Raw genomic sequence first — 54971 nt, 5'->3', positions numbered from 1 at the left:
CGACCGTCTGCGCGCGCGAGGGCGTGCCGACGAGCCGGCGGTCCCGGACGCGTGCGAGCAGCCCGCCGCCCGCCGTCGGCTCGCCGCCCGACGGCGCCGGGTGCGGGGCGCTCACCGCTCGCCCCGCTGCACCGCGCGCAGGTCCCGCCAGCCGACGCGGACGATCCCCTCCTCGGCGATGACGGCCGCCACGGCCGGATCGGCGAGCAGGCGGCGCTCGAAGCCGCGCTTCGCGACGCCGTAGTCGGCGACGTCGCCGAGCTCGTCGTCGTCGAGCATGGGGTGGAGGAAGATCTCCGTCACGCCGGACGGGACGCGGCGCAGCAGCGCGAGGAAGTCGGCCCGGACGTCCTCGTAGTCCTCCTCCTCGACCGTCCCGGCGCCGTCGAGCTCGAACGGGTGGGTCCACAGCCGGTCGACCAGCACGACGCCGAGCGCGTCCGCCGCGGCCGTCGCCTCGTCGAGCAGGGGCTGGAAGTCGCCCGGGGGCAGCACCATCCCCTCGGTCGTGCGGGGCAGGCGGAACGGCAGGCGGTGCCGGGCGGCGAGCTCGAAGACCTGCGGGAGGAACGAGCGCCCCGTCTCGAGCCCGTAGACGGAGCCCATGTGGTTGTCGAGGTGCGAGACGTCGACCCCGGCCGCGAGCGCCGTGTCGAGCTGGGCCGCGAGCTCCGCGACGACGTCCTCGACGCGCGCCTGCCGCTCGACGGTGAGGACGTCGCGCGGGAAGTACCCCGCGTCGTCGACCAGGGAGGTGCCCGTGCCGGTGAGCGGGCGCCACCGGTACCGCGTCCACTCGCTGGTCAGCACGAGGTGCACGCCCACGTCGACGGGGTGCGCGGCCGCGAAGGCGAGCGCGTCCGGCGCCCACCCGCACGGGACCATGACCGTCGCGGAGTCGACGTGCCCCGCGAGGAGGAGCTCGGAGACCGCGCGGTTGGCGGCGCGGCACATGCCGTAGTCGTCGGCGTTGAGGATGATCGCGCGCGCGTCGGCGGGGAGGCCCAGCCGGGAGACCAGGTCCGACGGCGGCGCCCCGCCGCCCGGCGCTGCCGCGGTCACGACGCCGCCTCCTCGCGCTCGTCGGCGGGGTCGTCCTCGCCCGGCGCGGGGTGGGCGGCGGCGGAGCGGAACACCTCGTCGCGCAGCGCGTCGCTGGCCGAGCGCGCGGCGCCCACCACGACGGCGTCGCACGTGAGGTCCGACGAGACGACCCGGATGGGGAGCACGGCGATCTTCTCCGCCAGGAAGCGCTTCACCCGGTCCGCGATCGGCGCGCGCGCCGCCTGGTTCGTGAGGACGAACAGCTCCGGCTCGACGACGAGCGCGACCGACGCCGCGACGACCCCGATGCGCTCGGCGACCTCGTCGAGCGCATCGTTCGAGGCGCCGTCGCCGTGCTCGGCGCGGTCCACGAGCTGCTTGACCGTCACGTCGTCGGGCAGGCCGTGCTCCTTCGCGAGCACGGCGAGCGACGACGCCCCCAGCGCCTCGGAACCCAGCGCCCGGGCGGGGTGCGGCAGGAACGAGACCTCGCCGGCGCCGCCGGCGACCCCGCGGTGCAGGCGGCCGTCGAGCACGAGCCCGGCACCGAAGCCGTCGCCGAGGCCCAGCACGACGAACGAGCGCGCCCCGGCCGCGGCGCCGTCGCGCTGCTCGGCGAGGGCCGCGAGGTTGAGGTCGTTCTCGAGCGTCACCGGGCACCCGAGGGCGTCCTCGAGCGCGTCGACGAGCTCGGTCCCGCCCTTCTCGTAGCCGGGGACACGCCGGATCGTCCGCAGGTCCGACCCGACGATGAGCGGGACGGCCGCGACCGCGCGCGTCACCTCGATCGTCGTCCCCTCCGCGAGCCGCGCCTGGGCGTCGCTCACGCACGCGCGGGCGAGCTCCGCGGCCGCCCGTGCGCGCGCCGTCGTCGTCGGCTTGACGTCCCGGCGCTCCGCGCGGGCCCGGATCACGCCCGTGACGTCGACGAGCGCGACCCGCACCCGGTCGCGTGCGACGTCGATGCCCAGCCCGAACGCGTAGTCCGGGTCGACGCGGTACAGCGTCGCGGCGGGCCCCCGCCGGTCCCGGTCGAGCCCGGCCTCCGTGACGACGCCCGTCGCCTCGAGCGCCCGGAGGGTCTGCGCCACGGTCGTCTTGGACAGCCCGGTCGCCGAGACGACGTCGGGCCGCGCGACCCGCGCGCCCGTGCCGAGCACGTCGAGCACGGCGCGCGCGTTGAGGGTGCGCAGGAGGGCGGGTGTACCGGCGGGAGTGGTGTCCATCTGGTCTCCGTCGAGCAGTGGGTGGGTCGATCAGACATGTCCGGGCCGTGCGGGTAGAGCGGGAAGTTCCCTACCCGCCCGGAGACTAACCAAGGTCCCGGAGGTTGTCGACGGCAACCGGTCCCCCTGTGGACGGCCTGTACCGTGGCGTGGTGATCCGCCGAGCCCTCGCCCGCGCCTACTGGGCGACCAGCCGGTGGTCGCTGCGCTCCGAGCCGTACGACACCCGCCGCCCGACGCTCCTCGTCGGCGCCCCGCACACGTCGAACTGGGACTTCGTCCTCATGCTCGCCATCGCCTGGAGCACGGGCATCCACGTGCGCTGGCTCGGCAAGCACACGCTGTTCGCCGGCCCGGCGGGCCCGCTCATGCGCGCGCTCGGCGGCATCCCCGTCGACCGGCGCGACCCGAGCCGGGTCGTGGTCGACGTCGTCGCGCGCCTCCGGGCCGGCGAGGTGTTCTCGCTCGTCGTGACGCCCGAGGGCACGCGCGGGGCGGGGTCGTACTGGAAGTCGGGCTTCTACCGGATCGCACGCGAGGCGCACCTGCCGGTGACCCTCGGGTACGTCGACCGCACCACCATGACGACCGGCCTCGGCCCGACCATCGAGCTCACGGGCGACGTGCGCGCCGACATGGACGTCGTGCGCGCCTTCTACGCCGACAAGTCCGGCCTCCGCCCGGCGCTGCGCACCGAGCCGCGCCTGCGCGAGGAGGACGTGGCCGCCTGAGGCCGAGCGCTCGCCGGAAGCTTCCTGAGCTCTTCCCGGTGACCCCGGACCGGGCCGGTCCCGGTACGGGGTCCCCGCACACCTCGGCCCCCGCCGCCCCTCTCCCGCGTGCTCTCCTCGACCCACCAGGCGCGTCCTGACCTGCGCCATCGCGGAACCCGGCGGTGTGCTGACGGGCGAACCCCTACCCCCGTAATCCTCCGCGGAACCGTTGCCCGGGGAAGCGGGCGTGCCTAGCGTCCGTCGGGTCAAGGCCGACGAACCGGGCTTCGCGCCGTCGTCGGCATCCCGACCAAGGAAGCGAGACCCTCAGGAGACGACTCCGCGCGACCCTCGTCGCCGCCGTCGTGGGCGCGGCCGCGATCGTCGCGCCGATCGTGGTCGCCCCGAGCGCCTCGGCGCACGGGACCGGCGAGTGCACCGCACCGGCGTGGGCGGCCGGGTCGGTGTACCTCGGTGGCGCGAACGTCTCGCACGAGGGCCGCACCTACCAGGCCAAGTGGTGGACGACGGGCGAGAACCCCGCCCAGAGCGGCCAGTAGGGCGTCTGGAAGGACCTCGGCGCCTGCTGACCTGACACCCCTCACCGAGCGCTGCATCCGCGGCCGGGAGACGCACCTCCGCGTGCCTCTCCCGGCCGCACGTGCGTCTCCGAGCGGAGGACGCACCAACTCCCACGACCTGGGACGCGCGGACCGACCCTCGTCGAGACGGCCGGGCTACGTGGTCCCCACATGTTTTTCACCCGCGGAGGGGCCCGGCACGGGCTCGACGGCCGCGCGCGCACGGCCGCGCAGGCGCACGATCCCGGCGAACCGGACCGCCTGGTAAGGGACTTCCCGTACCCGCCGCCGGCCGTGCGTAGTCGTTTGAGCGGACGCCTCCGGGCTGCCTACGGTCCACCCCGTCACGGCCGACGGTGCGGGCTCCGCACGGTGTCGGCCCTCCCCGACACAGGAAGCGAGTCCCCCATGAAGCGACTTCGCGCGGCGCTCCTCGCCGCCGTCGTGGGCGCGACCGCGATCATCGCCCCGATCGCGATCGCCCCCAGCGCCTCGGCGCACGGCTGGATCACGTCCCCCCCGAGCCGGCAGGACCAGTGCGCCACCGGCGCCACGTCCTTCGACTGCGGCGGGCTCAAGTACGAGCCGCAGTCCGTCGAGGCCGTCAAGGGCTCGATGAAGTGCTCCGGCGGCAGCGGCTACACGATCCTCGACGACGAGTCGAAGCCCTGGCCCCGCACGACCACCGGCTCCGACGTGACCTTCCAGTGGAAGCTCACCGCGAACCACGCCACGAGCGTGTGGGAGTACTTCGTCGACGGCCAGCTCTTCGCGTCGTTCGACGGCGGCGGCGTGCAGCCCCCCAAGGACATCTCGCACACCCTGAAGGGTCTGCCCCTGGGCAACCACACGATCCTCGCGCGCTGGAGCGTCGCCGACACGGTGAACGCGTTCTACAACTGCGTCGACCTCACGGTCACGGCGGACGGCACCAACCCCGGTGGCGAGAACCCGGGCGGCGAGAACCCCGGCGGCGGCGAGGGTGAGAACCCGGGCGGCGGCGAGCCGGGCACCTGCACCGACGCCGCGTGGTCCTCGACCGCGACCTACGTCGGCGGGGCGAAGGTCTCGCACAACGGCAACATCTTCGAGGCGAAGTGGTGGACGCAGAACAACGTCCCGGGCGCCGAGCAGTGGGGCCCGTGGAAGCTGATCGGCGCCTGCTGACCCGCTGAACCCCGCGACGGCGGGTGTCCTCGTCCCTGCGGGCGAGGGCACCCGCCGTCGTGCGTGCCCGGCATGGACGACGCCCCGGGTACGCGGAAGCACGTACGAGCTTTGCCCAATTGTCCGCACTCCGCACATTTCGTAGCGTCGAGAGTGCCCGATCCGAGAGCGGCCCGCGACGAAGCGCGCCGCAGGACCCATGCACCACCGGATGGAGAGCGAGACAACTCATGCGAAGACTGAGAGCGGTACTCCTGGCAGCCGTCGTCGGCGCGGTCGCGATCATCGCCCCCGTGGCCGTCGCACCCAGCGCGAGCGCGCACGGCTGGATCACGTCCCCGCCGAGCCGGCAGGACCACTGCGCGACGGGCACGACGTCCTTCGACTGCGGCGGCATCAAGTACGAGCCGCAGTCCGTCGAGGCGCCCAAGGGCTCGATGCAGTGTTCCGGCGGCAGCGGGTTCAGCATCCTCGACGACGCGAGCAAGCCGTGGCCGCGCACGCAGACCGGCACGTCGGTGACGTTCCAGTGGAAGCTCACCGCGGCGCACAACACGAGCACGTGGGAGTACTTCGTCGACGGCGTGCTCTTCAAGACGTTCAACCAGGGCGGCGCACAGCCCCCGAGCAACATCTCCCACACGCTGACCGGCCTGCCCGAGGGCAACCACACGATCCTCGCGCGCTGGAACGTGTCGAACACGGTGAACGCGTTCTACAACTGCGTCGACCTCAAGATCGGCGCCGGCGGCACGGACCCGGGCGACCCGGACCCCGAGCCCACGGACCCCGAGCCCGGCGAGTGCACCGCACCGGCGTGGGCCGCCGGGTCGGTCTACGTCGGCGGTGCGAACGTCTCGCACGAGGGCCGCAACTACCAGGCGAAGTGGTGGACGACGGGCGAGAACCCCGCCCAGAGCGGCCAGTGGGGCGTCTGGAAGGACCTCGGCGCCTGCTGACCTGACACCCCTCACCGAGCGCTGCACCCGCGGCCGGGAGACGCACCTCCGCGTGCATCTCCCGGCCGCTCGTGCGTCAGTCGCCTCGATCCTGGCCGACACGGGCTAGCAGCCGAACGCTGCACGTCCACGCGAGCGATGCACCCGGGAGTGCCTCGCTCGCGCTCTGGTGCAGCGCTCGGTGCGCCTGCGTCAGCCCCGCCCGCGGAGGCGGTCGAGGTCGCGGCGCTCGCGCTTCGTGGGGCGGCCGGCGCCGCGCTCGCGGACGGCGACGCGGACGGTGAGCTCCTTGGGCGGCGGGGGCGGGCTCTGGTCGATCACGGCCTGTGCGGCCAGGGGCGCGGAGACGCGCTTGACCAGCACCTTCTCCACGACGAGGATCCGCTCGGCCGGGCCGCCGCGGACGACGACCCGGTCGCCGACCTTGACGCTCGTCGCCGGCTTCGCGCGCTCGCCGTTGACCCGCACGTGGCCGGCCTTGACCGCCGCGGTCGCCTGCGAGCGGCTCTTGAACACCCGCACGGCCCAGAGCCAGCTGTCGACGCGCGCGCTCGTCGCCTCGGTCGTCGCCATCCCCCGAGCCTAACGACCGCGCCGACGGCGCCCGGCGTGCGAACCGCCTCACACCGTGCCACCGTGAAGTCAGGCATACGGGGCAGTTACGCCGTATGGCTGTTTCGTCCCCCAGAGAACGGAGACAGGGATGAGCTTCATCGGGTGGATCCTCATCGGCCTCATCATGGGCGCGATCGCACGTGCCGTCCTGCCGGGCAAGGCAGCAGGGGGCTGGATCGTCACGCTGATCGTCGGGGTGCTGGGAGCCCTCCTCGGCGGGTGGATCGGCGGCGCGCTGTTCGGCGCGGACGCGAACGACGAGTTCTTCTCGCTCACCACGTGGTTCTGGGCCTTCGTCGGGTCGCTGCTCGTGCTGCTCATCTGGGGCGCGATCGCGGGCCGCTCGGCGCGCAAGTAGACCGCGCGACGACGTCCGACGACCGCCGCGAGCGGCGGCGCACCCGGCCCGGGCTCCTGCGGGAGCCCGGGCCGTCGTCGTGCCGGCCGTCGTCACCCGAGACACCTCTCGACCCGCCGCCCGGGACGGCCGCTGCGGGACACGCCGCGCCCGGGTGCCGCCAAAAGGCGTGGACACCGTCCGTCGGCGCGGGACACGCTGGACGGCATGAGCAGCGCCGCCCGCACCGCCCTCACGGTGCCCCTCCCGCCGGGGTACGCGCTCGTCGAGGCCCCGCACCCCGCCTCGCTCGACGACGCCGACGCGTGGGCCTACCACGCCGTGGCGGACATCGGGCGCGAGCTCGAGCTGGAGGTCCACGGCTACGACGACCTCGCGCTGCGGCCGCGCGACGTGCTCTCCGGGATGGACCACCAGGAGTACGCGGCCAAGCGCCGCGTCGTGGTGGTGCGCTCCGCGGCCGCGAGCGCCCTGATCGCCGACGGCGTCCCGCCCGCGGTGCCCGACGTCGTGGCGTACCTGTTCGTCCTTCGTCCCACCACGAGCAACGAGCACCTGAGCGAGGCCTTCGTCGCCGTCCGTCCGGCCGAGCGGGGGCGCGGCATCGGGACGGCGCTGCTCGCGCTCGCCGAGCGCCTCGGCGCGGACGCCGGGCGCACCGTGCTCCTCTCGAACACCTCGCACGGCGAGGAGCCGCCGCCCGGCCCGGGCGCGCTGGCCGCCACCACCGGCGCCGGCCGCGTCCCCGCCGACGCTCCCGGTCCGCGCTTCCTGCGCGCCCACGGGTACGTCCTGGAGCAGGTCGAACGCCACTCGGTGCTCGACCTCCCGGTGCCCTCGGCGGACCTCGACGCGCACCGCGCCGCCGCACGGGAGCACGCCGGTCCGGACTACCGGGTGCACACCTGGACGGACGCGGTCCCCGACGCGTGGCTCGACCAGGTGGCCGTGCTGTTCACGCGCATGAGCACCGACCCACCGACGGGCGGCGTCGAGTACGGCGAGGACCCGTGGGACGCGCGGCGCGTGCGCACGTGGGTCGGCGAGCAGGCCGAGAAGCGGAACGGCTTCCTCGTGAGCGCCGCGGAGCACGTCCCGACCGGCACGCTCGCCGCGTTCACCGTCTTCCTCTACCCGCACGACCGGGACGACTTCGCATTCCAGGAGGACACCCTCGTGCTCCGGGAGCACCGCGGGCGCCGGCTCGGGATGCTCGTCAAGGTGGCCAACCTCGACGCGCTCGCGCGCGAGCGCCCCGCGACCCGACGCGTCCACACGTGGAACGCGCAGGAGAACGACCACATGCTCGCGATCAACGTCGCCCTCGGGTTCCGACCGGCGGGGGTGTGGGCCGCGTGGCAGCGCAGGACGACGTCGGAGGACGGCAACTGATCGTGCCCCGGGAAGGACGGGTGCGCCCCCCTGACCCCGGAGGCTGCCGCGCCGTCGGCCGGTCAGCGGATGCCGTCGAGGAAGCGGATCATCCGCTCGGTGACGAGCGCGGCGGCCTCCGGCTCGTACGAGGGCAGGCTCGGGTCGGTGAACAGGTGCCGGTCGCCGGGATAGACGAACAGCTCGGCGTCGGGCGTGGAGCCCACGAGCTCGCGCGCGGCGTCGATGTCGCCCTCGCCCGCGAACGACGGGTCGCCGTCCATGCCGTGCACCTGCACGGGCACGGCGTCGGGCCACGCCTCGCCGAACTCCGACACCGGTACGCACGCCTCCAGCAGCAGCGCGCCCTTCGCGCCCGCGCGCGTCTGCGCGAGCATCTGCGCGGGCAGCACGCCGAGCGAGATCCCGGCGTACACGACCGCGGGGTCGTACCCGTCCGCCACCGCCCGCCCGCGCTCCAGGACCGTGCCGAACCCGAGCTCCTGCACGTGCGCCATGCCCTCGTCGAGGGTCGCGTACGTGCGCCCCTCGAACAGGTCGGGCGTGTGCACGACGTTCCCCGCCCCGCGCAGCGTCTCGGCGATCGTCCGTACGCCCTCGGTCAGCCCCTGCACGTGGTGGAACAGCACGACCTCGGCCATGGTCCCCTCCTCCGGTCGTCGTCGTTGCCCGGCGGCGTCGTCGCCGTCCGGTGCGCACCGCGGCGCACGCACCCATCGTGGCGCCCGCCACCCACGCTCGCCGCGCGCGACGGAAAAGTGCTGGTCAGGACCGGGGCGCGCCGAGAGACTCCCCCCGTGAACACCGAGAGCTGGCGCGTCGTCCGCGCCCCCGGGCCGCCCGCCGACCTCGACAGCCCCGACGCATGGGCGCTGCACGCCTTCAGCGACGTCGAGCGCGAGCGCGAGGCCGCCGTGTGGGGCTGGACCGACCAGTGGGCGCCGCCGTGGGTCTGGCACGGCGTCGTGCGACACCAGGAGTACGACCGCAAGCAGATGCTCCTCGTGGTCCCCGCCTCGCACCCCGAGGACGTCGCGCCGGAGCCCGCGGACGTCGTCGGGGTCGCGCTCGTCGTCGTCGGCCGCGAGGCCAACACGCACCTGCTGTGGGCCGGGCCGCTGGCGGTACGCCCCGCGCACGCGCACGACGGCGTCCACGACGTGCTGCTCACGGCGGTCGAGGAGGAGGCTGCGGCGCTCGGGTGCACGACCGTCGTCTACACGGCGCCGCACGCCCCGGAGCCGCCCGCGGGGCCTGCGGCGCTCGAGCCCCGCACCGGCGAGGGCCGCGTGCCCGTCGACTCGCCCGAGGCGGTCGTCTCGCGCGAGCGCGGCTACGCGCTCGAGCAGGTCTCGCGCCACTCCACGCTGCACCTGCCGGTCCCGTCGGCGGTGCTCGACCGGCTCGGCGACGACGCCACCGCCGTGGCCGGCGACGCCTACCGGACCCTCACGTGGCGCGACGAGATCCCGGAGGACCGTCTCGACGACCTCGCGCGGCTGTGGACCCGGATGAGCACGGACACGCCGCTCGGCGAGCTCGACTACGACGAGGAGACGTGGGACGCCGATCGCGTGCGCAGCCACCTCGCGGACCTCGCGGGCCGACAGCAGCACGTGCTGCTCACGGTGGCCGAGCACGTCGCGTCGGGCGAGCTCGTCGCGTTCACGGTGCTCCAGGTCCCCTTCCCCGAGGTCCCGTTCGGGTTCCAGGAGGACACGCTCGTGCTGCGCGAGCACCGCGGGCACCGCCTCGGCACGCTCGTCAAGGTCGCGAACCTCCACGCGCTCGCCGCGTGGCGGCCGGGCGTGGAGCGGATCCACACGTGGAACGCGCAGGAGAACGCCCACATGCTCGCGATCAACGTCGCCCTCGGCTTCGTCGCGGACGGCGTCGCGGCGGTCTGGCAGAAGCGTCTCGCGTGAGCGTCCAGGGACCGACGGCGGCCGTTCGTGAGGCCACCGGACCATGGACCGCGGGACGGTCGGGGTGGGCGAGGGCCGACGTCGGTCAGTAGTTTGGTGGTCATGACCTCGCAGCCCGTGCCGCCGCCGATCGACCCCACCACCACGCCGTCCTGGACCGCGCTCACCGTGCACCGCGACACCGTGGAGCCGGACCTGCGCACCTGGTTCGCGGCCGACCCGGACCGCGCCCGCCGCCTCACGCACCAGGCGGCCGACCTCACGGTCGACCTGTCGAAGAACCTCGTCACCGACGAGACGCTCGAGCTGCTGGTGCGCCTCGCCGAGGAGGTCCGCCTCGACGACCGCCTCGAGGCGATGTTCACGGGCGAGCACATCAACGTCACGGAGGACCGTGCCGTGCTGCACACGGCCCTGCGCCGCCCGACCCCGCTGGGCGACGACGAGCACCTCGTGGTCGACGGGCAGGACGTCGACGCGGACGTGCACGGCGAGCTCGCCAAGGTCTACGCGTTCGCGGACAAGGTCCGCTCGGGCGAGTGGACGGGCGTCACGGGCGAGCGCGTGCGCACGGTCGTCAACATCGGCATCGGCGGCTCCGACCTCGGGCCGGTCATGGCGTACGAGGCGCTGCTGCCGTACAAGCACCAGGACATCGAGGTCCGGTTCGTCTCGAACATCGACCCGACGGACGTCGCCGAGAAGACGGCAGGTCTCGACCCGCGCACGACGCTGTTCATCGTCGCGTCCAAGACGTTCGGCACGCTCGAGACGCTGACGAACGCGCGCCTCGCGCGCGACTGGCTGTGGACGGAGCTCGCGGCGGTGGGGGCGATCGAGGACACGGACGAGTCCCGGCAGGCCGCCGTCGCGCAGCACTTCGTGGCGGTCTCGACCGCGCTCGACAAGGTCGCGGCGTTCGGCATCGACCCCGCGAACGCGTTCGGGTTCTGGGACTGGGTCGGCGGGCGCTACTCCGTGGACTCGGCGATCGGCACGTCGCTCGCGATCGCGATCGGGCCGGACCGGTTCGCCGAGCTGCTCGCGGGCTTCCACGCGATCGACGAGCACGTGCGCCGCACACCGTTCGAGCGCAACGTGCCGGTCCTCATGGGCCTGCTCAACGTCTGGTACGTGAACTTCCTCGACGCGCACACGCACGCCGTGCTCCCGTACGCGCAGTACCTGCACCGCTTCCCGGCCTACCTCCAGCAGCTCACGATGGAGTCCAACGGCAAGCGCGTGCGCTGGGACGGCTCCCCCGTGACGACGGAGACCGGCGAGATCTTCTGGGGCGAGCCCGGCACCAACGGCCAGCACGCGTTCTACCAGCTCATCCACCAGGGCACGCGCCTCATCCCGGCGGACTTCATCGCCGTCGCGAACCCGGCGCACCCGCTGACGGACGACGTCGGCGACGGCGGCGCCGTCCAGCCCGGCGCCGACGTGCACGGGCTGTTCCTCGCGAACTTCTTCGCCCAGACCAAGGCGCTCGCGTTCGGCAAGACCGCCGACGAGGTCCGTGCCGAGGGGACGGCCGAGGCGCTCGTGTCCGCGCGGACGTTCCCGGGCAACCGCCCGACGACGTCGATCCTCGCGCCCGCCCTCACGCCGTCGGTCCTCGGCCAGCTCATCGCGCTCTACGAGCACATCACGTTCGTGCAGGGCGTCGTGTGGGGCATCGACAGCTTCGACCAGTGGGGCGTCGAGCTCGGCAAGAAGCTCGCGCTCGAGATCGCGCCGGCCGTCGCGGGCGACGAGGACGCCCTCGCCGCCCAGGACCCGTCGACGGCGGCCCTCATCGACCGCTACCTCGACCTGCGCAACTGACCCACCCTTCCGCGCCGAGAACGACCTTGGTGTCGTTATCCGTCGGATAACGACACCAAGGTCGTTCTCGCGGGCGCGCAGGGTCGTTCTCGGGCGTAGGTCGCGCCCTCCACCTCATGCCCTGGTCGTGTCGCGACCTCTCGGCACCTTGCACCTCGGCCCTCGTTCTCCTTCCCCGGTGCCGGGCTGCGTGCGCACGAGCCGCACGTACACTTGCGGCGCGACAGCCGCGAGCCCGTTCGGCGTCGTTCAACCCCGGAAGGACACCGATGGCCGACGCCGCCACACCCGAGACCCTTGCCCACCTCCTGACGGAGCACGCCGACGACGTGCGCAGCGCCTGGCTCGAGGCCGCCGCGCACGAGCTGCACGGCCGCACGTCGCGCGGCGAGCTCGAGCGGGAGCAGGGCGAGATCCTCGACGCGCTCCTCGACGGGCTGCGCTCGGGCGGCTTCGGCCTGTCCGACGCCGCGTTCGACCAGCTCCGCGGCATCCTCGCCGACGTCTCCTCCGCGCGCGCCCGCCTCGGGTTCACCCCGCGCGAGACGGCGATCGGCGTGTTCGCCCTCAAGGAGGGCCTGTACCGGCTCGCCGCGGCGACGGACGCCGACACCGACGTCACCCCGCTCCTGCGCCTGGTCGACCAGCTCGGTCTCTTCACGTTCGAGACGTTCGCCGCGGCGCGCGAGGCGATCATCGCCGAGCAGGCCGAGCAGCTCCTCGAGCTCTCCACCCCTGTGGTGAAGCTCTGGGAGGGCATCGTCGCGGTGCCGCTGGTCGGCACGCTCGACTCGGCGCGCACCCAGGTCGTCATGGAGAAGCTGCTCAACACGCTCGTCGACACGGGCAGCGAGCACGCGATCATCGACATCACCGGTGTCCCCGCGGTCGACACCCAGGTCGCGCAGCACCTGCTCAAGACGGTGGTCGCGGCGCGCCTCATGGGCGCCGAGTGCACGATCAGCGGCATCCGCCCGCAGATCGCTCAGACGATCGTCGCGCTCGGCATCGAGTTCGGCGACATCCGCACGCGCGCGAGCCTCGCGGACGCGCTCGTGGACGCGCTGCGCGCGGGCCGCGACACCCGGCGGACCGGGCTCCCGGCATGACCGACGCCGTCCCCATCCTCAAGATCGGCTCCACGCTCCTCGTCTCGATCCAGGTCGATCTCCAGGACGACACCGCCCTGCGACTCCAGGAGGACCTCGCCCAGCGGATCACGGACACCGGAGCGCGGGGCGTGATCATCGACATCTCCGGGCTGGAGATCGTCGACTCCTTCATCGGGCGCATGCTCGCGTCCGTCGCGGGCATCTCCCACGTGCTCGACGCGACGACCGTCGTCGTCGGGATGCGCCCCGCCGTCGCGATCACCATGGTCGAGCTCGGGCTGTCGCTCGGCGACGTCCGCACGGCTCTCGACGTCGAGCGCGGCCTCGCGCTCCTCGCGCCCGAGGAGCGGTCCGCCGAGGACGTGCTCCTCGCCGCCGCCGAGCGCGAGGAGAGATGACGACGACGACCCCGCCGGCCGCGACGGCCGAGCGCGTGCCCGTGCGCACCGACTCCGACGTCGTCCGGGTCCGCCAGCTCGTCCGCACGCTCGCGCAGCAGGCGCGCCTGTCGCTCGTCGACCAGACCAAGCTCGTCACCGCGGCCAGCGAGCTCGCGCGCAACACGCTCGTCTACGGCGGGGGCGGCGAGGCCGAGGTCCAGCTCGTCACCGAGGGTGCGCGGACCGGCGTGCGCGCCGTCTTCTCGGACGAAGGCCCGGGCATCCCGGACCTCGACCTCGCGCTCACGGACGGCTGGACCAGCGGGAGCGGGCTCGGCCTGGGTCTGTCGGGCTCGCGCCGGCTCGTCCAGCACTTCGCGATCGACACGGCACCGGGCGCGGGCACCCGCGTCGAGATCGCCACCTGGTCCCGATGATCCCGGCCCCCGACCGTCCCGACGAGCGCCGCAGCGTCGTCGAGGACGGCACCTGGTACACCGTCGACCACCCGTCGGCGGTCGGGAGCGTGCGCCGCGGCGCGAGCACCGTGGCCCGGAGCCTCGGCCTCGACGACGACCGCGCGGCCGAGATCGGGCTCGTGGTCTCGGAGCTCGCGACCAACCAGTGCCGCCACGCCGGGTCCGGCTCGATGCTGGTCCGCGTGCGACGCACCGGCGACGACACCGCGCTCGAGGTGCTCGCGGTCGACTCCGGCCCGGGCATGCGGGACATCGGCGCCGCCATGCGCGACGGCGTCTCGAGCCGCGGCACGCTCGGCATCGGCCTGGGCACGCTGCCGCGGCTCGCGTCGTCGTGGGACGCGTGGACGTCACCGGGCCGCGGGACGGTCATCGCGGCGACGTTCGCCGCGCACGGGGCGGTGGTGGGGCTCGCCGAGCCCACGGGCGTCACGCGGCCGATGACGGGCCAGTCGGTGTGCGGGGACGCGCTCGCGGTGCGCCACGACGACGGCGTCCCCAGCCTCCTCGTCGCCGACGGCCTGGGGCACGGCCCGCTCGCCGCCGCGGCGTCGGGCGCCGCCGTGCGGGCGTTCCTCGACGCGCCGGCCGGGTCGGCCGTCGCCCTCCTCGAGCGCGTGCACGCGGCGCTCGGCGGCACGCGCGGCGCCGCCGTCGCCGTCGCCCAGGCAGCCGGGGGCGGTGTGCTGCGGTACGCGGGCCTGGGCAACATCGTCGGGGCCGTCCACGGCGACCGGGCGCGCGGGCTCGTGAGCTATCCCGGCATCGCCGGCACCCGAGGACGCCCGCTGCGCGAGACCACCTACCCGGTCGAGGCCGGGGACGTCGTCGTGCTGCACAGCGACGGGCTGACCGCCCGGTGGTCGCTCGCCGACTACCCGGGGCTCGCGACCCGCTCGCCGCTCGTCGTCGCGGGCGTCGTCCTGCGCGACCACGCGGTGCGCCGGGACGACTCGTGCGTGGCGGTGCTCCCGATCGGCCGGGAGGCGGCATGAGCACGACGCTGCTCGTCACCCAGCTCCGCTCCGACTCCGACGTCATCGCGCTGCGCCGGGCGGGTCGGGAGATCTGCCGGCAGCTCGGCCTGGACACCCAGGACCAGGTGCGCGTCGCGACCGCGCTGTCGGAGATCGGCCGGTCCGCCGTCGCCTCCGGCACCGCGGACGTGGTCGTCGGGGTCCTGCCTGGTCTTCCCCAGGCGACGCTGCGCGCCGAGATCGTGGCCGGCACGCCGTTCCTCGTCGAGGGCGACTCGAGCGACGGCGGCATCCCCGCGGCGCGCCGGCTCGTCCGTGGCCTCGAGGTCGACCCGACCGGGACGCGCGTCCTGCTCACCAAGTCGCTCCCCGCGACCGCGCGGACCGACGAGGCGACGCTCGCGGCCGTGCGGCGGTCCACCGCGGCCGCGCACGTGGCCGACGCGGTCGACGAGCTGCGTGTCCAGAATGCGGAGCTGGTCCGCACCCTCGACGAGCTCACCCGCCAGCAGGAGGAGCAGCGGCGCCTCAACGTGGAGCTGGAGGAGACGAACCGGGGCGTCCTCGCGATGTACGACCAGCTCTCCTCGGAGCTCGAGGAGACGAACACCGGCGTCGTCGCGCTCTACGCCGAGCTCGACGAGCGCGGTCGCGAGCTCGCCGCCGCGAACGAGGCGAAGACGCGCTTCCTGCGCAACGTGAGCCACGAGCTCCGCTCGCCCGTGAACTCGATCCTCGGGCTGACCTCGCTGCTCGTCGACTCCCACCTCGACGGCGAGCAGACCCAGCAGGTGGGGTTCCTCCGGGAGAGCGCCGCGACGCTCCTCACCCTCGTCGACGAGCTGCTCGACCTCGCGCGCGCCGAGGCCGGGCACGAGGACGTCGCGCCCGGGGCGGTGGACGTGGCGGAGCTGCTCGACGATCTGCGCGGGACGACCCTCCCCGTGGTGCGCCCCGGCGTCGCGCTGCGGACGGTCGTGGAACCCGGGCTCGCGCTCGTCACCGACCGCCGGCTCCTGTCCCGCGTGCTGCGCAACCTGCTCACGAACGCGGTGAAGTTCACGGACCACGGCGAGGTCGTGCTCCGTGCGGAGGCCGACGGGGAGGTCGTGCGGTTCGACGTCCACGACACCGGCCTCGGCATCCCGGCGGACCAGCTCGACGCCGTGTTCGAGGAGTTCGTCCAGGTCCCCAACCGCCTCCAGCCGACCGTGCGGGGCACGGGCCTCGGGCTGCCCTACGCGCGCCGGACCTCCGAGGCCCTCGGGGGGACGCTCGTGGCGACGTCGCGCCCCGGGGAGGGGAGCGTGTTCACGCTGCGGCTCCCGTCGCTGTCCGTCGACGAGGCGGTCGCGCCGGACCCGCGACCCGAGGCCGCCGAGGCGGACCACGACCTCGGGCACGTGCTCGTCGTCGACGACGACCGGGCCTACGCCTCGGTCGTCTCCTCGATGCTCCGCGACGACGCGGCGCGGGTCAGCGTCGCGCACGACGCGTCCCACGCTCTGGCCCTCCTGCACGACGGCGCGGCCGACGTCGCGCTCCTCGACGTGTGCCTCCCGGGGACGGACGGGGTGACACTCCGGTCGACGATCCAGAGCCTCTACCCCGCGACGGCGACGGTGCTCATGTCGAGCGCGCCCGCCCCCGCGGGGATCGGCGACGCACCGTTCCTCGCGAAGTCGGGCATCGACCGCGACCGCCTCGTCACGACCCTGCGCCGGGAGGTGAGCGCCCGATGAGCGCCGAACGCACCGTGCTCGTGGTCGACGACACGCCCGCGCACCGCTACGTCATGACGAGCTGGCTCCGCCGCGCCGGGTTCGACGTCGTCGAGGCCGGGACCGGGGGCGAGGCGCTGGCCCGGGCGTCGGCGCACGTCGACGCGGTCGTCCTCGACGTCAACCTCCCGGACATCCCGGGCCGGGAGGTGTGCAGCCGGCTCAAGGCCGACCCGGCGACGGCCCACGTGCCCGTCCTGCACGTGTCCGCGACCGACGTCGACGCCGCGGCGCGCACCGCCGGTCTCGAGGGCGGGGCGGACGCCTACCTGCCGGAGCCGCTCGACCGCGACGAGTTCCTGGCGACCATCAGCGCCCTGTGCCGGCGCGTCGACGCCCAGCGGGGCGCTGGCCGGACGGCCCGGCGGCTCGAGGCCCTCACGGACGCGCTCGTCCCGCTCCACGAGGCCCGGTCGCCGGAGGCCGTCGCCGACCACGCGGCACGCGGTGCGTGCACCGTCCTCGGCCGTGCGGTCGTCTCGATGGTCGTCGCCGAGGCCGGCGTGGTGCTGCGCTCGGTGTGCTCCGCGGAGGATGCCGCGCTCGTGCGCGGCCGCGGCCCGACGGCGGTCCTGCCGCCGACGGGCGCGACGTCCGCGGTGTTCGGCCCCGACGACGTGCCCGCGCCGTGGCGCCCGCTCCTCGCCGAGGCCGGGGTCGGCCCGTCGGCGTGGTTCACCTTCTGGCTCGTCGACGCCGCGGGCGCGCTCGTCGGCGGGCTCGGCATCGAGGTCGGCGACGAGCCTCTGTCCGACGAGGAGCGCGAGGCCGCCGGTCGCTTCGCCGAGGCGGCGACGGTCGCGCTCGCGAACCTGCGGACGTTCACCGAGGAGCACCGCATCGCCCTCGCGCTCCAGAGCGCGTTCCTGCCGGCGAGCCTCCGCGTGCGGGGCGGGGTGGAGGTGGCGGCACGGTACGAGGCGTCGGACGCGCGCCTCGACGTCGGCGGCGACTTCTACGACGCGTTCGACCTCCCGGACGGGCGCGTCACCGTCGTCATCGGCGACGTGCAGGGCCACTCCCTGCGGGCCGCGACCGTGATGGCGGAGGTGCGCATGACGCTCCGCGCGTACCTGCGCGAGGGGCACGAGGCCGCCACGGCGCTCGACCTGCTCAACGCGGCGCTGCGCGACGACCACCCCGAGTTCGCCACGGTGTGCGTGTGCGTGCTCGACCCGGCCTCCGGTGCGCTGGAGCTCACCGACGCCGGGCATCTGCCCGCGTTCTTCGTCCGGGCCGACGGCACCGTCGACCGGGCGAAGTCCGGCTCGCGGCTCCTGGGAGTGGCCAGCCCGGACGACCGCCCGGCCCACCACGACGTCCTGCGGCCGGGCGACCTCCTGGTGCTCGTGACCGACGGGCTCGTCGAGCGGCGCGGCGGGTCGCTCGTCGACGCCCTCGACCGGTTGGCGCGGGTCGCCTCCGAGAACGCGGGCGTCGGCCCCGCCGTCCTGTGCGACCGCCTCGTCGCCGCGTTCGACGACCCCGGCCGCGAGGACGACGTCGCCGTGGTGGCGGTCGCGCGTCAGGCGTCGCCGGACGGCACCTTGTCCGCGACGTCGTCGTAGGTGACCTCCGCCGGGGGCTCGGCGGGCGCGTAGACCAGGCGCACGACGCCCGTCGGGAACGTCTCGGACCGCAGGAGCGTGAGCGGGTAGTACGGCTCGCCCTCGTCGAAGAGCCGCTCGCCCGTGCGGGCCGCGACGGGATGGACGAGGAGCCGCAGCTCGTCGAGCAGACCGGCGGCAAGGAGCTGGCGCACCACCGAGATCGACCCGGCGACGAGCACCTTGCCCAGGCCCGGCTCCTCCTTGAGCGCGCGCACGGCCTCGACGAGGTCGCCGTCGAGCCGCTCGACGTGCCGCCACCCGAGGTCCTGGTCCCCGCGCGTCGCGACGACCTTGCGCATGTCGCCGAGCCGCGCCGCGAACGACGCGTCCTCGCCCCCGGCGGTCTCCCGCTCGGGCCACGCGCCCGCGAAGCTGTCGTAGGTGACCCGCCCGAGGAGCAGCGCGTCGACGTCCTGGTAGTCCTCGTCGACGGCGGCCGCCATGTTGTCGTCGAAGTACGGGAAGTGCCACGCCGGGTCGATCTCGGCGACGCCGTCGAGCGAGAGGAACAGCGTGGACACGAGCGTCGCGGTCATGGGTGGCCTTCCGGTCGAGGACGAGACGACGGGGCAGACCGGGGCACCCGCACGAACTCATCGTCCCGCCGAGCACGACCTCGCGCGCGGTCGAGCACGACGTTGCTGGCGTTATCCGGCGGATGACGACAGCAACGTCGTGCTCGGCTGATCCCGGGCGCCGGGGGCCGGGGGGTGGGGTCAGCGGCGCAGGGCCAGCGCCAGCGTCAGGCCGACCGCCAGGTGCTCGACGGCGAGGAGCGCCGTCGCATCAGGCGTCACCGCTCCGAGAGGGCCCAGGAGCGACACGAGCAGCACGACGGCGCACGTCACGAGCCAGGCGAGCTCGCCCCGGCGGGGCCGACGGGCGGACAACCTGCCGAGCAGGGCGCGCGCGCCCCACGCGGCGTACCCGACGACGAGCGCCGTGACGGCCGCCGCCACCACGCCGACGGTCTGGGTGCCCGTCGCGGTGCGCACCTCCGGGTCGACGCCGAGCGCCGTCCCGACGAGCAGCACCGCCGCGGCGACGACCGCGGCGACGAGCGGGACGGACCAGCGCGGGAGACGACGTCCGGCACCGACCCGACCGGGCACGCGCGTCCCGGCCGCGGGCAGCGGGTCGCTCGTCGGGGCGGGACCGGCGCCGCGCGTCGCCGTGGTCGCGGGGCGCGGGCCGTTCGGCGTCCTCGGCGTGCTGGTCATGACGTACCTCCTTCGTCACGTGGCGAGGTGCCACGGGCTGACGCGGCCTGGGCCGCGGCCGGCGGGATGCCGACGTCGTCCACCCTCGCGGGGGCGCGGCACCCACCGCACCGGCCGGACGGAGGCGACCGCCCCGACCCCCGACGGGTCCCGACCCTCCCGCCGGACCTCCACCCCCGACCTTGGTCGGTGGTCGCCCGCGACGCCGCCCCCTAGCGTCCGGAGCATGACCACACCGACCGACTGCCCCCCGCTCGCCCGACGCCCCGTCCTCGCGACGGCCGCCGCCCGCCGCGACGGGAACCGCCCGCTCGTCCCCTGGTGGACGTTCGCCGTCGCGTGGCTCGCCGTCGCCGCGCTCACCGTGCTCGCGACCGCCGGGATCGTCGGTCAGGACGCGCCCGGCGCGGGCACCTGGCTCGACGTCCTCGTCGCGGTACTCGCCCTCGCGGCGCTGCCGCTCCTGTGGTCGCGGGCTCCGCGCAACGCCCCCGTGCTCGGCGCCCTGATCCTCGCGTCGCTCGCCGCGTACTCGGGTGCGGCGACCCCCGCCTCGACGGTCGCGACCCTGCAGGTCGCGCGCTGGTACCCGGCGCGCACAGCGGTCCCGGTCGCCGTCGCCGGGTTCCTGGGCCACGCCGTGCAGGCGCTGTGGCGGCCGCAGGCCCTGCCGCTCGGCTGGTGGCTCCTGTGCGACCTCGCCGTGCACGCCGCCCTGCTCGGCTGGGGCATGTACTGGCAGGCGCGGGCCCAGCTCATGTGGTCGCTGCGCGACCGCGCCCGGCGCGCCGAGCGCGAGCAGGAGCGCCGCGTCGCCGAGGCCCGGGTCATGGAGCGCACGCGGATCGCCCGCGAGATGCACGACACCCTCGCCCACCGGCTCTCGCTCCTCGCCGCGACCGCGGGGGCGCTCGAGTACCGCCCCGACGCCGACCCGGCGCAGCTCGCCCGCGCCGCGGGCCTCGTCCGGGCCGGGGTGAGCTCCGCGCTCGGCGACCTGCGCGACGTCGTGCGGGTGCTGCGCGCCGACCCCGACGACGTCGACGGGGGCGCCCCCGCACCCCAGCCCACGCTCGACGACGTCGACCGCCTCGTCGCCGAGGCGCGCGAGGCGGGCGGCGACGTCACGCACGAGCGGTCGGGGTCGGCGGACGTGCCGCGGGCCGTCGAGGTCGCGGCCTACCGCGTCGCGCAGGAGGGGCTGACGAACGCCCGCCGGCACGCGCCGGGCAGCCCCGTCGCCCTGCGGGTCGCGGCCCGGGCGGGCGAGGTGCGCGTGACGGTGTCCGACGGCGGCCCGCGCCTCGTCGCGGTCGGAGGTCCCGTCGAGGGCGCCGCGGGCGGGGCCGCCGGTACGTCCGGCGACGGGACCGGCACCGGGCTCGTCGGGCTGCGCGAGCGCGTGGACCTGCTCGGCGGGACCCTCGACGCCGGGGCGCGGGACGACGGGTTCGTCCTCGACGTCCGGCTACCGTGGGACGCGTGAACGAGCAGGGTGGGCACGGGTCCGACGCCCGCGCGGGCGAGCCCCGGGGCGACGGGCCGGATCGCGGGCACGACGGCGGGAGCGGCCCGGGGGGCGCGGCACGGACCCGGCTCGTGATCGTCGACGACGACGCGCTCGTCCGTGCCGGGCTGCGTCTCATGCTCGACGGCGCGCACGGGATCGAGGTCGTCGGCGAGGCCGCGGACGGGGCTGACGTCACGGCGGTGCTCGACGCCCACCCGACCGACGTCGTGCTCATGGACCTGCGGATGCCCCGGGTCGACGGGATCGAGGCGACGCGGCGGGTGCGGGCGCGGGCGGGCGCACCCGCCGTCGTCGTGCTCACGACGTTCGACAGCGACGAGGAGGTCGTCGGGGCCCTGCACGCCGGGGCGTCGGGCTACCTGCTCAAGGACATGCCGCCCGAGCGGATCGTGGCGGCGGTCCGCGCGGCGGCCGCGGGCGAGCCGGTGCTGTCACCGGAGATCGCGCGGCGGCTCATGACGTCGGTCGCGGACGCGGGCGGCGAGCGCGACCGCGCCCGGGCGGCGCTCGACGCCCTCACCGGCCGGGAGCGGGACGTCGCCGTCGAGCTGGGCCGCGGCGCGGCGAACGCCGAGATCGCGGCGACCCTGTTCCTCAGCGTCCCGACGGTGAAGGCGCACGTGTCGAACGTGCTGCTCAAGCTCGGCCTGGAGAACCGGACGCAGGTCGCGCTCCTCGTCCACGCCGCCGACCTGACCTGACGGCAGACCTCGCCGCTCCGTGGCCGACCACGTCCTTGCCCGCCGTCGAGCACGACATGGAGGTCGTTCTGGCTCCGACAACGACCCTCATGTCGTGTTCGGCCAGAGGGGTGAGGTCAGTCGCCGGGCCACTCCCCCGTCCAGCGCTCGAACGCCCGGGCGCCGCCGCGGTCGATGAGCGCCTTCACCGCCGCGAAGATCGCGCCCTGGATCAGCGCCGCGACGAGGATCTCGCGGAGCCGGTACTCGGACTCGAGCGGCTTGGGCGCGTCGGTCCGGTGGCCCGGGGTGACGCGCTTGTAGACCTGCTTGAACACCTGCCCCGCGACGAGCCCGCCCACGATCGAGCTGGCGAGCCCCACGGGGCGGTAGAGGATCTTCGCGGCCTTGCCGCCGGTCTTCTCCGGGGGATGCGTCCCCGCCGTCACGTCGTCGCTCATGCTTCGACGCTAGGTCGGCTGCGGCTCTCTCGCCCGTCGCACGACAGCGAGCGCCGTCCGTGCGGGCGTCAGCCCGGGACGACGGCGCAGCCCGTCGGGTCGACCACGACCCGCACGTGGTCGCCCGGCCCCGGGCCCGCGTCGTCGGCCGGACCGGCCGCGAGCGCCACGAGCCGGGCCGGGGCGCCGCCGTCGGTCCCGGGCAGGTCGACGTCGACCGTGATCTCCACCGCGCCCCGCCGGAACACGCTGCCCACGACCGTCGCGACCCAGGTGCCGGGGCCTGACGTCGCCGAGCCGCCCTGGGCGTCGGACGCACCGGACGTACCGACCACGCGCAGCCCGCGCGGCCCGATCGCGAGCAGCTCGCCCGAGCCGTCGTACGCAGGGTCGTCAGCGCCTCGTCGGTCCAGGGAGCGGCCTGCTGCTGACAGCTCGGTGGGGACGAACGCCTGGTAGCCGAGGAACTCCGCGACGCGGCGCGAGGCGGGGGCGCGCCACAGGTCCTCGGGCGGCGCGACCTGGAGGAGCTTGCCGGCGTCCATGACGGCGACGCGGTCGGCGACGGTGAACGCCTCGTCGTGGTCGTGGGTGACGAAGACCGCGGTCGTGCCGGTGGCGCGCAGCGCCTCGCGCAGGTCGAGCGCGAGGCGCTCGCGCAGCCCCCGGTCGAGCGCGGACAGCGGCTCGTCGAGCAGGAGCAGTCGTGGTCGCGGCGCGAGCGACCGCGCGAGCGCGACGCGCTGGCGCTCTCCCCCGCTGAGGGTCGCGACCGCGCGCCGCCCGTACCCGGCCAGCCCGACGACGTCGAGCAGGTCGGTCACGCGCGCGTCGCGCGCGGCGCGGGGCAGCCCCGCGATCCCGTAGGCGACGTTGCCCGCGACGTCGCGGTGCGGGAAGAGCTGGCCCTCCTGGAACATGAGCCCGAACCCGCGCCGGTGCACGGGGACGCCCGTGAGGTCGCGGCCGTCCCACGCCACGGACCCCGACGCGACCGGCTCGAGCCCCGCGACCGCGCGCAGCAGGCTCGACTTGCCGCACCCGCTCGGCCCGAGCAGGGCGAGCACCTCGCCGGGCGCGACGTCGAGCGTGACGCCTGCGACCGCCGTCGTGCCGGGGTCCGTGCGCGCTCCCCCGGTGCCGCGCGCGCCGTAGCGCACGACGACGTCGCGCACCGCGAGCCCGGCGCCCTCCCCGGGCGCGGGATCGGGCACGGCGTCGGGGCGCGACGGCTCCGGCGTGCCCGCGCGCGCGGGGGCGGGGTCGGTCTGCACCATCAGAACTCTCCTCCGGGTCGGTCGCCGCGCAACCGCTCGGCGAGCAGCATCACGGTCGCGGTGAGCAGCGCGAGCACGACGCTCGCCGCGAGCGCCATGCCGTAGTTCTCGGCGCCCGGACGCCCGATGAGCCGGAAGATCACGACCGGCAGGGTGGCGCTGTCGGGGCGGGCGAGGAACGACGTCGCGCCGAACTCCCCGAGCGAGACCGCGAACGCGAACCCGACGGCGAGGCCGAGCGAGCGGGCGGCGATCGGCCCGTCGACCGTGCGGAACACGCGCCCGGGGGCGGCGCCGAGCGTCGCGGCGGCCTCGCGCAGGCGCGGGTCGATCGCGCGCAGCGTCGGCAGGACCGTGCGCACGACGAGCGGGATCGCGACGACCGCCTGCGCGATCGGCACGAGGAGTCCCGACGTGCGCAGGTCGACGTCGAGGCCGAGCGGCCGGTCGAGCGTGAGGAGGAAGCCGAAGCCGACGGTCACCGCGGAGACCCCGAGCGGGAGCATGAACACCGAGTCGAGCACCGAGATCGCGCGCCGACCGCCGCGCGAGCGCGGGCGCCGGGACACGACGAGCGCCACGAGGCCGCCGATCACGACGGCGAGCAGGGTCGCGAGCGCGGCGGTGCGCAGCGAGTTCCCGGCCGCCTCCCACACGGTGACGGACAGCGCGTTGCGCCCGCCCGTCGTGCCGAGGTTCGCGTAGTTGTCGAGGCCCCAGCCGCCGCCCGGGACGCGGAACGAGCGCACGACGAGCGTGCCGAGCGGCAGGCCGACGAGCACGACGACCACGGCCGCCGTGAGCGCCGCCGGGGCGAGGTCGCCCGTCGGGCGGCCGTCGCGCCACAGCCGCAGCGGGTGCGCGGACGACGTGGAGGACGAGAGGTTCAGGGCTCGCTCGCGCCGCGCCCGCGTGCGGTTCGCGACGGTGAGCGCCGCCGCGACGACGACGAGCTGCACGACGGACAGCACCGCCGCGGTGCGCAGGTCGAGGAACTGGGTGGTCTGGATCCAGATCTCCGTCTCGATGGTCCCGTAGCGGATGCCGCCGAGCACGAGCACGACGCCGAACGCCGTCGCGCAGAAGAGGAACACGATCGACGCGGCGCTCGCGATCGCGGGAGTCAACGCCGGGAGGGTCACGGTGCGGAACGCGCGCCACGGCGTCGCGCCGAGCGCCCGGGCGGCCTGCTCGGCGCGCGGGTCGAGGTGCTCCCACAGCCCGCCGACCGTGCGCACGACGACCGAGTAGTTGAAGAACACGAGCGCGACGACGATCGCCGCGAACGTCTCGTCGAGCCGCAGGAACCCGAGCGGGCCGCCCTGCACGAGCAGCGACCGGAACGCGACGCCCACGACGACGGTCGGCAGCACGAACGGCACCGTGACGAGCGCGCGCACGACCCGTCGCCCGGGGAACCGGCACCGGTACAGCACGTACGCCCCGGGCACGCCGAGCAGCACGGAGAACGCCGTGCCGAGCACGGCCTGCCACAGCGTCAGCCCGAGGATCCGCCACGTCCGCGGCTGGGAGAAGACCTCCGCGAACCCCGACAGGTCGAGCCCGCCGTCGTCCCCGACGAACCCGCGCGCCACGAGCGTGACGACCGGCCACGCGAAGAACACCCCGAGGAACAGCAGCGGCACCGCCGCCGCGATCCCCCACAGCACCCCGCGCCCGACGCTGCCCCGCCGGACCGCGCGGCCCCTCACCACGGCTCTACCTCGGCGGACCAGGGCTCTACCTCGCGAGGTAAAGCCCTGGTCATGCCCGCCGGCGGACCGGAGACGCGGGTCAGTCGACGACCGTGGCCGTCCATGCCTTGATCCACTCGTCACGGTGCGCCGAGATGTCGGCGGGCGCGACCTCGAAGGGCTCGTCGGCGAGCGGGGCGAACTCGGCCCAGCCGTCGGGGAGCGCGACGGAGTCGTCGGCGGGGTACATGTACATCTGGCCGGGCACGTCGGCCTGGAACGCCTCGCTCACGAGGAAGTCCACGAGCTGCTGCGCGCCCTCGGGGTTCTTCGCGTTCGCGAGCACGCCCGCGTACTCGACCTGGCGGAAGCACGTGTCGAGCAGCGCACCCGTGGTCGACTCGGAGCCGTCCTCGGTGAGCGTGAACGCGGGCGACGTCGAGTACGACAGCACGAGCGGGCGCGGCCCGGCGCCCTCGGAGCCGGAGAAGTCGACGTAGTACGCGTCGGACCAGCCGTCGACGACCTTCACGCCGTTGGCGCGCAGGTCGGCCCAGTAGTCCTCCCAGCCGTCCTCGCCGAACGCGCCGACGGTCGCGAGGAGGAACGCGAGGCCGGGCGACGACGTCGCCGGGTTGGTCACGACGAGGAGGTCCTCGTACTCCGGCTTCGCGAGGTCCTCGAGCGACACCGGCTCGGGGATGCCCGCGTCGGCGAACCAGGTGTGGTCGACGTTGACGCAGACGTCGCCGAGGTCGACGGGCGTCAGCTCTCCCCCGTCCCCCACCGCGTACTGCGCCGCGGAGTCGGACAGTCCGTCCGGCGTGTAGGGCGCGAGCACGCCCTCGTCGATCGCGCGCGAGGCGAACGTGTTGTCGATCCCGAACACGACGTCGCCCAGCGGCGAGTCCTTGGTGAGGATCAGCTGGTTGACGAGCGCGCCGCCGTCGCCCGGCGCGACCTGCTCCACGGTGAGCCCGCTCTCCTCCTCGAACGCGGCGAGCACCTCGTCGCTCACGGCGAAGGAGTCGTGGGTGACCAGGGTGACCGTGCCCCCGGCGCCCGACGACGCGTCGTCGCCTCCCGAGCCTGACGTCGCGTCGTCGCCGCTGCCGCACGCGGCGAGCGCGAGGAGGGCGAGGGTCGTGCCCGCGCCCGTGACGAGGGTGCTCCGGCGGGTGCGGGCGGTCGTGCGCTGCATGTGTCCTCCCAGGACGTTCAGGAGGGGTCCACCGACCCGTGCGACCCGTGCTCCGGCGAGCGCGGGAGACCGCACGAGCAGGTGATCGAGATTCCCGACTTCCTCCACCGGTGCTAACCGGATCAGGTTCGAGGGTCTGCGGTGGTCCGCACTCTCAGCTCCTCCAGGAGCTCCCCTGTCGTTCACGTCGAGCCTACACCGGGCCGCCCCTGGGGAATCCCCCTGAGAGAACCCTGAGAGCGGCGCCGCACCGACCAGGGAGGGGTCCGGGCCGGTCCCCGATGCCCGGGGGCGCACCCCCGCGGGAGGGTCGAGACGACCGGACCGGGGCCCCCGGCCGACGACGCAGGAGGGGAAGGACCGATGAGCAGCAGACCTGGGATGACGGGTGCGACGACGACCGTCGCGACGTCCACCGAGAACGCCGAGAACGCCGAGAACGCCGCGGGAGCCGCCGGGACCACGCCGGAGCGGCCCGTGATCGCCACCGCACGGGGGCTCGTGAAGACCTACGGGCGCGGCGAGGCCGCGGTCCGCGCCCTGGACGGCGTCGACGTCGACCTCGAACGCGGACGCCTCACGGCGATCATGGGCCCGTCCGGGTCGGGCAAGTCGACCCTCATGCACTGCCTCGCCGGGCTGGACTCCCCCACGGCGGGGACCGTCGTCGTGGACGGCGAGACGGTCTCGGCGATGAGCGAGCGACGGCTGACGCGGCTGCGACGCACGCGCATCGGGTTCGTCTTCCAGTCGTTCAACCTCGTGCCGACGCTCACGGCGGAGGAGAACATCGTGCTCCCGCTCGCCGTCGCGCGCCGGCCCGTGGACCGGGCGTGGTTCGACCGCGTCGTCGACGCCGTCGGCCTGCGCCCGCGGCTCGGGCACCGCCCGGCGGAGCTCTCGGGCGGGCAGCAGCAGCGCGTCGCGTGCGCGCGGGCGCTCGTGTCCCGGCCGGCGGTCGTGTTCGCGGACGAGCCGACCGGCAACCTCGACTCGCGCGCCGCCGCGGAGGTGCTCGGCTTCCTGCGCGCCTCGGTGGACGACCTCGGCCAGTCCGTCGCCATGGTCACGCACGACCCGACGGCGGCGTCGTACGCGCACCGCGTGCTGTTCCTCGCGGACGGGCGCCTCGTGACCGAGCTGCGCGACCCGACGCCGCAGGCCGTCCTCGACACGCTCGGCGCCCTCACGCCGGCGGCGTCGGCGGGCGCGCACGCCGCACCGGTCACCCACGAACCGGCGGCCGTCCGATGATGGGCCGGATCGCGCTGCGCGGCGTGCGCGCGCACGGCGCACAGCTCGTGCTGTCCGTGCTCGCGGTGACGATCGGCGTCGCGTTCGTCACCGGCACGTTCGCGCTCCGTGCGATGCTCGCCTCGACGTTCGACGGCATCGTCGCGTCGTCGATCCAGGCGGACGCGTACGTGCGCGGCGCCACCACCGCCGGGTCCGCGCTCGAGTCGTCGTCCGCGCAGCTCGGCGGCGCACGGAGCCTCGTCCCGGCGGACCTGGCCGGCACGCTCGACGCGCGGGACGACGTCGACCTCGCGCTCGCGGAGGTGAGCGGCCCCGCCGTCCTGGTGGGCGCCGACGGCACCGCGGTGCTGAGCACCCAGGCGCCGAGCATGGCGATCGGGTACGACCCGCGCGACCCCGGGCCGCGCGTGGTCGACGGCCGCGCGCCGGAGGACGGCGCCGAGGTCGCGCTCGAGTCCGCGACGCTCGAGGCGTCGGGGCTCGCCGTGGGCGACACGACCGACGTCGTGCTCGGCGACGCGGTGCGGCCCGTGCGCGTGGTCGGCGAGCTCTCGCTGTCCGCGCCCATGGCGGGTGCGACGATCGTCCTGCTCGACACGACGACCGCCGCGATGACGTACGCGCCGGACGGCATGGTGCCGTCGATCGCCCTGTACGCCGCCGACGGCGTCTCGCCCGAGACGCTGCGCGACGCCGTCGCGGCGGCGCTCCCCGGCGACGCCGAGGCCGTGACGGGCGCGGAGCTGCGCGACGAGACGAGCAGCGCCATCGCCGACCAGCTCGGCTTCGTCTCGACGTTCCTGCTCGTGTTCGCCGGGCTCGCGCTGTTCGTCGGTACGTTCATCATCACCAACACGTTCGCGATGCACGTGCGCCGCCGCACGCGGGAGCTCGCGCTCCTGCGCGCCGTCGGGGTGTCGCCCGCGCAGGTGTTCGCCTCGGTGCTGGGACAGGCCGCCGTCGTCGGGGTCGTCGGCGCGGTGCTGGGCGTCGCGGCCGGGTTCGGGCTCGCCGAGCTCGCGCGGAGCGGGCTCGGCGCGGTGGGCATGGAGCTGGCCGGGTCGCTGCCCGTGACGACCGCCGGGATCGTGGTCCCGCTCGTCGTCGGGGTCGTGGTGTCCGTCGTCGCAGCGGCCCTGCCCGCGCGGCACGCGGCGCTCGTCCGGCCCGTGGAGGCGATGCGGGCCGACGTCGTGCGTCCCGCCGGCCCGGGCGTCGCCCGGGTGGTCGCGGGGGCGCTGGCCCTGCTCGCCGGCACCGGGCTCGTGGTGGGTGCCGCGGCGGTGGGGAGCGGCGGGGCGCCGCTCCTCGGGCTCGGCGCGGTCGGGGTGATCGCGGGCGTGCTGCTGCTCTCCCCGCTCGCGGTCGGTCCCGTGCTCGGGGTCCTCGCCGCGCCGTTCGTCGCGCTCGTCCGGCCGCTCGGCGGGCTCGCGCGCGGCAACGTGACGCGCCAGCCGCGCCGCACGGCCGCCACCGCGGGGGCGCTCGTCGTGGGGATGGCGCTCGTGTCGACGACGTCCGTCCTGGCGCTCTCGGCACGCGAGTCCGTGACCGGCATCGTCGACGAGGAGACGGCCGCCGACCTCGTCGTCCGGTCCGCGACCCCGTACCTGCCCGAGGGCGTCGCGGCCGACGTCCGCGCGGTGCCCGGCGTCGCGTCCGTCGACCTCACGACGTACGGGCAGGTCGTCGTCGACGACGAGCCGCAGGTCGTCGTCGGCTTCCCCGCCGAGGGCTTCGGCCGCTCGGTCCGCACGACGGCGGTCGAGGGCGACCTCGGCGCGTACGCGCGCGGGGAGGCCGCCGTCATGGAGGACGCGCTCGACGAGCACGGCTGGGCGCTCGGCGACGTCGTGACGATCGCCGACCCCACCCGGCCCGACCTCCCGGCGCACGACGTCCGCATCGGCGCCGTGATCGACTCCCACGCGTTCTCCGTCGACATGCTGTTGCCGCCGGACGTCGCGTCCGCGGTAGGCGCGACGACCCCCGAGATGCTGTTCCTCGACGTCGAGCCGGGCGCCGACCCCGCGGCCGTGCGGGGCGCAGTGACCGACGCCGTCGCGCCGTACGTCGTCGCGAGCGTGCTCGACGCCGACGAGTTCGCCGGGGAGGTCGCGTCCCAGGTCGAGTCGATCCTCGCGATCGTCTACGCCCTGCTCGGGCTGTCCGTGCTCGTCGCGGTGCTCGGGATCGTCAACACGCTCGCCCTGTCCGTCGTCGAGCGGACGCGCGAGATCGGGCTCCTGCGCGCCGTCGGGCTGGGGCGCGCCCAGCTCGCCACGACGATCGTCGTCGAGTCCGTGCTGGTCGCGGTCTTCGGGACGGCCGTCGGGCTGGTCGTGGGGACGGGCCTCGCCGCCGCGCTGCCCTCGGTGCTCGCGGACGAGGGCTTCACGACCCTCGCCGTGCCGTGGGCGCAGCTCGGCGCGATGCTCGCGCTCGCCGCCGTCGTCGGGGTCGTCGCGGCGGTCTGGCCCGCGACCCGCGCGGCCCGGCTGCCCGTGCTCGACGCGGTGAGCCAGGAGTGACGCGAGGGCGGTGACGAGAAGCGAGAAGTGGCCCAGCCAGGTGGCGTCCGGGGGGCCACTTCTCGCGTCTCGCGACGTCGGGCCGTGGGTCGCGTGCGCGCGCCGGGCGACGCGGGGACCGACGGTTCGCACTACGGTGGGAGCACGCCCGCGCCGACCGGCGCCCCGACTCACGGAGGACCCTCGTGGCCGACACGAACGAGACCGAGCAGACCCTGGCCGTGAAGGTCGGGACCGTCGCCCTCACCTTCGCCGCGGGCTGGGCCGCGCAGAAGCTGGTCACGTTCATCTGGGCCAAGGTCACCGGTCACGACGCCCCGAAGGACCTCGACGACGAGGAGGTCGGCATCGTCTCCGCCGTCACCTTCGCGGCCGTCGCCGCCGGCGTCGGCGTCCTCGCGCGCCGGTTCGCCGGCAAGGAGGCCAAGCGCGTCGTCGCCCGCCTCGCGTCGCGCGCGTCGTAGCCACCGCTCGAGCCCGGGGTCGTTCCTCACGATCGTCACGACGTGGGGAGGGACCCCGGGGTCGGCGTATCCGACGGCGGGCGCCGGCACCGGCGTCAGCGCACCGGGGGTGCGGGCTCGGGCGGGGTCCAGCCCATCGCGGCCTGCGAGCCGCGCGCGATCGCGGAGGCCGGGGTCAGGCGCATGATCCTGTTCCGGACCGTCTGCCGCCAGCCGCCGCCCAGGTGCGAGCCGAACCGCCCCGACGCGACCGACGCCCGGGCGAGCGCCCGGCACCGGGGCCGACGCGCGGCGTCGTACCCCGCGAGCGCCGGGACGAGCCGACCTCCCGCCGCGACGGGCGCTCCGACCAGGAGGCCGACGCACAGCCCGTCCTCCAGCGCCGTCGCCGCACCCTGCCCCATCGTCGGGAGCGTGCCGTGCGCGGCGTCGCCGACCATGACGACGCGGCCCGCCGCGTAGCGCGGGAGGCCGCCGGGCAGGTGGTGCACGTCGTGGCGCAGGACGGCGTCCGGCGCCGTCGCGGCGAGGACCTCCTGCACCGGCGGCGCCCACCCGGCGAACCGCTCGCGAGCCGCGCCCAGCTCGTCGTCGAGCCGCGTCCGCTCGGGCATCGCGACGTACCCGTACCAGTAGGTCTCGTCGGCGGTCTCGTCGGCAGTCGTGCGCAGCAGGCCGAACTCCGCGTGCGCCCCCCAGTACTGCGTGAGGGCCTCCGCGCCCCAGGCGCCGGGCGTGATCGCGCGCCAGCTCGAGTAGCCGCTGTACACCGGCACGCTCGCCGGGAACAGGGCCGCGCGGACGGCGCTGCGCATCCCGTCCGCGCCGACGACGAGGTCCGCCTCGCGGCCCGCGACGACGGCGGGCGCCCCGTCCGGGTCCCCGGGATCCAGGGTGGTGACCGGCGTCCCCGTGACGACCTCGACGCCCAGGTCGACCGCCCGGCGGCGCAGCGCCTCGTGGAGCCGGCGCCGGTGGACGCCGATCAGCCCCACGGACGCGCGCACCTCGGGGGTGCCCGGCAGCGTGAGGATCGGGTCGCCGTGGAGGTCCCACGTCCCGCCCGCCCACGTCGCGTACCCGAGCCGGGCGACGGCGTCGTCGTCGAACCCGAGGCCGCGGAACGCCGCGACCGCGTTGCGGGACATGGCGAAGCCCGCACCGACCTCGCCGAGCGCGGGCGAGCGCTCGACGACGGTGACGCCCCAGCCGGTCCGGGCGAGCGAGATCGCGGACGCCAGGCCCGCGATCCCGGCCCCGACGACGATAGCGGCACGGGTCATGGTGATGCTCCCAGGGTCGAGAGGATGGTCCGCCCGTCCGGGCATACCACTACGGTCGTTGTAGTACCGATGTTGCCATACTGGCAGCCATGCCGCGGACCAACCCCGAGCGGCGGACCGCGCTCGCGGACGCCGCCGTCGCCCTCCTCGCCACGGACGGCGTGCACGGCGTCACCCACCGCACGGTCGAGCGCGCCGCGGGGCTCCCGACGGGCACCGCGGCCAACTACGTCCGTACCCGGGAAGAGCTGCTCGTCGCCGCGGCCGAGCGCGTCGTCGAGCTGCACCTCGCGGCCATGCGGCAGATCGACCGGACGCTCGACGTCTCCGCGTCCCCGGAGCCGCTGACCGAGCTCCTCGCCGCGTCCCTCGAGGACGCCGTCACGACGTCGCGCGAGCGGTACCTCGCAATCTTCGAGCTCCAGCTCGAGGCGCGCCGCCGCCCGGCGCTCGGCGCCGCGCTGGCGCGGCTCGGCTCGGTCGCGACCGCGTTCACCGCCGACGAGCACGCCGAGCTCGGGCTCGACGTCCCGCCCGACGCGGTCCCCACGCTCGTCACCCTCTACGGGGGCGCGCTGTTCTCCCTGGTCAGCTCCCCGGGCGACGTCGACCGGGAGACGGCCCGCCGCCTCGCCCGCGCGATCGTGCAGGGAGCCCTGGGAGCGCGCCCCTGCGCCCCGCCCCCGTGAGCGCCGCCGCCCAAGGGCGCGGCGCTCGAGGACCGGCGGCGCCCGGCCCGCCCGCCCCGGTACCCTGGCGCGCGTGACGGCCCCACCGGCGACCCCCGCGAGCACGACGACGGTCCCCCCGGACCCGGTCCTGCGGTCCGGCGCGCGCGTCCTCGCCGACGCCGGCCGCCTGCTGTCCCGGCACTGGCCCGCGCTCGTCGCGGTCGCGCTCCTCGCCGAGGTCGTCCACGAGCTCGCGCTGCGCGCCGCGCTCGCCGTCGCGCCGTCGTCGGGCGTGCTCGGCCTGCTCGTGCTGTGCTTCTCGCCGCTCGCGACGGTCGTCGGGATCGTCGTCATGCTGCACGTCCTGCGCCGCGAGCCGCGGACCGCGCGCGACCGCCTCGAGGTCCGGGCGCTCCTCGGCTCGATCGCGTCGGTCCTGGTCCCGTACCTCGTCATCTACGAGTTCTACGGCGGCCTGTCGTCCGACTGGCAGTCGTACATCGACTCCGCGGCGCTCGACCACGCGTTCGCGGCCGGGTCAGGCATCCAGACGGCGAGCCCGATCCCCGAGGGGTTCGGGCTCACCGTCGTGCTCGTCGTCGCGGGCGCGCTGCTCGCCCGCACGCTGCTCGAGCGCCTCGCCAGGCGCGTCGACCGCGGCATCTCCGCGGCGGGCGGCGACACGCAGCGCAGCGCGCGCTCCGCCGCGGTGCGCATCGCTGCGGGCTACTGCGAGGTCGTGTGGATCGTCGTCGGCGCGTTCACCGTCACCGCCGTCGTCGGCCGCGTGCGCGAGTGGTGGACGTCGCGCGTGGTCGTCGTCGAGACGACGACGTGGTGGGACGGCGTCGTCGCGCGCGTCGACGTGCTCAAGCCGCTCGTCGACGCCCTGGGCCCGACGACGTCCCTCCTCCTCGCGGGCGTCGTCACCGGCCTCGTGGTGCCGCTCGCCTGGCTCACCCTCGGCACGATCGTCTACGGCGTCGAGGCGATCGACGTCGTCGACCCGGCGCACGCGACGCAGGGCGACGACGAGCCGACGGGTCGTGCGACGCGCGTCGTCGACCGGTTCAACCGGACGCTCGGCGAGAGCGGCGCGCGCAGGGCGTGGGAGCTCATGCTCGACCCCGGCCGACGGTTCGGCGGCCTCGTGGGCGCCCTCGGGATGCTGTGGCGCAGCCGGTGGAGCGCCGTGCTGCTCTTCTGCGTCGCGTTCGCCCTCCTGACGCTCGGCGAGCAGGTCGTCTACACGGCGGCCCAGGCCGTCGTCGGCCAGCCCGGGATCGTCGCCTGGCGCGCGCTCGTCGGCCCGCTCGAGATCGTCGCGACCGTCGTCGTGCAGGTGCTCACCACCGTGCTGCTCGCGGCCGCCGCGGACGCGCTGCTCGCGAGCCTCGGCCTGCCGTCGGCGCTGCGCACGCGGCGCGTGGCCCGGTCGCGGACGGCGGTCGGCTCAGCGGTCGGCACAGAGACGGGCACAGAGGTCGGGGCCGAGTCCGGCGCGGAGGTCAGCACCGGGGCCGGCGCGACGGCGGACGGCGCGTCAGCCGGCTGAGACCGTCGCGGACCGGTCGTCGCCGGACCGTTCGTCGTCCGGCCGTCCCCCGACGAGCAGGGCCGCCGCGACGACGTCACGGATCTCGGTGTCCGTCAGCGCGTGGTCGCGGGCCAGGCGGACGAAGCGCGCCGCCGCGTCCGTCACCGCCGCGCGGGACAACGTCGCGGCCGGTGCCGTCACGAGGGTCCCGACACGTCGCCGCGTCGTGACGAGCCCCGCAGCCTCCAGGTCGCGATACGTCCGCGCGACCGTGCCCGGCGCGATGCCCAGGTCGTTCGCGAGAGCCCGCACCGTGGGCAGGCGCTGCCCGTCGGCGAGGTCGCCCGCCGTGACGAGGGCCGCGAGCTGGGCACGGAGCTGCTCGTAGTGCGGCGTCGGGGAGTCCAGGTCGATGCGGACGGCGAGGCTCACGCGACCGCCCCCTCCGGCTCGCGCACCGGCGCTGCCGTCGGCGCCGGGTCGCGCACCGGCCAGACCAGGACCACGAGCGCCACGACCACGACGGCCAGCGCCAGGAGCAGCAGGGCGTTCCCGGCCTGGACGTGGCCCGGGCTGAGCCCGGGGCCCGTCCGGAACCCGTCGCCGTTCCCCAGCCCCAGCCAGCGCAGCGAGAGCCCGCCCAGCGCGACCAGGCCGCCGAGCGTCAGGCCCACGACGAGCTGGGTCGCACGCTCGACGCGGCGGGCGACCCGGCGGCGCAGCCACATGTCCCACCGCTCGTCCACGTCCTCGACCGCCGGTCGCGACGCGACGAGGCGCAGCACCACCTCCGAGGCCACGACGGCGACGACCGTCCCGACCAGGAGCGGCACCGTCCACAGCCACCCGGGGAACGGTGCGGCGGTGTACGCCTCGTACCGGCCGACGAGGCGGGAGATCGAGCGCGGGCCGTCGGACAGGAGGCCGAACGCCACGCTCGCGGCGACGACGCCCCCGGCCCAGGCCCACGCGAGGCGACGGGTGAGCGTCGGGACGACGTCGGCCGTCGAGCGCGCGACGAGCCGCGCCTCGCGCTGGCGGTGAGTCGGGCGCGGCCACGTGAGCTCTCCCACCGCGTGGACGGCGAGGGCGCCGACGAGCGCGACGAGCGGCAGCACCGCCGTCGTCCGCGCGCCGAGCGGGACGAGCCCGAGGTAGAGGTACAGGGGCGGCAGCAGGATCCCCGCGGTGACGAGCAGACCCGAGCCGGCGCTCGTCACCGCGGAGTGCCGCACCGCGCGCCGCCCCGCCGAGCTCGGGACGACGGCACGTCGACCGTCCCACCACAGGAGCGCAGCGACGACGGCCGCGGCGAGCAGCGCGACGTCGACAGCGAGGGCGACCGGGAACGGCAACGGGTTCCCCAGCATCCACGACACCCAGCTCATGTCCACCTCCGTCAGAGAGTATTGATCATGAACTATGATCAAAATCCCCCACGCCGTCAAGCGGCGGATGTTCGACCCCCGACCCCCCGCCGCGCGCGTCATGTCATTGATCGTGCACATCTGAGCGGTGTCACCGTTCTTGCACTTTGAGCCCAATGTGCACGTGCCGTCACACGATGGCTGGTATCGCGCTCACCACACCCGCCCAGATCGGCGCAGCGATCCGCAGCGCCCGGAGGCGCGCCGGCCTGACCCAGCAACAGCTGGCCGAGCGCGCCGGAGTCAGCCGCCGATGGCTGATCGCACTCGAGAGCGGTCACGCGGAGCGGGCCGAGCTCGGGAAGGTCCTCGACACGCTCGACACGCTCGGGCTCGACCTCACCGTGACCACGACGCCACGCGCGACGAGCCGTCTCGCGGACCTCCTGGAGGGCCTGTGAGCAGCCGACACCTGGCAGTGCTGCTCTACGGGCGGCACGTCGCCGACCTGGAGCAGACCCGGGGCGGACAACACCTGCTGGACTACCGCTCGGACCCGGGGGCGACGCCGATCTCCCTGACGATGCCGCTCGCAGGCGGGCCGTTCGCCCAGCGGGTCGTCGAGCCGTTCCTCGACGGGCTGCTGCCGGAGCGCCAGGCCGCCCGAGAGGCCATGTCGCGCGAGTTCGACGTGTCTGCCCGCAACCCGTTCGCGCTCCGGCTCCCCGACGCGATGACAGACGCGTTCGTCGCCGAGGCCGAGCGTGGCGAGCCCGAGGTCGGCGAGCTACGGGCTCGGATGCTCGACCCGATCGCCCGTTCCTGCAAGGTCCTGCGAGGTCAGCGGGCCCGGCAGGGCCGGGCGTCCGATCACGACGCGGGCAGCGACCAGTAGGCGGGGAGCAGCTCCGGCTCGACCAGGCGCACCTCGGCCGGCCGGGCGTCGTCGGGCGTGAGGAAGTACTGCGTGCTGCGGCTCGAGACGGCGCCCGTGCAGACCGGGGCCTCGGGGAACGGCATGCCCGGGAGCGCCGACGCCCCGGCCGTGAACTCGCGCCCGGCGGCGTCGAGCAGCACGACCTCGCACGACGAGTACGTCTCCTCCTCGCTCGCCGGGGCGTCGGGCGCGTCCGAACGCAGCGACACGTCCGCGGCCCAGAGCGTGTGGCCCTCCGGGGCCTCGATGCGGTCCCCGTACCCGTCGTCGAGCCAGTCGACCTCCTCGAGCCCGGCGAGGCGCGCCCGGACGTCGCCGACCTGCGCCCAGCCCTCGGCGTCGGCCGTGTGGGCACGGTGCGGCGCCGACGCCCACCACCCCTGCACCGCGTCGGAGCGCCAGGTGAGCGTGCCGAGCGCCGCGAGCGCCCCCGCCAGCACGACCAGCCACCACCGGTTCGCGCGCCACCATCCCGCGCTCCCGCTCACCCGTCCCACCCCCCGGGGAGGAGCGCGGGCCGCACCACGTCGACGACGACGTCGGCCGCGGGCGGCTCCAGGCGACCGAGGTCGACCTCGGCCACCGCCTGCGGGCGGTCGATGTCCGCGTCGTCGTGCTCGGTCAGGACCCGCAGCACGACGTCCCCGTCGAGCGCTCGCGCCGGCACCTCGACGACCACGGTCCCGGCCTCGGGGACGTCCGGGTCCACGAACGTGCTCATCATCGTGTTGCTCGCGCGGTGCGACGCCTCGTGGTCGCGCCCCTCGGCGTCGCGCAGCTCGAGCGCCTCGATGCCGGCCTCCGCCGTCGTGCCGGACACCGCGAGGTCGAGGGCGACCCAGACGCCGTCGGTCGTCAGGGTGTCCAACCCGTCCTCGAGCACCGTGCCCGTGCGCACGTCGTCGACGCGTACGCGCAGCGGGCCGGCGGTGACGACCTCACCGACGTCGCCCCGCGTCGTCGTCGCCGTGAGCGTGGGCCACCACGTGTCGACGCGTGCCACGGCAGCCCCGACGCCCACGGCGAGGAGGAGCAGGACGACGGTCACGACGACGTCCGCACGCCGCGGGCGCGCGGTCGCGGCGGGGTCACCGGCGGTCGCGGGACCGCCGGCGGACGCCGTGGCGGGCGCCTCGGACGTCGTCCCCCCGGTCGGCTCGGTCACCACGCCCCCTCGTCCTCGGGCGGGTCCACGATCTCCGGCGGGACGTCGCCGGGCGGGACGTCCACGAGCACCACGGTGCCCGTCTCGGCCCACCGGCGCCCGCCGCCGACCGTCATGTCGCGGTAGCGGAACGTCGGGACGGTGACGGTGAGCGGCTCGTCGGGGGCGGCGGACGTCGCGCCGCCGTCGGGGACCGTCACGGGCCACAGCAGGGCGACGTCCTCGGCCAGGCCGGGCTGCAGCGCGGGGTAGACCGAGGCGTCGCGCACGAGCAGCGTCGGGTCCGGGCGGTCCGGCTCCGCGTCGCCCGCGAGCGCCAGGCCACCGGGCAGCGCGTCCGGGAGCGTCACTGCGGTGCGGTCCAGACGGCGGGGCTCGCGGTCCGTGTCGAGCGCGCCCACGACCACGACCAGCCAGGCGTCGGCGCCGGAGTCCTCGAGCGCGGAGACCTGCACGGTGTCCGTCACGGACCACGACCGCACCGTCAGGTCGAACGGTCCCGTCGGGACCGGCTCGCCCGCGGCGGCGTGGGCCGGGCCTGCCTCGGCGGCGACGTGCTGCGCGAACCCGCCGGCCGCCGCCGTCCCGGCCACGAGCCCGAGCACGACCGCCAGGGCGATGCGGCGCGGCCACGTCCCGACGACCGCGCGGAGCAGCGGGATGCTGCGGGCGGCCCTCGGCGCGGTCGACGTCACGGCGCGCATCCTACGGGGCGGGCGGCGTCCCCGTCAGGCCCCGCGGACGAGGAGCGTCGTGACGGGGCCCATGACGATCGCGTACATGAACGCGAAGAACAGCGTGTGCAGCAGCACGAACAGGAGGGCGTCGCGCACGGCCCCCCGCGCCCGGAAGTGCGTGCCGAGCTTGCGCACGAACTCGACCGGGTGGGCCAGGTCCCAGCTGTTGAAGCGCACGTACCGGCCCAGGTAGATGCCCACGGACACGAGCGCGAGCACCACGAGCACCGCGATCCACGAGGACGGGTGGCGGAACGGGTCGTCGTCGTTCGGGTACAGCACGAGGGCGAGCAGCGCCTGCGCGAGGAAGACGTTGACGACCGTGTTCATGACGCCCGACATCGCGAGCGTGAGCACGGCGACGATGTCGTACCAGAGCGGGACGTCCTCGCCCTCCTGCCGGTGGCTGTAGTTGAGCTCCGTGACGAGGTACCCGGCGTTGGGCAGGAACAGCAGCCAGACGAGGAACCCGGCCGCCGCGACCGTGAGGACCACCCAGGGCGGGGCGCCGCCCGCGATGAGCACGGCGTCGAGGACCACGACGAACCCGAGGACGATGACGGGCGCGATCGACAGCCCGATGTTGAGCAGCATCGGCCGGTACAGGCGCGTGCGGTAGAGCGGGGCGCGCAGCACCACGAGGGCGAGCGCGTACACGTTGAGCAGGGCCACGCCCCCGAAGAGCCAGTCGAGCACGCCCCCACGGTACGGGTCGTTCGCCGCGCGGGGCGCGACGAGCGTCGTTAGCGTGGAGTCGCTCGACGCAACGACCTCCCCGTGCCCGCCGGCGGGCACCTCCCACCAGGAGTCGCCATGGCGCAGCAGGACGCGAGCGGGGCCACCGGCCCCGCCCCGACGACGACGTCCCCGTCCACCTCCCCGACCCTCATGCTCGTCCTGGCGACGATCGGGTTCGCCGTGAACTTCTGGGCGTGGGCGCTCATCAGCCCGCTGGGCGCGGCGTACGGGCAGCTCTACGACCTCACCGACGTCCAGGTGTCCGTCCTCGTCGCCGTGCCGGTCGTCGTCGGCTCGCTCGGGCGCATCCCCGTGGGGGCGCTCACCGACCGCTACGGCGCGCGCATCATGTTCCCCCTGGTCAGCGCCTTGACGATCCTGCCCGTCCTGTTCGTCGGGCTCGTCGCGGACAGCTTCGTCGCGCTGCTGGTCGGCGGGTTCTTCCTCGGCCTCGGCGGGACGGCCTTCGCCGTCGGCGTCCCGTTCGTCAACGCCTGGTACCCGCCCGCGCGCCGCGGCACCGCCGTCGGGATCTTCGGCATGGGCATGGGCGGCACCGCGATCTCCGCCTTCACCACCGTGCGCATCCGCGACGCGTGGGGCGACGCCGCGCCGTTCCTCCTCGTCGCCGCCGTCCTCGCGGTGTTCGCCGTCGTGTCGTGGCTCCTGCTGCGCGTCCCGCCCGGCCGCGCGGCGGCCCCCGCCGGCGGGTTCTGGGCCCGCACCTGGGCGACGTTCCGCCTGCCCGCCACCCTCCAGCTCTCCTGGCTGTACGCCGTCGGGTTCGGCGGGTTCGTCGCGTTCTCCGTCTACCTGCCCACGTTCCTCGTCAACGCCTACGACCTCACCGCCTCCGACGCCGCCGCCCGCACCGCGGGGTTCGTCGTGCTCGCCGTCCTCATGCGGCCCGTCGGGGGCGCGCTGTCCGACCGGTTCGGCGGCGTGCCCGTCTCCGTCGGGTGCTTCGCCGTCGTCACGGCGCTCGCGGCGGTCGTCGCGTTCCAGCCGTCGCTCGTGCCGGTCGGGACGATCGCCTTCCTCGGCCTCGCCGCCGCGCTCGGTGCGTCGTCGGGCGCGACGTTCGCGCTCGTCTCGAAGGTCGCGCCGGTCGAGAAGGTCGGGGCCGTGACCGGCCTCGTGGGTGCTGCGGGCGGCCTGGGCGGGTTCATCCCGCCGCTGCTCATGGGCGCGGTCTACCAGCTCGAGGGCACCTACGGCCTCGGCTTCGCCCTCCTCGCCCTCACCGCCCTCCTGACCCTGCTGTTCACGCTCGGCCCCGTCCGCCGCGGCGTCCAGGCCCGCGCCGCCGCGAGGTAGCGACCCCCGGGTCGAGATAGCGATCGGCGGTCGCTATCTCGGTCGGGGGTCGCTATCTCGGCGACGGGGTCACACCCGGAGCGCCTCGCTCGGCTGGATGCGGCGCGCGCGCAGGGAGGCCGCTACCCCGCCGAGCACCCCCACGACGACGCCACCCGCGACCGCGACCGGGACGTGTCCCAGGTCGAGGACAGGTGTCCAGCGTCGGGCGATGGTGATCGCCAGCAGGGCAGCGACCCCGGTGGCCGCGCCCGCGACGCCACCGACGACGCCGACGAGCGCGGCCTCCGTCATGACGAGGCGGCTCACGTGGCGCGCCTGGGCGCCGATCGCGCGCCGCATCCCGATCTCCCGGGAGCGTTCGAGCACGGACATCGTCATCGCGCTCGTCAGCGAGACGACCGAGGCGAGGATCGCGACCCCCGTCAGAACGAGGAGGATCGTGCGGACGTCGTTCTCGATCTCGCCGCGCAGGCCGCGAGGGTCGGGCGGTGCGACGACCTCGAACGCCTCGGGCGTGCTGGGCCGCAGCACGAGCGGGGCCTGCGCCGCGACCTGCTGGGCGGCGCCGGTCGCGGTGAAGACGTAGACCTCGTGCTCCGCGGCGGGTCGCAGCGCGGCCGCGACGTCGACGGGCACGAGGACCGCCTGGATGACGTTCGTGACGCGATAGCCCTCGTCGACGATGCCGCGCACCACGAACGACCGCCCGTCGAGCACGACCTGCGGTCGGGCGCTGAGCGGCCCGAGACCGAGCCGGTCGGCGATCGCCCGCCCGAGCAGCGCCTCGCCGTCTCCGAGCGGGCCCGCCGTCCCGCCCGACCAGTCGACGCCGAGCTCCGCGGCCTGGTCGATGCCGTCGCCGACGCCGAGCAGGAAGGCGTCCGGCACGCTGGCGGCCTCGCCCGGCAGGGCGACCGTCATCATCCCGTTCCGGGACACGAGCGCCGCGGCGTCCACACCGGGCAGGTCCGCGAGCCGGGCGACGGCCTCCTCGGGCACGCCCGGCTCGGTCCCGTCGACGACGACGGGCTGCCCTGCCTCGGCAGCGGTGAAGGGCATCGTCAGGGTCACGGCCCGGTTGAGCCGTGCGTCGAACCGCTCGGAGACCTGGGCCTGCGCCGACGCCGAGAGCCCGACCGTCGTCAGGGCCAGGGCCACCCCGACCGCGACGGAGGCCGCGAGCGTGGCGGTGCGCCCGCGTCGGGAGGCGACGGACGCCGCCGCGTCACGCACCACCGTGCGGAACCCGACCCGGGGTCGTGCCCGACGTCGGCCCTCACCATCGCCCGATCCCGTGACCTCCGGCGGCGGGCCGGTGAGCGGGAGGTCGATGCTCGCGGCGGACGTGCTCGCGGGGGCGGTACTCGCGCCCGCGCCCGCGCCGCTGCCGGTGACGACGCCGCCCGTGACGACGCTGCCGGGTTCGAGGGCGCCGGTGCCGCCCGTGTCCGTGACGATGAGGCCGTCGCGCACGACGAGGCGCCGCTGCGCGCGAGCCGCGATCTCCGGCGAGTGGGTGACGAGCACGACCGTCGTGCCGGTGCGGTGCAGGTCGGTGAGGAGCTCCAGCACGGACTCCGACGTCGCGGTGTCGAGGTTGCCGGTCGGCTCGTCAGCCACGATCGTCCCGGAACCGACCGAGAGCGCACGCGCGATCGCGACGCGCTGCCGCTGCCCGCCCGACAGGTCGCTGGCGCGGCGGTGCGCGGTCTCCGAGAGCCCGACGCGGTCGAGCGCCTCCAGCGCCCTGAGGCGACGCTCGTCCGCGGGCACACCGGCGTAGAGCATGCCGAGCTCGACGTTGTCCACGACCGTCCGATGGTCCATGAGGTGGAACCCCTGGAACACGAAGCCGAACGTCTCCCCGCGCAGGCGCGCCCGCTCGCCCTCCCCCAGGGACGCGACGTCCCGGCCGTCGAGCCGGTACGTGCCCGAGGTCGGTGCGTCCAGGAGGGCGAGGATGTTGAGGAGCGTCGACTTGCCGCTGCCGGACGGGCCCTCGACGGCGAGGAACTCCCCCGGTCCGATCCACAGGTCGACCCCGCGCAGCGCCTCGACCGGCTGCGCCCCTGGGTACGTCTTGGTGACCCCCGCGAGGTCGAACGTCGTCACTCGACCTTCACCTCGTCGCCCGCCGACAGGGCGTCGGCGACGACGGGTTCGACGGCGCTGGTCCCGCCGAGGCGCCCGAGCTCGCGGACCTCGACCTCGCGGAACGAGCCGTCGGACTCCCGCCGCTGGACGACGGCGGTGCCGTCGGAGTGCACGGCGACGGCACGGGCCGGGACTCGCAGGGCCTCGTCGGCCACCGCGGACACCGTGATCGTCGTGAGCACGTTCGCCCCCAGCCACGTGCTGTCGATCGGCTGCGCCGTCACCAACGGCACCCCGAGCTCGACCGGGGCCGCCTCGTCCCCCGTGGCCGCCGGCGGAGCGGGGATCGCGCCGAGCGTCGCCTCGAGCACCGTGCCGTCGGGGCCGGTGAGCGTAGCCGTCATCCCCTCGCCGAGGACGGGAAGGACCGAGACCGCCACCTTCGCCTGCGCGACGACGGCACCCTGCCCCAGGGTGATCGTCGCGTTCTCGGCCGTGAGCACGTCCCCCACGTTCGGCGTCGCGCCGACGACGGCGGGCAGCGAGCCCGTGACGACGAGCTCGCCGCGCGGCACGACGACGAGCTCGACGGGAGCTGGCACAGCGACGTCGGTCGTTTCGCCAGCCGGCGGGACCGGGTCCGTACCAGCGCCGTCGGCGACGCCCTCCGCCGTGCCATCGCTCCCCGACGGTGAGCCACTGGACGGTACAGGGTCGGTGGGCGACGGCGGCACGTTCTGACCGGACGTCTGCGACTCCTCGGCGGGCCCCTCACGGGTCATCGGTTCGTACCCGATGTCCCGGTACAGGCGACGTACTGCTTGCGCGGTCTGCGGACCGAACTCGCCCAGGCCGCCCACGCGGTAGCCGAGGTCCCGGAGGAAGCGCTGGAGCTGCTCGACGTCCGGGCCCGTCGCTCCCTCGACCAGGTCGCGGTAGTACGGGAACGCCCCGGTGGTGGCGATGACGGGACGGCCGCTGACCTCCAGCACGACAGCACCCGCGCGGAGCTCGGAACCCGCCGGGACTCCGACGGCGGTCACCACGGACTGGTCGCCGCTCCCGGCGGCGACCTGGACGCTCGCCGCCGACTCGCGCACGACGTCCGACCGCGCCGTGATCTGCTCGGACAACGCGCCGAAGGTCACCTCCGCCACGATGTCACCGGGCGGCGGAGGTGCCGCGTTCGCGGCGACCTGCGCCGGGGACTGGAAGCTCGCCGCCGCGAACCACCCGCCCACGAGCCCCCCGACGAGGAGGACGGTCACGACCGCCCCGACGACGACGTGGCGGCGAGGGCTCACCCGACCCCCGCCCCGTCCAGGATCTCCCGGGCCTGCTCCTCGAAGGCGGTCTTGTCCTCGAGCAGCGTGGCCAGCGCGTCCTCGTTCTCCGCCACGACCGTCAGCTGACGCTCCCACTCCGCGTCGTACAGGGCCTGTGCGTACCCAGAACTCTCCCGGCACTCGGCGTCGAACGTCGCGAGCCGGATCTCCTCCGCCTCCTGCTCCGGGGTCTGCTCGTTCGTCTTGCCGTCGTAGATCTCACCGAACGACGCGGCCATCGACATGGTCGGCATCCCCCCGTCCTCGCCGTGCGGGCTCGACGGGAGGTCGGTGAAACCGAGCGGCTGCATGCACGTCACCCACTGCTCGGCCGCCGCCACGACCGCGGGGTCGCGCACGGCATCGAACCCGGACGTGATCCCCATACCGCTCAGGGTGTTGTCGATCCGCATGGCCTCCGGCGGCAGCTCCTTCCGCGCCTCGTCGAGGCACGCGAAGAACTGCTCGCCCTGCTCCGCGGGCCAGGACATCGCCTCCTCGCTCGCGGCCCTGAGGACGGCGGCGTTCGGGTCAGGAGCCCCGCCGTACCCCCACCGCGCGGCCGTCTCGACGTTGAACAGGTGCCGCCCGAAGGGCTGCTCGGTCTCGGAACGCACCGAGACGTCGACCTGCGGACGGCGGTAGTCGTACCCGTTGTCCCGCATGCACGCCTCGGCCAGCACATTCTCGGCCGCGCTGCCGAGGGTGTCGTCGACCCAGTACACGTCCAGGGGCAACGCCCACCGCATCCGGTTCTTCTCACCCTCGACCGGCCCGGTCGCCTCGACCTGCCCTGCAGTCGTTCCCTGAGGCTCCACGGACCCTTGCGGTGCGCTCGGGGCACACCCCGCGACGATCAGGCAGACGACCGCCCCACCGACGAGTCCTGACCACTCTCGACGTACCATCCGACGCTCAACTCCTCGGTTCGGCCGGGCAGTCGGACGTCGCCACCGTCGCTGAGCCGCCAGGCCCCTGGTGCCGCAGTGCGCCAGCAGACCCGCGGTGACCGGGCCCCTGATCGTTCGCCTCATCGCGCCCCCCTGCCCTCGCCCCCTTCCTGAGGGCGGACGCGGCACATCCTGGCAGACCGCCCGGACGTCTCACAAAACGGACCCATCGGGCTCGCTCCGTCTCGGAACGCCCGCCCTCCTCCGCGCAGGGCCCGTGGCCACGCGCGTCCTCGGCTCGTGCCCGCGGCGCCTCAGGGGGCGGTCGTGGCGTCGCGGGCGACGAGGCGCGGGAGGACGAACCAGAGACCGACGAGCAGGACGAGCGCACAGCCGCTCGACCACAGCGCCGCGGTGCGGTTCACGACGACGTCGACCACGAGCAGGACCGTCCCGGTGACGACGAACGCGAGGACGAGCACCCCGACCCGGGCGATGCGGTCGCTCAGGGTGACGAGCGCCGTCTTGCGGTGCTTGCGGAACAGCGCGCGGTGCAGGCTCACGGGCGTGACGAACAGGCCGGTGGACAGCACGGCGAGCGCCACGAGGGTGAGGTAGACGCCGGTCTGGAACGTGTCGAGGTCGCCGAAGCGCTGCTGGAACGGCAGCGTGAGCAGGAAGCCCGTGAGGATCTGCACGCCCATCTGCATGACGCGCAGCTCCTGGAGCAGCTCCGCCCAGTTGCGGTCCGAGCGCTCGTCGGCCGACTCGTCACGTCCGTCGCTGACCTGCGTGGTCATGAGTCCTCCCTCTCGCCGCCCCTGGGATAATCTTCCTTCTGCTGGGGTCAGGAATCGGCTCCGTCCTGCTCGATCTCCGGGGACCCCCATCGATGGACGCTGCCCTGCCCTCCGACGTCGCGGAACCCGACGACGTCGTCCCTCCGGCTCTCGCCGACCTCCTCGCCGCCCTCGGCCCGGGTGACCCCCAGCCGGTCGGACGCTTCCGCGTCGACGTCGCCACGGACACGTGGTGGTGGTCGGACGAGGTGTACGAGATGCACGGCTTCGCGCCGGGCGAGGTCGTCCCGACGACGGCGCTCGTCCTGTCCCACAAGCACCCCGAGGACCGCGAGCGCGTCGCGAGCGAGCTCGCGCACGCGGCGCGCACCGGCGAGCCGTTCGGGTCCATGCACCGCATCGTGGACGCGACGGGCCGGACTCGCACGCTCGCCGTGGCGGCGCAGGGCCGCCGCCTCGACGGCAGGGCCCCGTGGGCGGCCGTCGTGGGGTACTTCGTCGACCTGACGACCGCGCACGAGGAGGCGGCACGGCGCGAGGCGACGGCGTCGATCCGCGCGGCGGACGCGTCGCGCTCGGTGATCGAGCAGGCGAAGGGCGTCCTCATGACGGCGTTCGCGATCGGACCGGACGACGCGTTCGAGCTGCTGCGACGTCGCTCGAACGACGCGAACGTGCCCGTGCGCGAGCTCGCGCGCCGGCTGGTCGCGGGCGTCGTCGACGGGACCGTCGCGGGCGCGGGTGCGCTCCACGAGACCGCCCGGCGTCGCATCGACCTGCTTCTCGAGGATGCGGACGACGACGCGCTCCACCGGCCGTCCGGCCCGTCGTGAGCGTCTAGGCCCCGTCGTGAGCGTCCAGGCCCGCCCCGCGGCACGAGGTGCGCCGGGGGCGGCCACGGCTCAGTCGGTCCCGACCCCCGGGATGCGCCGCGTCTCCACGACCTGGCGCGCGATGTCGACGAGCTTGATGTTCGCGTCCTGGGAGACGCGGCTCATCACCGCGAACGCGCGCCCTGCCGTGAGCGAGTAGCGCTCCATGATGATGCCCTGCGCCTGCCCGATGAGGGTGCGCGTCTGGACGGCGGACTGGAGCTGCTCCTCGGTCCGTGCGGCCGAGATCGCGGCCGCCGCGACGGCGGCGAACGTCGACGCGAGGTGGTGGTCGTCGACCGAGAACGCGTCGGGCGACGTCGAGTACATGTTGAGCGCGCCGTGCGCGTTCTCCGACGTGTAGAGCTGCACGCACAGCATCGACCGGACGCCGAGCTCGCGCACGACCGTGGGCGCCCACAGGGGCCAGCGCGCGTCGGACCCGATGTCGCCGGACTCGACGAGCGCGTGGTCGTGCACCGCGTCGAGGCAGGGCCCTTCCCGGAGCTCGTACTGGAGCGCGTCGCCGCGCGCGACGAGGGGGTCGGACACGGCGGGGCTCTCGATGCGTCCCCGTGTGACGAGCGAGATGCCCGCGGACTCGCACCCGTCCACCATCGAGACGGCGAGCTCGACGACGCGGTCGAGCGTCTGCTGGAGGGTCGGCTCGTCGGCCAGCGCCCGCGCGGCGTCCGCGACGAGCCCGGCGACGCTCTGCTCCTCGACGCCGCCCACGATCTCCGGCGCCCCGGCCACGGCCTCCGCCTGCGGTGCGGGGACGGTGGCTGCCGGACCCGCCGGCATCCCGACCGTGCCCTGCTGGACGCTCTGCTCGATGCTCGTCATCTCGGCCTCCTCACGGGTTCCCCGGCCCCAGCGTAGGCCGCGCTCCCGGCGACCGGTACCCGGGGAGGTGGGCCGCGACGTCGTGCGCGGCCCGCCCACCGGACGTGCCGGAGGCCCCGCCCAGGCAGCGCGCCCGGACGGGTCGGGGGCGGTGGCCGTCTCGCCCGCACAGGGCGTGGCGGCTGGTGTCCCTGGGGCACCGTCGCTCTCGCGGCGGACCCGCCCCCGGGCAGGCGCGGACGCCCGCCCTCCGACCCTCCCGGGCGGGTCGCGGCCCTCGGCCGATCCGTCCGTGGCCCGCACGGGGAGGTCTCTTCGGCGCCCTAGAACACGGGCTTGCCTCCCGTCACCCCGAGGACGGTGCCGGAGACGTAGCTCGCGTCCGTCGGGGAGGCGAGGAAGACGAAGGCCGGCGCGACCTCGGCGGGCTGCCCGGCCCGCCCGAGCGGCGTGTCCTGACCGAACTTCTCGATCTTCTCCTCCGGCTGGGTGGCCGGTTGGAGCGGGGTCCAGATGGGTCCGGGAGCGACCGCGTTGACCCGGACGCCCCGTGGCCCGAGCTCGGCGGCGAGGTTGACCGTGAGGTTGTTGATCGCGGCCTTGGTCGACGCGTAGTCGAGCAGCGACGTCGAGGGCTGGTAGGCCTGGATGGACGAGTTGTTGACGATCGCCGCCCCCTCCCCCAGGTGCTCGAGCGCCGACTGGGTGATCCAGAGCAGCGCGTAGAGGTTCGTCTTGAGGACGCGGTCGATCTCCTCGGTCGTGACGTCCTCGATCGACTCGCGCCGCGCCATCTGGAACCCGGCGTTGTTGACGAGGACGTCGAGCCCGCCGAGCTCCTCGACGGCGCGCCCGGGCAGGCCGCGGGCGGTCGCCTCGTCGGTCAGGTCGCCGGGCAGGAGCGCGCACGTGCGGCCCGCCTCACGGACCCAGCGCGCGGTCTCCTCGGCGTCCTCCTGCTCCTCGGGCAGGTAGCCGATCGCGACGTCCGCACCCTCGCGCGCGTAGGCGATCGCGACGGCGCGGCCGATGCCCGAGTCGCCGCCCGTCACGAGCGCGCGCAGGCCCTCGAGCCGCCCGCTCCCCCGGTACGACTCCTCGCCGTGGTCGGGCACCGGGTCCATGGGCCTCGTGAGGCCGGGCGGCTCCTGCTGCTGGGCCGGGAAGGCGGTCTCGTCCGTCATGTCGTCCCTCCGTTCCGTCGGGGTCCTCTGCTCCGGCTCACGAGCGCGCGGGCTCGCGGCGGCGGGCGAGCTGGGCGTCGTGCGCGCGGGGCCGGGCGACCGGGCGCACGGCGGCGAGCGCCCCCGCGACCGTCGCCTCGGCCGTCGGGCCCACCCCGCCGGCCTTGCTCAGCGCGCGCATGACCTGCGCCGCCGTCTCCTGGACCGGGACTCCGGCCTCGCCCGCGGCCTCGGCGAGGAGCTGGCCGGCCGCGACGTCGTCGACGCCGTGCACGGCCATGAGCACGCCCTTGACCTGCTCGACGGCGGCCTGGCTGACGAACGCGCGCGTCACGGCGCGCTGCGACTCGCGCTCCAGCGCCTCCTTGTGGGTCGGGCTGACGTCCACGACGTAGCCCGCGATCTCGACGACGCGACCGCGGGCGTCCCGGCGGCCCTGGCCCGTCACGACGACCGAGCGGGCCTTGCCGTGCCCGTCGACGATGCGGTGCGCGCACGAGAAGGGGCGGCCGGAGCGGATCGCGTCCGTCGCGGCGCGGACGACGCGGGCCCGGTCGTCGGGGTGCTTGCGCGAGCGCAGCGCGTCCAGGCTCGGCTCGACGTCCCCTGGCGTCCAGCCGTGCATCGTGTACACCTCGTCCGACCACCACCAGGTCCCGGTGCCGAGCTCGACGCGGTACTGCCCCACGAGCAGGTGCGTGCCCACGGCGAGCACCTCGGCGAGGGCTGCGGGGCGCACGGGAGCGGTCTGCTCGGGGCTGGGGATGGTGGTCGCGGAGATCGAGGCCATGGTGTCCTCCCAAGGTTCGGGGGGCTGCGGGCCGCTTCATGACTCCGCCTCCAACCTAGCCCACTCGTCCGGAGTCGGCACCCGGGCTCCGCTACGGTGCGGGCATGACCCGCGAGCCGCGCCGGACGATCGCCCAGCACGCCGACGACGCGCTCGCGCTCGTCCGCCCGACGCCGTCGACGGACGTCCCGCTCGAGGGCGCGGTCGGGGCGGTCCTCGCGGCCGACGTCGTCTCGACGCTGGACGCGCCCGCGTTCGACGCGTCCGCGATGGACGGGTACGCGGTGCGGTCGGCCGACGTGGCCGGGGCCGCGACCGGCTCGCCCGTCGCGCTGCGCGTGGTCGGCGACGTCGCGGCGGGAGCACCGGGGCTCGACGCCCTCCTCGGGGCCGGCGAGGCGGTCCGGATCATGACCGGGGCGCCGGTGCCGCGCGGCGCCGACCTCGTGGTCCCGGTCGAGCGCACGTCGACCGGGCGGTTCACGCCGGGGGCGCCGGGAAGCGGCCCGGTGACGGTCGAGGTCCATGACGCGTCGCGCAGCAACGTGCGGGCGCAGGGCGAGGACGTGCGCCGCGGGGACGTGGTCCTCGAGGCGGGGGCCGTGCTGACGGCGCGGCACGTCTCGGTCGCGGCGTCCGCGGGGCACGCGACCGTGCGCGTGCACCGCGCGCCGCGCGTCGCGGTGCTGTCCACGGGCAGCGAGCTCGTCGCGCCGGGGACGGCGCCGGGTCCGGGCCGGATCCCTGACTCCAACTCGGTCCTGCTCGCCGCATCGGCGCGCACGGCCGGGGCGCGCGTCGTGCGGCGGGGCGCGGTCGGCGACACGGCCGCCGCGCTCGTCGCGGCACTCGACGACCTGCTGGGTGCGTTCGACGGCGCCCCGCCCGACCTCCTCGTCAGCACGGGCGGGGTGAGCGCGGGCGCGTTCGACGTCGTGCGCGAGGTCCTGGACCCCGCGACGCGCGCCGGGACGGCGTGGGAGGGCGCGGTCGACGACGCACGGCTCGTCGCCGTCGGGATGCAGCCCGGCAAGCCGCAGGGCCTCGCGCGGTGGCGCGGCGTCCCGTGGCTCGCGCTGCCCGGCAACCCGGTGAGCGCGTTCGTGTCGTTCGAGCTGTTCGCCCGGCCGGTCCTCGACCGCCTCCGGGGCGTCCCCGGCACGGGCCGCGCGCTCGTGGAGCGCGTCGCCGCGGAGGGCTGGTCGTCGCCGTCCGGGCGCGAGCAGCTCGTGCTCGTGCGGCACACCTCGCCCGACGGCGCCCGCGTCGTCCCCGCGGGCCGGCACCGCGACCGCGGGGCGGACCCCGCGGAGGCGCGAGGTTCCGGCTCGCACCGCGTGAGCGCGCTCGCGCACGCCGACGCGCTCGCCGTGGTCGGCGCGGACGTCACGTCGGTCGAGCCCGGCGACGCCGTCCGGGTCCTGCTCCTGGACTGACCGCCGGGCCCCTCCGCATGCACGGCGGTGGCCTCGATCCGCACGCGCCGGCCTGCCGGGACGCACGAGGGTCCTCCGACCCGTCCGCGCGCCGGGGCGCGCGTGCGAGAGTGGCGCCATGAGCCCCACGCACGACTTCACGCACCTCGACGAGCGCGGCCACGCCCGCATGGTCGACGTCACCGCCAAGCAGCCCACCGTCCGCTCCGCGACGGCGACCGGCGTCGTGCGGTGCTCGCCGCAGATCGTCGCGGCGCTGCGCGACGGCACCGTCCCCAAGGGCGACGTGCTCGCCGTCGCGCGCATCGCGGGCATCGCGGGCGCCAAGCGCACGGCCGAGCTGCTGCCGCTCGCGCACGTCATCGGGGTGCACGGCGCGGTCGTCGACCTCGTCGTGGGCGACCACGGCGTCGACGTCACCGCGACCGTGCGCACCGCCGACCGCACGGGCGTCGAGATGGAGGCGCTCACCGCCGTGGCGGTCGCGGGGCTCGCGGTCGTCGACATGGTCAAGGGGCTCGACAAGTCCGTCGAGCTCACGGACGTGCGCCTCGTCGCCAAGACCGGGGGCAAGTCCGGCGACTGGCACCGCGAGCCGTGACCGGGCCCCGCCCGGCGTTCGTCTTCGACGCCGTCGTGCTGGCCGGGGGTCGTGCCGAGCGGCTGGGGACGCCCAAGCCGGGCGTCGTCGTCGGGGGCCGTCCGCTGCTGGAGCACGCGCTCGCGGCGACGGCCGGCGCGGCGCGGACCGTCGTCGTCGGGCCGGACGAGCTCGCCGACCCCGCCCGCTACGCGCTGACGCGCGAGGACCCGCCCTTCGGAGGACCCGTCGCCGGCATCGCGGCCGGGCTGGGCGCCCTGCCCGGACCCGACGACGGCGGCGCGCCCTGGGTGCTCGTCCTCGCGTGCGACGTCCCCCGGGCCGCGGAGGCGGTGCCCGCGCTGCTCGCTGCGGCGCGCCGCCGGGCGGACGAGGTGGCCGTGCACGCGGTGCGCGGCGGGCGCGACCAGTGGCTCGTGGGGCTCTACGAGCGCGCGGCGCTCCAGGGCGCGCTCGCCGCCCTGCCCGCGGTGCACGGTGCGTCGGTGCGCCGCCTGCTCGCCGGGCTGCCCGCGCTCGCCGTCCCCGACGAGGACGGCGCCACCGACGACGTCGACACGTGGGAGGATGCCCGCGAGCAGGACCGCCGCCTGGGCGCGGGTGCGGTACCGGAGCCCGACGACACCCCGGACGACAGCAGGAGGCCACGATGACGAACCTCGAGCGCTGGGTCGACGCGCTGGCGAGCGACCTCGACCTCGACCCTCAGGTGGTGGACATCGGCGCGATCCTCGACCTCGCACGCGACGCCGCGCACGGCATCGAGCGTCCCGCCGCGCCCCTCACGACGTTCGTCGCGGGCTACGTCGCCGGCCTCGCCGCGCACGACGGGTCGGGCCGCAGCGTGCAGGACGTCCTCGACCGCGCCGCCGCGCTCGCGCTCGCGTGGACGCCGGAGCCCGAGCTGCCCGGCACCGCGGCGCCGGCCGAGACGCAGGACTGAGAGATGGTGACCGTCCGCTACTTCGCCGGGGCGCGCGAGGCCGCCGGCACGGAGACGGAGAGCGTCGACGCGACGACGGTCGGCGAGCTGCAGGCCGCGCTCGTCGCCCGGCACGCCGCCCTCGCGGACGTGCTGCCCCGCTGCTCGCTCCTCGTCGGCGGCGTGCGCGCGTCGAGCGACGACACCCCGCTCGTCCCGGACCAGCCGGTCGACGTGCTCCCACCCTTCGCGGGCGGCTGACCCGGCCCGTGCCGAGCAGGCGATCGGGGTCCGTCACGCTCCCCGGACCCGCCAGGACCACCTGCTCGGCCGGGAGGATCGCCGGGTCGTCAGTGGTCGGCGCCGTCGAGCTGCGCGAGCACGTGCGGCAGGAGCGGCTCGAGGACGGCCCAGCCGTCGCGCACGCCGCCCGTCGAGCCGGGCAGGTTCACGACGAGCGCCCGGCCCTGCGGTCCTGACGCGATCCCCGCGAGACCCCGCGACAGCACGGCCGCGGGCACGTGCGCCGCTCCCCGCCGGCGCAGCTCCTCCGCGATGCCGGGGACCTCCTGCGCCAGGGCCTCGCGCGTCCCCTCGGGCGTGAGGTCGCGCGGCCCGACGCCGGTCCCGCCGGTCGTGAGCACGACGCGCGCTCCCCCGGCCACGGCCCGGGCGACGGCGTCGCGCACGGAGGCGACGCCGTCGGGCACGAGGTCCGTGACGACCGCCCAGCCCGCCGACCCGAGGAGCCCCGCCAGGAGCGGGCCCGAGCGGTCCTCCGCCTCGCCGCGCGAGCAGCGGTCGGACACGGTGACGACGACGACGGTCGCGTCCGCGGCCGGTCCGGTGGGTGCGCTCATGGCGCCACGGTAGCGACCCGCGTGGCCGGACCGGGCGCGGCGTCGGGCGGGATGTCGGACGGCGCGTCGGACGGGGGCGCGCTCGGCGCGCGCGATCCGCCCGTTCTGGGCATAGTGGCTGTGGACCGACCCCCGCCGTCCCTGCTCGCCCCAGGAGGCCCGCATGTCGTACGTGTTCGTGCCGTCAGCGTCGCCGGTGCGCGGACCCTCGCGGCCGCTGAGTTCCCGGCCCTCCGCGACGGTCGGCGGCGGGAGCGCGGCATGACGACGACGGCGGACGGCCCGGTCGAGGACGCGCTGCTGCGGCTCGGCAAGCACCTGCGGCGCGGGAAGGTGTCGGACGACCTGCGGCAGGTGTTCCTGACCGGCGGGCGCCAGGGCGACGTGTTCTACCGCGACCGCTGGTCCCACGACAAGGTCGTGCGCTCCACCCACGGCGTGAACTGCACCGGGTCCTGCTCCTGGAAGGTCTACGTCAAGGACGGCATCATCACCTGGGAGACCCAGCAGACCGACTACCCCTCCGTCGGCCCCGACTCCCCCGAGTACGAACCCCGCGGCTGCCCCCGCGGCGCCGCGTTCTCCTGGTACACCTACTCCCCCACCCGCGTGCGCTACCCCTACGTCCGCGGCACCCTCCTGGACGCCTACCGCGCCGCCCGCGCCGCCACCGGCGACCCCGTCCTGGCCTGGGAGCGCCTCACCACCGACCCCGAGACCGCGCGGCGCTACAAGTCCGCGCGCGGCAAGGGCGGGCTCGTGCGCGCGTCGTGGGACGAGGCCGCCGAGATCGTCGCCGCCGCCCACGTCCACACCATCAAGGCCTACGGACCCGACCGCGTCGCCGGGTTCTCCCCCATCCCCGCGATGTCCATGGTGTCCCACGGCGTCGGGGCCCGGTTCGTGCAGATGCTCGGCGGCACGATGCTCTCGTTCTACGACTGGTACGCCGACCTCCCGGTCGCGTCCCCGCAGGTGTTCGGCGACCAGACCGACGTCCCCGAGTCCGCCGACTGGTGGAACTCCACCTACTGCATCATGTGGGGCTCCAACGTCCCGGTCACCCGCACGCCGGACGCCCACTTCATGACCGAGGCCCGCTACCGCGGCCAGAAGGTCGTCGTCGTCTCCCCCGACTACGCCGACAACACCAAGTTCGCCGACGAGTGGCTCGCGCCGCACCCGGGGACGGACGGCGCCCTCGCCCAGGCGATGGGCCACGTCATCCTCACCGAGCACTACGCGCAGCGCCGCACCCCGCAGTTCGCCGAGTACGCGGCGCGCTTCACCGACCTCCCGAACCTCGTCGTCCTCGACGAGCACGGCGACGGGTACGGGAACCCCGACGACCGGCCGGTCGCCACGTACGTCCCGGGGAAGTTCCTCACCGCGGCGGACCTGCCCGACGGCGTCGGGCGCCCGGGCGACGACGACGCCGCCTCCTCGAACGCCCGCTTCAAGACCGTCGTGCTCGACGCCGACGGCACTCCGCGCGTCCCGAACGGCAGCCTCGGCCACCGCTACGGCGAGGCCGACGCGGGTCGCTGGAACCTCGACCTCGGCGACATCGACCCGCTGCTCTCGGTCGCCGACCCGCACGGCGTCTTCTGGGGCGCGCCCCAGGCGGCCCCGACCCGCGACTCCGTCGCCGAGCGCCCGCCGTCGGCCGACCAGGGCTCTCCCTCGGCGGACCAGGGCTCTCCCTCGCGGAACCAGGGCTCTCCCTCGGCAGATCTCACGTACGAGACGGTCGCCGTCGCGCTGCCGCGGTTCGACCTCGACCCGGCGCCCGGCGACGAGGCCGCCGCGCACCTGGGCGGCGCGGGCGTCGTCGTGCGCGGGGTCCCGGCCCGCCGGGTCGGTGGGCGGCTCGTCACGACGGTGCTGGACCTGCTGCTCGCGCAGTACGGCGTGGACCGCCCGGAGCTCGGCCTGCCGGGCGAGTGGCCCGCGGGCTACGACGACGACGCGTCGCCCGCGACGCCCGCGTGGCAGGAGCGGTTCACGGGGGTGCCCGCGGCGGCGGCCGAGCGCATCGGGCGCGAGTTCGCGCAGAACGCGCTGGACTCGGGCGGTCGCTCGATGATCATCATGGGTGCGGGCACCAACCACTGGTTCCACTCCGACACGA

At 75.3% G+C, this 54971-nt stretch carries 57 protein-coding genes and 1 riboswitch (2 of these 58 only partly in view); of the genes, 31 read left to right on the top strand and 26 right to left on the bottom strand.

The window, feature by feature from the left end; genetic code table 11:
* The 3 genes in view from ACFC2L_RS16545 to ACFC2L_RS16535 are tightly spaced (each overlapping or abutting the next) and all read right to left on the bottom strand, a layout consistent with a single transcriptional unit that may run on beyond the window.
* Window positions 1-115: the beginning of an MFS transporter gene (locus ACFC2L_RS16545; protein ID WP_375825416.1), read on the bottom strand. The gene continues 1334 nt to the left of window position 1, outside the view; 115 of the gene's 1449 nt are visible here — the first part of the coding sequence; it begins with the start codon at window positions 113-115; the stop codon falls past the left edge of the window.
* Window positions 112-1062: a polysaccharide deacetylase family protein gene (locus ACFC2L_RS16540; RefSeq protein WP_375825415.1), complete on the bottom strand. Its 951-nt coding sequence runs from the start codon at window positions 1060-1062 to the stop codon at window positions 112-114. The genes ACFC2L_RS16545 and ACFC2L_RS16540 overlap by 4 nt, the downstream gene beginning before the upstream one ends.
* Window positions 1059-2270 (bottom strand): ROK family protein, encoded by a 1212-nt coding sequence (locus ACFC2L_RS16535; RefSeq protein ID WP_375825414.1) that lies wholly within the window; start codon window positions 2268-2270, stop codon window positions 1059-1061. Before ACFC2L_RS16535 ends, ACFC2L_RS16540 begins: the two co-directional genes overlap by 4 nt.
* A 149-nt stretch (window positions 2271-2419) precedes the next feature.
* Here ACFC2L_RS16535 and ACFC2L_RS16530 point away from each other — a divergent pair, with 149 nt between their 5' ends.
* The 4 genes from ACFC2L_RS16530 (at window position 2420) to ACFC2L_RS16515 (ending at window position 5690) form a co-directional block, all read left to right on the top strand.
* Window positions 2420-3001 carry a 1-acyl-sn-glycerol-3-phosphate acyltransferase gene (locus tag ACFC2L_RS16530; protein ID WP_375825413.1) on the top strand — a complete coding sequence of 194 codons (582 nt, stop codon included), beginning with the start codon at window positions 2420-2422 and terminating at the stop codon, window positions 2999-3001.
* Between the two features lie 347 nt (window positions 3002-3348).
* Window positions 3349-3543 (top strand): carbohydrate-binding protein, encoded by a 195-nt coding sequence (locus ACFC2L_RS16525; protein ID WP_375825412.1) that lies wholly within the window; start codon window positions 3349-3351, stop codon window positions 3541-3543.
* Between the two features lie 429 nt (window positions 3544-3972).
* On the top strand, window positions 3973-4731 hold the full coding sequence (locus tag ACFC2L_RS16520; protein ID WP_375825411.1) for a lytic polysaccharide monooxygenase: 759 nt from the start codon (window positions 3973-3975) through the stop codon (window positions 4729-4731).
* A 230-nt stretch (window positions 4732-4961) separates the two neighbouring features.
* Window positions 4962-5690 (top strand): lytic polysaccharide monooxygenase, encoded by a 729-nt coding sequence (locus ACFC2L_RS16515; protein ID WP_375825410.1) that lies wholly within the window; start codon window positions 4962-4964, stop codon window positions 5688-5690.
* Window positions 5691-5882: 192 nt separating this feature from the next.
* Here ACFC2L_RS16515 and ACFC2L_RS16510 read toward each other — a convergent pair whose 3' ends face one another.
* Entirely contained in the window at window positions 5883-6263 is a 381-nt protein-coding gene (locus ACFC2L_RS16510) for an RNA-binding S4 domain-containing protein (RefSeq protein WP_375825409.1), read from the bottom strand.
* Window positions 6264-6393: 130 nt separating this feature from the next.
* Here ACFC2L_RS16510 and ACFC2L_RS16505 point away from each other — a divergent pair, with 130 nt between their 5' ends.
* A complete protein-coding gene (locus tag ACFC2L_RS16505) occupies window positions 6394-6663 on the top strand; it encodes a GlsB/YeaQ/YmgE family stress response membrane protein (RefSeq protein WP_375825407.1) in 270 nt (89 codons plus the stop codon).
* A gap of 207 nt (window positions 6664-6870) precedes the next feature.
* Window positions 6871-8055, top strand: coding sequence for a GNAT family N-acetyltransferase (locus ACFC2L_RS16500; RefSeq protein WP_375825406.1), 1185 nt, complete (start codon window positions 6871-6873; stop codon window positions 8053-8055).
* 62 nt (window positions 8056-8117) lie between these two features.
* Here ACFC2L_RS16500 and ACFC2L_RS16495 read toward each other — a convergent pair whose 3' ends face one another.
* A complete protein-coding gene (locus ACFC2L_RS16495; protein WP_375825405.1) occupies window positions 8118-8696 on the bottom strand; it encodes a dienelactone hydrolase family protein in 579 nt (192 codons plus the stop codon).
* 156 nt (window positions 8697-8852) lie between these two features.
* Here ACFC2L_RS16495 and ACFC2L_RS16490 point away from each other — a divergent pair, with 156 nt between their 5' ends.
* From ACFC2L_RS16490 to ACFC2L_RS16455, 8 genes are all read left to right on the top strand, one after another.
* Window positions 8853-9980, top strand: coding sequence for an N-acetyltransferase (locus ACFC2L_RS16490; protein ID WP_375825404.1), 1128 nt, complete (start codon window positions 8853-8855; stop codon window positions 9978-9980).
* 102 nt (window positions 9981-10082) lie between these two features.
* Window positions 10083-11810, top strand: coding sequence for a glucose-6-phosphate isomerase (gene pgi / locus ACFC2L_RS16485; protein WP_375825402.1), 1728 nt, complete (start codon window positions 10083-10085; stop codon window positions 11808-11810).
* Between the two features lie 269 nt (window positions 11811-12079).
* Window positions 12080-12919, top strand: coding sequence for an STAS domain-containing protein (locus ACFC2L_RS16480; RefSeq protein ID WP_375825401.1), 840 nt, complete (start codon window positions 12080-12082; stop codon window positions 12917-12919).
* Window positions 12916-13320, top strand: a complete 405-nt coding sequence (locus ACFC2L_RS16475; protein WP_047233648.1) for an STAS domain-containing protein — start codon at window positions 12916-12918, stop codon at window positions 13318-13320. The genes ACFC2L_RS16480 and ACFC2L_RS16475 overlap by 4 nt, the downstream gene beginning before the upstream one ends.
* Entirely contained in the window at window positions 13317-13739 is a 423-nt protein-coding gene (locus ACFC2L_RS16470; RefSeq protein WP_047233649.1) for an ATP-binding protein, read from the top strand. The genes ACFC2L_RS16475 and ACFC2L_RS16470 overlap by 4 nt, the downstream gene beginning before the upstream one ends.
* Complete coding sequence (locus ACFC2L_RS16465) at window positions 13736-14776, top strand: ATP-binding protein (protein ID WP_375825400.1); 1041 nt, start codon at window positions 13736-13738, stop codon at window positions 14774-14776. Before ACFC2L_RS16470 ends, ACFC2L_RS16465 begins: the two co-directional genes overlap by 4 nt.
* On the top strand, window positions 14773-16500 hold the full coding sequence (locus ACFC2L_RS16460; protein ID WP_375825399.1) for an ATP-binding protein: 1728 nt from the start codon (window positions 14773-14775) through the stop codon (window positions 16498-16500). The genes ACFC2L_RS16465 and ACFC2L_RS16460 overlap by 4 nt, the downstream gene beginning before the upstream one ends.
* Window positions 16497-18107 carry a SpoIIE family protein phosphatase gene (locus ACFC2L_RS16455; protein WP_375825398.1) on the top strand — a complete coding sequence of 537 codons (1611 nt, stop codon included), beginning with the start codon at window positions 16497-16499 and terminating at the stop codon, window positions 18105-18107. The genes ACFC2L_RS16460 and ACFC2L_RS16455 overlap by 4 nt, the downstream gene beginning before the upstream one ends.
* Here ACFC2L_RS16455 and ACFC2L_RS16450 read toward each other — a convergent pair.
* Entirely contained in the window at window positions 18065-18685 is a 621-nt protein-coding gene (locus ACFC2L_RS16450) for a dihydrofolate reductase family protein (RefSeq protein ID WP_375825397.1), read from the bottom strand. The genes ACFC2L_RS16455 and ACFC2L_RS16450 overlap by 43 nt on opposite strands.
* Window positions 18686-18865: 180 nt before the next feature.
* Window positions 18866-19369 (bottom strand): DUF6069 family protein, encoded by a 504-nt coding sequence (locus ACFC2L_RS16445; protein ID WP_375825396.1) that lies wholly within the window; start codon window positions 19367-19369, stop codon window positions 18866-18868.
* Window positions 19370-19595: 226 nt separating this feature from the next.
* Between ACFC2L_RS16445 and ACFC2L_RS16440 the strand changes: the two genes are divergently transcribed.
* Together ACFC2L_RS16440 and ACFC2L_RS16435 are read left to right on the top strand one after the other, a co-directional pair.
* Window positions 19596-20855: a sensor histidine kinase gene (locus ACFC2L_RS16440; protein ID WP_375825394.1), complete on the top strand. Its 1260-nt coding sequence runs from the start codon at window positions 19596-19598 to the stop codon at window positions 20853-20855.
* Window positions 20852-21601 carry a response regulator gene (locus tag ACFC2L_RS16435; RefSeq protein WP_375825393.1) on the top strand — a complete coding sequence of 250 codons (750 nt, stop codon included), beginning with the start codon at window positions 20852-20854 and terminating at the stop codon, window positions 21599-21601. Before ACFC2L_RS16440 ends, ACFC2L_RS16435 begins: the two co-directional genes overlap by 4 nt.
* Before the next feature lie 116 nt (window positions 21602-21717).
* Here ACFC2L_RS16435 and ACFC2L_RS16430 read toward each other — a convergent pair whose 3' ends face one another.
* The 4 genes from ACFC2L_RS16430 to ACFC2L_RS16415 form a co-directional block, all read right to left on the bottom strand.
* Window positions 21718-22041, bottom strand: coding sequence for a DUF4235 domain-containing protein (locus tag ACFC2L_RS16430; RefSeq protein WP_155100015.1), 324 nt, complete (start codon window positions 22039-22041; stop codon window positions 21718-21720).
* A gap of 68 nt (window positions 22042-22109) precedes the next feature.
* Window positions 22110-23318 carry an ABC transporter ATP-binding protein gene (locus ACFC2L_RS16425; RefSeq protein WP_375825391.1) on the bottom strand — a complete coding sequence of 403 codons (1209 nt, stop codon included), beginning with the start codon at window positions 23316-23318 and terminating at the stop codon, window positions 22110-22112.
* Window positions 23318-25033, bottom strand: a complete 1716-nt coding sequence (locus ACFC2L_RS16420; protein ID WP_375825390.1) for an ABC transporter permease — start codon at window positions 25031-25033, stop codon at window positions 23318-23320. Before ACFC2L_RS16420 ends, ACFC2L_RS16425 begins: the two co-directional genes overlap by 1 nt.
* A 79-nt stretch (window positions 25034-25112) precedes the next feature.
* A complete protein-coding gene (locus ACFC2L_RS16415; RefSeq protein WP_375825389.1) occupies window positions 25113-26213 on the bottom strand; it encodes a thiamine ABC transporter substrate binding subunit in 1101 nt (366 codons plus the stop codon).
* Between the two features lie 82 nt (window positions 26214-26295).
* Window positions 26296-26400: riboswitch (TPP riboswitch) on the bottom strand.
* A gap of 176 nt (window positions 26401-26576) precedes the next feature.
* Here ACFC2L_RS16415 and ACFC2L_RS16410 point away from each other — a divergent pair.
* The 3 genes from ACFC2L_RS16410 (at window position 26577) to ACFC2L_RS16400 (ending at window position 30465) form a co-directional block, all read left to right on the top strand.
* On the top strand, window positions 26577-27467 hold the full coding sequence (locus tag ACFC2L_RS16410; RefSeq protein WP_375825387.1) for an ABC transporter ATP-binding protein: 891 nt from the start codon (window positions 26577-26579) through the stop codon (window positions 27465-27467).
* The gene (locus tag ACFC2L_RS16405) at window positions 27464-30001 is read left to right on the top strand and encodes an ABC transporter permease (protein WP_375825386.1); all 2538 of its coding nucleotides are present in this window, start codon (window positions 27464-27466) and stop codon (window positions 29999-30001) included. The genes ACFC2L_RS16410 and ACFC2L_RS16405 overlap by 4 nt, the downstream gene beginning before the upstream one ends.
* Window positions 30002-30186: 185 nt before the next feature.
* Window positions 30187-30465 carry a DUF4235 domain-containing protein gene (locus ACFC2L_RS16400; protein WP_375825385.1) on the top strand — a complete coding sequence of 93 codons (279 nt, stop codon included), beginning with the start codon at window positions 30187-30189 and terminating at the stop codon, window positions 30463-30465.
* A 95-nt stretch (window positions 30466-30560) separates the two neighbouring features.
* Here the strand turns inward: ACFC2L_RS16400 and ACFC2L_RS16395 are convergent, their stop codons facing one another.
* Window positions 30561-31748 (bottom strand): FAD-dependent oxidoreductase, encoded by a 1188-nt coding sequence (locus ACFC2L_RS16395; protein WP_375825384.1) that lies wholly within the window; start codon window positions 31746-31748, stop codon window positions 30561-30563.
* 89 nt (window positions 31749-31837) lie between these two features.
* Here ACFC2L_RS16395 and ACFC2L_RS16390 point away from each other — a divergent pair, with 89 nt between their 5' ends.
* Window positions 31838-32437, top strand: coding sequence for a TetR/AcrR family transcriptional regulator (locus tag ACFC2L_RS16390; RefSeq protein ID WP_375825383.1), 600 nt, complete (start codon window positions 31838-31840; stop codon window positions 32435-32437).
* A gap of 73 nt (window positions 32438-32510) precedes the next feature.
* Entirely contained in the window at window positions 32511-33974 is a 1464-nt protein-coding gene (locus ACFC2L_RS16385; RefSeq protein ID WP_375825382.1) for a hypothetical protein, read from the top strand.
* Here the strand turns inward: ACFC2L_RS16385 and ACFC2L_RS16380 are convergent.
* Both ACFC2L_RS16380 and ACFC2L_RS16375 read right to left on the bottom strand, forming a co-directional pair.
* Window positions 33963-34388: a GntR family transcriptional regulator gene (locus tag ACFC2L_RS16380; RefSeq protein WP_375825381.1), complete on the bottom strand. Its 426-nt coding sequence runs from the start codon at window positions 34386-34388 to the stop codon at window positions 33963-33965. The two genes, ACFC2L_RS16385 and ACFC2L_RS16380, sit on opposite strands and share 12 nt — an antisense overlap.
* Window positions 34385-35344: a hypothetical protein gene (locus ACFC2L_RS16375; protein ID WP_375825380.1), complete on the bottom strand. Its 960-nt coding sequence runs from the start codon at window positions 35342-35344 to the stop codon at window positions 34385-34387. The genes ACFC2L_RS16380 and ACFC2L_RS16375 overlap by 4 nt, the downstream gene beginning before the upstream one ends.
* Before the next feature lie 176 nt (window positions 35345-35520).
* Here ACFC2L_RS16375 and ACFC2L_RS16370 point away from each other — a divergent pair, with 176 nt between their 5' ends.
* A complete protein-coding gene (locus ACFC2L_RS16370; protein ID WP_375825379.1) occupies window positions 35521-35784 on the top strand; it encodes a helix-turn-helix domain-containing protein in 264 nt (87 codons plus the stop codon).
* Complete coding sequence (locus ACFC2L_RS16365; RefSeq protein WP_375825378.1) at window positions 35781-36218, top strand: HipA N-terminal domain-containing protein; 438 nt, start codon at window positions 35781-35783, stop codon at window positions 36216-36218. Before ACFC2L_RS16370 ends, ACFC2L_RS16365 begins: the two co-directional genes overlap by 4 nt.
* Here ACFC2L_RS16365 and ACFC2L_RS16360 read toward each other — a convergent pair.
* From ACFC2L_RS16360 to ACFC2L_RS16345, 4 genes are read right to left on the bottom strand one after another with little or no spacing between them, the layout of a single operon-like run.
* Window positions 36194-36748, bottom strand: coding sequence for a hypothetical protein (locus ACFC2L_RS16360; protein ID WP_375825377.1), 555 nt, complete (start codon window positions 36746-36748; stop codon window positions 36194-36196). The two genes, ACFC2L_RS16365 and ACFC2L_RS16360, sit on opposite strands and share 25 nt — an antisense overlap.
* Window positions 36745-37425 carry a hypothetical protein gene (locus ACFC2L_RS16355; protein ID WP_375825375.1) on the bottom strand — a complete coding sequence of 227 codons (681 nt, stop codon included), beginning with the start codon at window positions 37423-37425 and terminating at the stop codon, window positions 36745-36747. Before ACFC2L_RS16355 ends, ACFC2L_RS16360 begins: the two co-directional genes overlap by 4 nt.
* On the bottom strand, window positions 37422-38120 hold the full coding sequence (locus ACFC2L_RS16350; RefSeq protein ID WP_375825374.1) for a hypothetical protein: 699 nt from the start codon (window positions 38118-38120) through the stop codon (window positions 37422-37424). The genes ACFC2L_RS16355 and ACFC2L_RS16350 overlap by 4 nt, the downstream gene beginning before the upstream one ends.
* Window positions 38121-38153: 33 nt before the next feature.
* Window positions 38154-38858: a DUF1361 domain-containing protein gene (locus tag ACFC2L_RS16345; protein ID WP_375825373.1), complete on the bottom strand. Its 705-nt coding sequence runs from the start codon at window positions 38856-38858 to the stop codon at window positions 38154-38156.
* Window positions 38859-38975: 117 nt separating this feature from the next.
* Between ACFC2L_RS16345 and ACFC2L_RS16340 the strand changes: the two genes are divergently transcribed.
* Window positions 38976-40217, top strand: coding sequence for a nitrate/nitrite transporter (locus ACFC2L_RS16340; RefSeq protein WP_375825372.1), 1242 nt, complete (start codon window positions 38976-38978; stop codon window positions 40215-40217).
* Between the two features lie 69 nt (window positions 40218-40286).
* Here the strand turns inward: ACFC2L_RS16340 and ACFC2L_RS16335 are convergent, their stop codons facing one another.
* The 4 genes from ACFC2L_RS16335 to ACFC2L_RS16320 all read right to left on the bottom strand — a co-directional run bounded on the left by ACFC2L_RS16335 (window position 40287) and on the right by ACFC2L_RS16320 (window position 45329).
* Entirely contained in the window at window positions 40287-42332 is a 2046-nt protein-coding gene (locus tag ACFC2L_RS16335) for an ATP-binding cassette domain-containing protein (RefSeq protein WP_375825370.1), read from the bottom strand.
* On the bottom strand, window positions 42329-43618 hold the full coding sequence (locus ACFC2L_RS16330; RefSeq protein WP_375825368.1) for a peptidoglycan-binding protein: 1290 nt from the start codon (window positions 43616-43618) through the stop codon (window positions 42329-42331). The genes ACFC2L_RS16335 and ACFC2L_RS16330 overlap by 4 nt, the downstream gene beginning before the upstream one ends.
* Entirely contained in the window at window positions 43615-44457 is an 843-nt protein-coding gene (locus ACFC2L_RS16325; RefSeq protein ID WP_375825367.1) for a hypothetical protein, read from the bottom strand. The genes ACFC2L_RS16330 and ACFC2L_RS16325 overlap by 4 nt, the downstream gene beginning before the upstream one ends.
* 386 nt (window positions 44458-44843) lie before the next feature.
* Window positions 44844-45329: a DUF6328 family protein gene (locus tag ACFC2L_RS16320; RefSeq protein WP_375825366.1), complete on the bottom strand. Its 486-nt coding sequence runs from the start codon at window positions 45327-45329 to the stop codon at window positions 44844-44846.
* A 92-nt stretch (window positions 45330-45421) separates the two neighbouring features.
* Here ACFC2L_RS16320 and ACFC2L_RS16315 point away from each other — a divergent pair, with 92 nt between their 5' ends.
* Window positions 45422-46162 (top strand): PAS and ANTAR domain-containing protein, encoded by a 741-nt coding sequence (locus ACFC2L_RS16315; protein WP_375825365.1) that lies wholly within the window; start codon window positions 45422-45424, stop codon window positions 46160-46162.
* Window positions 46163-46231: 69 nt separating this feature from the next.
* Here the strand turns inward: ACFC2L_RS16315 and ACFC2L_RS16310 are convergent, their stop codons facing one another.
* The 3 genes from ACFC2L_RS16310 to ACFC2L_RS16300 all read right to left on the bottom strand — a co-directional run bounded on the left by ACFC2L_RS16310 (window position 46232) and on the right by ACFC2L_RS16300 (window position 49021).
* Window positions 46232-47047, bottom strand: coding sequence for a GAF and ANTAR domain-containing protein (locus ACFC2L_RS16310; RefSeq protein WP_375825364.1), 816 nt, complete (start codon window positions 47045-47047; stop codon window positions 46232-46234).
* Window positions 47048-47370: 323 nt separating this feature from the next.
* On the bottom strand, window positions 47371-48231 hold the full coding sequence (locus ACFC2L_RS16305; RefSeq protein WP_375825363.1) for an SDR family oxidoreductase: 861 nt from the start codon (window positions 48229-48231) through the stop codon (window positions 47371-47373).
* A 37-nt stretch (window positions 48232-48268) separates the two neighbouring features.
* Complete coding sequence (locus ACFC2L_RS16300; RefSeq protein WP_375825362.1) at window positions 48269-49021, bottom strand: PAS and ANTAR domain-containing protein; 753 nt, start codon at window positions 49019-49021, stop codon at window positions 48269-48271.
* A 104-nt stretch (window positions 49022-49125) separates the two neighbouring features.
* Between ACFC2L_RS16300 and glp the strand changes: the two genes are divergently transcribed.
* The 5 genes from glp to ACFC2L_RS16275 all read left to right on the top strand — a co-directional run bounded on the left by glp (window position 49126) and on the right by ACFC2L_RS16275 (window position 52241).
* On the top strand, window positions 49126-50457 hold the full coding sequence (gene glp / locus ACFC2L_RS16295; protein WP_375825361.1) for a gephyrin-like molybdotransferase Glp: 1332 nt from the start codon (window positions 49126-49128) through the stop codon (window positions 50455-50457).
* A gap of 118 nt (window positions 50458-50575) precedes the next feature.
* Entirely contained in the window at window positions 50576-51058 is a 483-nt protein-coding gene (moaC, locus tag ACFC2L_RS16290) for a cyclic pyranopterin monophosphate synthase MoaC (protein WP_375825359.1), read from the top strand.
* Window positions 51055-51711 (top strand): molybdenum cofactor guanylyltransferase, encoded by a 657-nt coding sequence (locus ACFC2L_RS16285; protein ID WP_375825358.1) that lies wholly within the window; start codon window positions 51055-51057, stop codon window positions 51709-51711. The genes moaC and ACFC2L_RS16285 overlap by 4 nt, the downstream gene beginning before the upstream one ends.
* Window positions 51708-52001 (top strand): DUF6457 domain-containing protein, encoded by a 294-nt coding sequence (locus ACFC2L_RS16280; RefSeq protein WP_375825357.1) that lies wholly within the window; start codon window positions 51708-51710, stop codon window positions 51999-52001. Before ACFC2L_RS16285 ends, ACFC2L_RS16280 begins: the two co-directional genes overlap by 4 nt.
* A 3-nt stretch (window positions 52002-52004) precedes the next feature.
* On the top strand, window positions 52005-52241 hold the full coding sequence (locus ACFC2L_RS16275; protein ID WP_375825356.1) for a MoaD/ThiS family protein: 237 nt from the start codon (window positions 52005-52007) through the stop codon (window positions 52239-52241).
* 89 nt (window positions 52242-52330) lie between these two features.
* Here ACFC2L_RS16275 and ACFC2L_RS16270 read toward each other — a convergent pair whose 3' ends face one another.
* Window positions 52331-52840 (bottom strand): molybdenum cofactor biosynthesis protein B, encoded by a 510-nt coding sequence (locus ACFC2L_RS16270; protein WP_375825354.1) that lies wholly within the window; start codon window positions 52838-52840, stop codon window positions 52331-52333.
* A gap of 261 nt (window positions 52841-53101) precedes the next feature.
* Between ACFC2L_RS16270 and ACFC2L_RS16265 the strand changes: the two genes are divergently transcribed.
* A protein-coding gene (locus ACFC2L_RS16265; RefSeq protein ID WP_375825353.1) for a nitrate reductase subunit alpha crosses the window boundary here: on the top strand, window positions 53102-54971 show its beginning. Its footprint extends 2081 nt past the window's final position; 1870 of the gene's 3951 nt are visible here — the first part of the coding sequence; its start codon is at window positions 53102-53104; the stop codon falls past the right edge of the window.

This window comes from Cellulosimicrobium sp. NPDC055967 (genome assembly GCF_042269845.1).
GTDB lineage: Bacteria > Actinomycetota > Actinomycetes > Actinomycetales > Cellulomonadaceae > Cellulosimicrobium.
This window is presented reverse-complemented; position numbering and strand designations above follow the sequence as displayed.

Coding starts and splice junctions, on each gene's coding strand:
- ACFC2L_RS16535 (WP_375825414.1), bottom strand. CDS start 2,270: ATGGACACCACTCCCGCCGGTACACCCGCCCTCCTGCGCACCCTCAAC.
- ACFC2L_RS16520 (WP_375825411.1), top strand. CDS start 3,973: ATGAAGCGACTTCGCGCGGCGCTCCTCGCCGCCGTCGTGGGCGCGACC.
- ACFC2L_RS16515 (WP_375825410.1), top strand. CDS start 4,962: ATGCGAAGACTGAGAGCGGTACTCCTGGCAGCCGTCGTCGGCGCGGTC.
- ACFC2L_RS16510 (WP_375825409.1), bottom strand. CDS start 6,263: ATGGCGACGACCGAGGCGACGAGCGCGCGCGTCGACAGCTGGCTCTGG.
- ACFC2L_RS16505 (WP_375825407.1), top strand. CDS start 6,394: ATGAGCTTCATCGGGTGGATCCTCATCGGCCTCATCATGGGCGCGATC.
- ACFC2L_RS16500 (WP_375825406.1), top strand. CDS start 6,871: ATGAGCAGCGCCGCCCGCACCGCCCTCACGGTGCCCCTCCCGCCGGGG.
- ACFC2L_RS16495 (WP_375825405.1), bottom strand. CDS start 8,696: ATGGCCGAGGTCGTGCTGTTCCACCACGTGCAGGGGCTGACCGAGGGC.
- pgi (WP_375825402.1), top strand. CDS start 10,083: ATGACCTCGCAGCCCGTGCCGCCGCCGATCGACCCCACCACCACGCCG.
- ACFC2L_RS16480 (WP_375825401.1), top strand. CDS start 12,080: ATGGCCGACGCCGCCACACCCGAGACCCTTGCCCACCTCCTGACGGAG.
- ACFC2L_RS16475 (WP_047233648.1), top strand. CDS start 12,916: ATGACCGACGCCGTCCCCATCCTCAAGATCGGCTCCACGCTCCTCGTC.
- ACFC2L_RS16470 (WP_047233649.1), top strand. CDS start 13,317: ATGACGACGACGACCCCGCCGGCCGCGACGGCCGAGCGCGTGCCCGTG.
- ACFC2L_RS16465 (WP_375825400.1), top strand. CDS start 13,736: ATGATCCCGGCCCCCGACCGTCCCGACGAGCGCCGCAGCGTCGTCGAG.
- ACFC2L_RS16460 (WP_375825399.1), top strand. CDS start 14,773: ATGAGCACGACGCTGCTCGTCACCCAGCTCCGCTCCGACTCCGACGTC.
- ACFC2L_RS16455 (WP_375825398.1), top strand. CDS start 16,497: ATGAGCGCCGAACGCACCGTGCTCGTGGTCGACGACACGCCCGCGCAC.
- ACFC2L_RS16450 (WP_375825397.1), bottom strand. CDS start 18,685: ATGACCGCGACGCTCGTGTCCACGCTGTTCCTCTCGCTCGACGGCGTC.
- ACFC2L_RS16445 (WP_375825396.1), bottom strand. CDS start 19,369: ATGACCAGCACGCCGAGGACGCCGAACGGCCCGCGCCCCGCGACCACG.
- ACFC2L_RS16440 (WP_375825394.1), top strand. CDS start 19,596: ATGACCACACCGACCGACTGCCCCCCGCTCGCCCGACGCCCCGTCCTC.
- ACFC2L_RS16430 (WP_155100015.1), bottom strand. CDS start 22,041: ATGAGCGACGACGTGACGGCGGGGACGCATCCCCCGGAGAAGACCGGC.
- ACFC2L_RS16425 (WP_375825391.1), bottom strand. CDS start 23,318: ATGGTGCAGACCGACCCCGCCCCCGCGCGCGCGGGCACGCCGGAGCCG.
- ACFC2L_RS16415 (WP_375825389.1), bottom strand. CDS start 26,213: ATGCAGCGCACGACCGCCCGCACCCGCCGGAGCACCCTCGTCACGGGC.
- ACFC2L_RS16410 (WP_375825387.1), top strand. CDS start 26,577: ATGAGCAGCAGACCTGGGATGACGGGTGCGACGACGACCGTCGCGACG.
- ACFC2L_RS16405 (WP_375825386.1), top strand. CDS start 27,464: ATGATGGGCCGGATCGCGCTGCGCGGCGTGCGCGCGCACGGCGCACAG.
- ACFC2L_RS16395 (WP_375825384.1), bottom strand. CDS start 31,748: ATGACCCGTGCCGCTATCGTCGTCGGGGCCGGGATCGCGGGCCTGGCG.
- ACFC2L_RS16390 (WP_375825383.1), top strand. CDS start 31,838: ATGCCGCGGACCAACCCCGAGCGGCGGACCGCGCTCGCGGACGCCGCC.
- ACFC2L_RS16375 (WP_375825380.1), bottom strand. CDS start 35,344: ATGAGCTGGGTGTCGTGGATGCTGGGGAACCCGTTGCCGTTCCCGGTC.
- ACFC2L_RS16370 (WP_375825379.1), top strand. CDS start 35,521: ATGGCTGGTATCGCGCTCACCACACCCGCCCAGATCGGCGCAGCGATC.
- ACFC2L_RS16340 (WP_375825372.1), top strand. CDS start 38,976: ATGGCGCAGCAGGACGCGAGCGGGGCCACCGGCCCCGCCCCGACGACG.
- ACFC2L_RS16320 (WP_375825366.1), bottom strand. CDS start 45,329: ATGACCACGCAGGTCAGCGACGGACGTGACGAGTCGGCCGACGAGCGC.
- ACFC2L_RS16315 (WP_375825365.1), top strand. CDS start 45,422: ATGGACGCTGCCCTGCCCTCCGACGTCGCGGAACCCGACGACGTCGTC.
- ACFC2L_RS16310 (WP_375825364.1), bottom strand. CDS start 47,047: ATGACGAGCATCGAGCAGAGCGTCCAGCAGGGCACGGTCGGGATGCCG.
- ACFC2L_RS16305 (WP_375825363.1), bottom strand. CDS start 48,231: ATGACGGACGAGACCGCCTTCCCGGCCCAGCAGCAGGAGCCGCCCGGC.
- ACFC2L_RS16300 (WP_375825362.1), bottom strand. CDS start 49,021: ATGGCCTCGATCTCCGCGACCACCATCCCCAGCCCCGAGCAGACCGCT.
- glp (WP_375825361.1), top strand. CDS start 49,126: ATGACCCGCGAGCCGCGCCGGACGATCGCCCAGCACGCCGACGACGCG.
- moaC (WP_375825359.1), top strand. CDS start 50,576: ATGAGCCCCACGCACGACTTCACGCACCTCGACGAGCGCGGCCACGCC.
- ACFC2L_RS16280 (WP_375825357.1), top strand. CDS start 51,708: ATGACGAACCTCGAGCGCTGGGTCGACGCGCTGGCGAGCGACCTCGAC.
- ACFC2L_RS16275 (WP_375825356.1), top strand. CDS start 52,005: ATGGTGACCGTCCGCTACTTCGCCGGGGCGCGCGAGGCCGCCGGCACG.
- ACFC2L_RS16270 (WP_375825354.1), bottom strand. CDS start 52,840: ATGAGCGCACCCACCGGACCGGCCGCGGACGCGACCGTCGTCGTCGTC.